The following is a 57,671-nucleotide window of genomic DNA, read 5'->3' as shown; positions in this document are numbered from 1 at the left end:
AACCACCATTGGAACCCGCAGCAAACGCTTGGTCAGCAGGGCCAGCGGCAGCAGCGTGATTTCGTTGACATGCAGCAGATCGAATCGCTCGCGGCGCAAGCGCCAGATTGCTACCAGTGAGAACGGCAGCAGTAGCAGCTCACGCAGCAGAATAATCCAGCGCAGCCGACGATAATGACCATAACGGGTATTGTCGAACTGGCTAAGCCCCTTGACGGTTCGAACAGACATGCCAGCCTTGGAGAATGCCGGTACGGCGCTCCCCCCCGGTGTCAGCACGGTACCCTGAACGCCCATCGACCTCAGGCAGGTGAACAGCTCGATCAAACTTTTGGAGGCGCCACCAAAAGCGCCCGCCGGGTGCATAAACAGCACCTTCATGCCTTCCCCCTCAAATACCGCTCCTTCCCGAGCCTGCGCGCCGAAACCTGCAGATTTCGGCGTATGCTTTCATTGTTTTGCCGCCCATGCACGCGGTTTCAGGCCAGGCGTGCCAGTTCCGACAACAGTCGCTCACCGTCGTGTTCATAGTTCAACTCGACTGCAGCGGCATGGGAAGCCTGCTTGAAGGTAGCCACAGCCTCCCCATCCTGTAATTGCAGCGACGCAGCCAGGGATTTGGCGGCAAAGGAGTCGGCGGCGACCCCACACTCATAGGGCCGCAAAAGTTTCGCCATTTCTGGCGAAGTGCCGATCGCCACGCCCAGGCAAGCCTGCATAAACTCGAAGAACTCGTTAGCCTCTGCACGGTGTTCTTGGCCACTCCACGAAAGCGTACTTTCTCATAGCCAAACTGACGCTTGATCACCCGGAACGGATGCTCGACCTTGGCGCGAGCCTGGGCCTTTGCTTTCTCGATCTTGCGCAGCACTTTGTACAAGACACTGTCCTCTCCGTACTTTTTGTACGTGCTGCGCCGGGCTGTAACCTGCCAGATGACTTCACGCTCAGCGTGCTCTTCGCGCTTCTCGACACCGGTGTCCATGGTGCAACGTGGGTATTCAGTTGCTCGGCAACGTTGCTGAGCTTGCCACGGGCGAGGTTGTCGTAGATAACGACCTGTTCGACGCCTTCCTTGAGCCGCTCGGAAACTACGTGGCTTCCGTGAAACCGGCGCCGCCGATGACGAGGATCTTGGAACCTTGGACTTTCACGGGGAGGTATACTCCTTTAAATACGGGTAGCGGCCGCCAGTGCAGCGCAGATGGCTTGCTGGTCGGTCTCGGTAAGATAGGGGTGCATCGGCAGGCTCATCACCTTGCGGGCGATCGCATCACCGACGGGAAGGCTGACCTGCTCGTCCTTGACCGCTGGCTGCTGATTGAGCGGGATCGGGTAATGCACGGCCGTTGGTATGCCGGCCTGCTTGAGCTGCTCCTGAACGCTGTCGCGGGCTTCGACCTGGACGGTGTACTGGGCCCATGCACAGGTATTGCCTTCGGCGATGAATGGCGCGGCAATCCCCTGCTGCTCGAGCAGCTGTGCATAGCGCTCGGCAACCTGCTGACGCTGTTGCAGCTCAGTTTCGAAAATTTCCAGCTTGGGCAACAGAATCGCCGCCTGCAGGGTGTCCAGACGGCTGTTCACACCAACACGAATGTGGTGATAACGACGATCCTGGCCATGCCGGGCGATCTGGCGCAGCACCTTGGCCAGTTCATCGTCATTGGTGAAGATTGCGCCGCCATCGCCGTAGCAGCCCAGGGGCTTGCTCGGGAAGAAGCTGGTACAGGCGACGGTGGTCAGGTTGCACGAACGCTTGCCATTGTAACTGGCACCAAAGCTCTGCGCCGCATCCTCGATGACCGGGATACCGTGCTTGGCGGCAATGGCATTGATCGCATCGTAGTCGGCGCACTGGCCATACAGAGAAACCGGGATGATCGCCTTGGTACGCGGCGTGATGGCCGCCTCCAGCTTCGCCGGGGCGAGGTTGTAGGTGCGTGGGTCGACATCCACGTAGATCGGCTTGGCGCCCAACAACGCAACGGTCTCTGCCGTCGCGATATAGGTGAAGCCTGGCGTGATGACTTCATCGCCTGGGCCGATGCCGAACGCCATCTGGACGATCTGCAAGGCATCGGTACCGTTGGCGCAGCTGATGCAGTGCTTGCTGCCGACGAACGCGGCCAGGCGCTCTTCCAGCTCGGCCACTTCAGGGCCGAGGATGTATTGGCCGTGTGACAGGACGCGCTGAATACCCGCGTCGATCTTGTCTTTGATGATGGCCTGCTGCGCCTTCAAATCGATGAACTCGATCATTGTTCGCTCTCCTTGGCGAGCACCTTGCCATTCAATACGTAGTTCGCGCCGCTATGCTCGCACACCGCGCGCCCCTGGCCTTCGAGGGGCAGTTCCAGCTGCTCGCCATACTCGCTCATCCAGCCGATCTGACGTGCCGGCACACCCACCATCAAGGCATAGGCCGGCACATCCTTGTTGATAACCGCACCAGCACCCACGAAGGCGTACTCGCCAATGGTCACACCACAGACGATGGTGCAGTTGGCACCCAACGTAGCCCCTTTGCGTACCAGCGTGTTGCGGTACTCGCTTTTGCGCTCAATCAGCGAACGCGGATTGTACACATTGGTGAACACCATGCTCGGCCCACAGAACACGCCCTCTTCGAGGGTGACGTTGTCATAGACCGAGACATTGTTCTGGACTTTGCAATGATCGCCGATCACCACCTTGTTGCCCACGAACACGTTCTGGCCCAAGGAAACGCCAGCACCGATCCTGGCGCCGCCGCAAACGTGTACGAAATGCCAGACGCGGGAATCCTTACCGATCTGCGCGCCTTCGTCCACAATGGCAGTGGCATGCTGATAATGGTTCATAGCTCAGAGCTCTTGTTCGCAATTAACTGTTTGAATACCTGCCTGAACTGGTCTGCCGCAATATGGCCGTACTCACGCGCGCCCAACTGATTGAGGTGGTGATTGTCCAGGTAAATCAAGGAACCGTTGTAATAAGGGGCCTGCTTGAACAGATCGGCATCGGACATGTCGATGAAGGTCACGCCCGGTATGCCTTTTGCAATTTTCCTGATCGTGGCGTTCGCCGAACGCCAACTGTCATTCTCCACCACCTGCACGGGCATCCCAAGTTCATGGATACGCCGCAGGCGCAGCGGGTTCGAAACAAACATCGGCACTTGGGCTAGCACGACAATTGCCTTGCCTTGCTGGCTGGCACGGCGCAGGAACACTTCGAATCCTTCAAGAAAAGCAGGGCTCTGCACCTGGAGTTGCCACATGCCAGCTATAACGACATTCTGCATGTTCGGCAGATCAGCCGCGACCACGCTCATCTGCGCCTTGCACCCTGGCTGAGCCCACACCGCCAGTCGCTCGACATCGAAGCCTGGGAATGGCACGCAGTTGCTCGAACTGATCAGGCGGTAGGCGGTGCCAAGCTCATTCCCCACTTCATCGAAGAAGAAGTTCAACTGGGCAGCATGGCTGTCGCCAATGACCAGGGCAGAAACCGGTGCATCCGCACGGCCTCGCTTGCATTCGCCCACCAACGTACCGTGGCAGATCTGCTCATCGGGTGCGTAGGTTGTCATCTCGACCGGCAAGGGTGCCAGGATGCGCTCGTTCAGCAACCTTGCACCCATCGCCGAAAGTACCAGCACGCCCAAGGCCAGCGCCCACTTTGGCAGTTGCCGACGAATGCGCCCGGATGCCCGGACCGGCAACTCGACAAACCGGTACGATAGCCAGGCGAGCGATAGCGTGGCCAACAGGAACACCGCAAGCCACGCACCTGACAACACGTACTCCCCGGTGTAGTAGCGGATGAAGGCCAGAACCGGCCAATGCCACAGATACAACGAGTAAGAAATACCACCGATCCACACCAAGGGTGCGCAAGCCAGCAGGCTATTGACTGGCCCTCGACGCGCCGCGATCAAAAGCCCCGCACCCAGGCAGGGCAGCATGGACCAGACGCCGGGGAAGTAGGAGCGGTCGACCAGCCAAAGGCTACTGCCCAGCACAAGCGCACCAAGCGCCCCGAGCGATGCTGCAACCGGCAATGACAGCTCCCGATCACGCAGCGCCAGCATGATCACAGCGCCGACCAGGAACTCGGGCACTCGCGCTAGCAGCGAGAAGTAAAGCGCGCCATCGGTATTGTCGCCGAGCACGCGAATGCCACTCCAGCCGAACAACGCCAGTGCTGCCACCACGAACACAGGCAACCGCCAGGCGCGGGGCAACAGGATGACTAACAGCGGGAAGAACAGATAGAACTGCATCTCGATGGCAAGCGACCAAGTATGCAGCAAGGGCAGTTCATGTGCCTGAGGCGCAAAGTAACTGCCAAAATCCGCGAAATAACGATTACTGGTAAACAGCAATGATGATTTCAGGCTTTTGAAGAACAGGGAGAAATCAGCGGGCAGGAAGAGAATCGCCGCCCCGACGCAGACAATCAGTAACATGGCCAGGTAAGCGGGCAGGATTCGCTTGATACGACTGGCATAGAATGCACCGAGTTCGACCTTTGCTCCGCGCTCAGTCAGCAACGCAGTGATGATGAAACCCGAAATGACGAAAAATACGTCAACACCGACGAAGCCGGCCTTCAACCAGGCTGCATTGGCGTGATAGACCAATACCGCCAGCACCGCGACCGCGCGCAAGCCCTGGATATCCAGTCTGATGCTGTTCTGCGAGCGCCCCGGGGAGCCGGCACCTGGGATTGTCGGTTTTGCGTTTAACACGTTGATTCACGGCCCTGTACAGGAATGTCTCTGGAATCGGGTGACCAATGCCAGCCACCCATCACTCATCGATCAGCGCAGCAGCGCGTGAACGAATGGATGACCTTCCTGATCCTCCGGCGCTTCAATCTTCGCCGAACGAATCGTGTTCACCGTTTCCACGCAATGCCTTGCATCTTCGATGCCATAGCCACGACCGGCAAGGATTTCCTGGTAGCTGGTGGTGTGCAGGTCGGTGAAACCCTCGGAGAACTCCATTTCCTCGCCATCGACGGTAATCGAGCGATAAGTCGGCTTCTTGCCCTTGACCGACTCAGGCAGATCACCCGCATCGATGGACAGGAACCAGCGCACCCGTGCCTTCTCATACTCCAGGTAACCGGCGGCCTTGTAATCATTAGCGAAGTGCACGACGTTGCGTTGCAGCTTGCCGAAGATGAAGTGCAGCATGTCGTAGAAATGCACGCCAATATTGGTAGCGACACCAAAGGATTTGCGCGGATCACCCTTCCAGCTCTCCATGTACCACTTGCCGCGCGAGGTGATGTAGGTCAGTTCGACCTCGTACTTGCCATCCCGATGCTCATTCGCAACTTTGCTCTTCAGATCGAGAATGGCTTGGTGGTGGCGCAACTGCAAGATGTTGTACACACGCTTGCCGGTTTCCTTTTCGACCTGGGCAAGCTCGTCAAGAATTTCCGGGGTTGGCACCAAAGGCTTCTCGCAGATCACATCGCAGCCAAGGCGCAGGCCCGCAGCGATATGGGCATGGTGCAGATAGTTGGGCGAGCAGACCGCGACATAGTCCAGGGCGGTGGCCGGGTCGCGCTTGATGCGGTAGGCATGCTCGGCAAAACGCTCGAACTCGGTGAAGAACTCACTTTGCGGCGACAGGCTATCGATGATGCCTACCGAGTCGTTGATGTCGTAGGCCGACACCAGCTCATTGCCGGTATCCTTGATGGCGCGCATGTGGCGTGGTGCGATGTAACCAGCGGCACCGATGAGGGCGAAACGTTTCAAAAGGGGCACTCCTGGATCAGGCCTTGATGATGTGGTCGGCCGGGGCGCGGTACTTGCCGCGGCTGTCGACGATCAGCTGCGCATGCTGCTTGATCAGTTCATAGTCGAACTTATCGTGATCGGTCGCGAGAATCACCGCATCGAACGCGGCCAGGCTCTGCGCGTTCAGCGCCACGCTGGACAGGTCGAAATGGTGCTCGCGCATTTTCGGGAAGACCGGCACGTGCGGGTCGCTGTAGGCAACCACACAGCCCTTAGCTTCAAGCAGTTCCATGATTTCCACCGACGGCGATTCGCGCATGTCGTCGACGTTCTTCTTGTAGGCGATACCCAGCACCAGGACCTTGCTGCCCTTGAGCGCCTTGGCCGACTCGTTCAGACCATCCATCAGCTTGCCGACCACATACTCCGGCATCGCCTGATTCACTTCACCGGACAATTCGATGAAACGCGTGTGCAAGCCGTACTCACGGGCCTTCCAGGTTAGGTAGAACGGGTCGATCGGGATGCAGTGCCCACCCAAGCCAGGGCCGGGATAGTAAGGGGTGAAGCCGAACGGCTTGGTGGCGGCGGCATCGACAACCTCGAAGATGTCGATCCCCATGCGATCGGCGACGACCTTCATCTCGTTGACCAGGCCGATGTTCACCGCGCGGTGGATGTTCTCCAGCAGCTTGGTCATCTCGGCAGCCTTGGTCGAGCTGACCTGCACCACACGATCGATGGCCTGCTCGTACAGCGCAACGCCCACTTCCAGGCACGCAGGGGTGTGACCACCTATCACCTTTGGAATAGTGCGGGTTTCGAAGTTGGGGTTGCCCGGGTCTTCGCGCTCTGGCGAGTAGACCAGGAAAATGCTTTCGCCTACCACTAGGCCGCCCTGCTCGACGCGTGGCAGCAGCTCTTCCTCGGTCGTACCTGGGTAGGTGGTGCTTTCCAGCGACACGACCTGCCCGGCACGCAGGTAGGGGCGGATCGCCTCGGTGGTGTTGATCACGAAGCTCATGTCCGGCTCGCGATACTTGTTCAAGGGGGTCGGCACGCACAGGATCAGTGCATCGCACTCGGCCACGCGCTGGAAATCGCACGTGGCTTCGAAGCCACTGCTGCGGGCTGAGGCAATCTGCGCAGCGGGAATGTGCTCGATGTAGCTCTCACCGGCATTCAGGCGTGCGGTCTTGGACGCGTCGATATCGATACCCAGCACCCGATAACCAATGGCGTTGTAGCGCAGCATCAACGGCAAGCCCACATAACCGAGGCCGACGATGCCGATCAACGCCTCCCGGCTCTTGAACCTGGCGATGGTTTCCTGCTTGGTAACCGACATACTGAGAACTCCCCTTGCATTACGCTTGAACGGCTCAAGCACCGATCGCGGGCGCATGCATGCGCGCCGAAATTTAAACGGCGTATTATGCCCTTACTGCGTCGCGAAGGCTTCTGAAAATTAGGGGCGCGACAGTCGGTACCACAACACACAACCCCATCAGCGCCCGAGCACTCAGGGAATCGCCACCTCGATCGGGTGAGCGAGGCGCGCATGGGTGGCTTTCAACGCCTCGGCCAATGCCCGTTTCGCCTCCTGCTCGCCATGCACCAACACCACTCGCCCCGCCGGCTCACGCCCACCTAGCGCAAAGCGCACCAACCCCGCCTGATCCGCATGCCCGGAATACCCACTCAACGTCATCACCTTGGCGCGAATGTCGTACATCTGCCCATCAAGATCGATCTGCACGAAGCCTTCTGCCCCCTCACTGGCCTGGATCACCGCGCCCGGCGTGCCCTTGGCCTGATAGCCCACGAAGATCACTTCATGCCGAGGGTCCCCCAGCATGGCCTTGAGGTAGTTGACGATACGCCCACCCGAGCACATGCCATTGCCAGCGATGACAATCGCCGGCCGCCCCGTACTCTTGAGATGATTCACCACCTGTTGATGCTGGGCATGACTGTCAATGGTGATGAGTTGACGGAACCCCAACGGTTCACGGCCCTGCAGCAAACGACCGCTGGCTTCGGCCCGCCAGTACTGGTGCAGCTCCCGATAGACAGCGGTGATGCGCCGCGCCAAGGGCGAATCGAGAATGACCGGCAACCGCGACCACTGGCGGAAGTTGCCTTCCACCCTACCACCAGGCTCGTTCAGCAGCGCCTTGCGGTGAAGGATGTCCTCCAGCTCATACAGCAACTCCTGGGTTCGCCCCAGGCTGAAGGCTGGAATAAGAATCGTGCCTTCATCGGCCAGCGCCCTGTCGATCGCCACTTCGAGCGCCTTGCGCCGCTCGCTGCGGTCTGGGTGCAAGCGGTCGCCGTAGGTGCTTTCGAGCACCAGCAGGTCAGCCCGCTCAGGTGGCGCCAATGGGCGCAGCAGTGGATTGTCGGGCGCCCCCAGATCCCCCGAGAAAACCACTCGCAGCGCCGCCTCACCTCGTCCGATCTCGCACTCTACATAGGCCGAACCGAGCAGGTGCCCCGCTCGCTGAAGGCGTATCGCGCAGCGCATATCAGGCCGCTCCACGACCACATGCCACTGATCGAAGGCCAGCGCAACGATACGCGCCTGTAAGAACTTCAGGTAGCGGGCGACATGCGAGGGCTCACGACTGATTTCGAGCTTGTAGGCGTCCTCGAGCACCAACGGCAGCAACTTGGCAGAAGGTTCGCTACAAAAGATTGGGCCACGAAAGCCAGCAGCAAAGAGCGCCGGAATGCGACCGACATGATCCAGATGCACATGAGTGACGATGAGCGCCTGGATACCCGCTACATCGAAGCCAAGCGCGCCCCAAGACTCTCCACGGGCATCCTGGCCCTGCTCCAACCCGCAATCAATCAGCAGGCTGGTGGAGTCATCGAGGTGCAGTTGGTGACAGGAGCCTGTGACACCACGGGTGCCACCATGATGAGAGATGGAGGGAAGTATCATTGCACAGCGTCCTTTGCGGCCCAGGGAAGAAGTGCGCCATTAAGTCACTTCACCCCTCTACGACAAAGACTGCGAACGCACCACCTCAGGTAGGAAATGTCTGCTTAGCGTCCAGCCAGCGCTTCACGGCGAGCACTCGCCCGGATATTGCGCTTACCGCGCATCAATCCATAAGCCCCGAGCAGCGGACCTACCGCCAGGCCTAGCACCAATGCGGCGATTACCAGCACCGCAACCGGCACCTCCGGCGCCGCCCAACCGAACAGTACCAGGGAGACTGCCTGCTGATTTTCCAGCACGAAAAACAACACGACCGCTGCCAATAGCAGCACGAACAGCGCCAGAATGGCACGCTTGAGGTTACGCATCAGTCTGTTCCTTTGCCGACTCAGGTGACTTCATGCTCTTCTTCATTGACCCGGTCACGCAATTCCTTGCCAGGCTTGAAGTGAGGCACATACTTGCCTTCGAGGCTGACCGACTGGCCGGTCTTGGGATTGCGCCCTACCCGTGGAGCACGGTAGTGCAGTGAAAAGCTGCCAAAGCCGCGGATCTCGATACGATCACCAGTGGCCAAGCATTGTGACATCTGCTCAAGCATGGTCTTGATGGCCAGTTCCACGTCCTTGGACGAGAGCAGCCCCTGATGGGTGACAATACGTTCGATCAGCTCCGACTTCGTCATATTTTTCCCTTCGTTATCAAGCAGCTAGATCATTGCTTAACCAGTTTGTAGCACGCTCGGGCAGATTTGAACAGGGCGCTTCTTGACTAAACAAAAAAATTCAAGATTGGCGCAGGCAAAAACCAGTGCGCTACCCGAAAAACACAAAAAAAAGGGTGGCCCGTAGGCCACCCTTTTTCACCGATCAAACAGAACTCAGTTCTGTTTGGCCATTGCTTCGCGCAGCAGCGCAGCCATGGTGGTATCGGCAGCCGCTTCCGGAGCGTTCTTCAGGCTCTGGATGGCTTCGCGCTCTTCAGCATCGTCCTTCGACTTGATGGACAGGCTGATGACGCGGGACTTGCGGTCGACGCTGATGATCTTAGCTTCGATCTCTTCGCCTTCCTTCAGCACGTTACGGGCGTCTTCAACGCGGTCACGGCTGATTTCGGAAGCTTTCAGAGTGGCTTCGATGTCGTCGGCCAGGGTCACGATAGCGCCCTTGGCGTCAACTTCCTTGACGATACCTTTGACGATAGCGCCCTTGTCGTTGACAGCAACGAAGTTGGAGAACGGATCGTCTTCCAGCTGCTTGATGCCCAGGGAGATGCGCTCGCGCTCCGGATCAACCGACAGGATGACGGTTTCCAGCTCGTCGCCCTTCTTGAAGCGACGCACGGCTTCTTCGCCAGCTTCGTTCCAGGAAATGTCGGACAGGTGAACCAGACCGTCGATGCCGCCGTCCAGGCCAATGAAGATACCGAAGTCAGTGATCGACTTGATGGTACCGGTGATCTTGTCACCCTTGTTGAACTGGCCGGAGAAGTCTTCCCATGGGTTCGATTTGCACTGCTTGATACCCAGGGAGATACGACGACGCTCTTCGTCGATGTCCAGAACCATGACTTCCACTTCGTCGCCAACCTGAACGACTTTCGACGGGTGGATGTTCTTGTTGGTCCAGTCCATTTCAGAAACGTGCACCAGACCTTCAACGCCTTCTTCCAGCTCAGCGAAGCAGCCGTAGTCGGTCAGGTTGGTGACGCGAGCAGTCACACGAGTGCTCTCTGGGTAACGGGCTTTGATAGCAACCCATGGGTCTTCACCCAGTTGCTTCAGACCCAGCGAAACGCGGTTGCGCTCGCGATCGTACTTCAGGACCTTGACGTCGATCTCGTCGCCAACGTTGACGATCTCGGACGGATGCTTGATACGCTTCCAGGCCATGTCGGTGATGTGCAGCAGACCATCGACGCCGCCCAGGTCAACGAATGCACCGTAGTCGGTGAGGTTCTTGACGATACCTTTGACCTGTTGGCCTTCCTGCAGCGATTCCAGCAGAGCTTCGCGCTCGGCGCTGTTTTCGGCTTCCAGGACGCTGCGACGGGAAACGACAACGTTGTTGCGCTTCTGGTCCAGCTTGATGACCTTGAATTCCAGCTCTTTGCCTTCCAGGTGGGTGGTGTCGCGCACGGGGCGGACATCAACCAGGGAGCCCGGCAGGAACGCACGGATGCCGTTAACGTCGACAGTGAAGCCGCCTTTAACCTTACCGTTGATAACGCCCTTGACCACTTCTTCAGCAGCGAAAGCAGCTTCCAGAACAATCCAGCACTCGGCGCGCTTGGCTTTTTCACGGGACAGCTTGGTTTCGCCAAAGCCGTCTTCGACCGCGTCCAGCGCAACGTGAACTTCGTCACCGACCTTGATGGTCAGCTCGCCAGCTTCGTTGATGAACTGCTCGAGCGGGATGACGCCCTCGGACTTCAGGCCAGCGTGAACGGTAACCCAGTCGCCGTCGATGTCGACGACGATACCGGTGATGATGGCACCCGGCTGAAGATTGAGGGTTTTCAGGCTTTCTTCAAAGAGTTCTGCAAAGCTTTCGCTCATTTTAATTCCTGTAGATTCGGGCGAAACAAACGCCCATCGCCACACTCCAGACAATGTGGGTTTCGTTTAAGTAAAGAAAAGCCGGCAGGACGATGACTGGTGCCCCTGCCCGCTCTCCTCTCCATCAGAGGAGGTCGCGCAATGCGAGCTCGCTTCTGATGCGTTGCAGCACCTGCTCAATGGACAACTCCGTGGAATCCAGCTGAATGGCATCGGCCGCCGGCTTTAGCGGGGCCACTGCACGCTGGGTATCACGCTCATCGCGCGCACGGATCTCATCTAGCAGACTTGACAGACTAACATCTTCGCCCTTGCCCTTCAACTGCAGGTAGCGGCGGCGGGCGCGCTCCTCGGCACTGGCGGTCAGGAACACCTTGAGCGGTGCATCGGGGAACACCACAGTGCCCATGTCGCGACCGTCGGCAATCAACCCCGGTGCCTCACGAAATGCGCGTTGACGCTGCAGCAATGCTTCGCGCACCGCTGGCAGCGAGGCGACCATCGAGGCTCCCGCGCCGACCGTCTCAGTGCGGATCACGTTGCTGACATCCTCACCTTCGAGAATGATCTGCTGCAACTTGCCCGGCTCAGCGGCGATGAACTGCACATCCAGATGGGCCGCCAACGCCTTGAGCAACTCTTCGTTGGTCAAGTCGACGCCGTGATTGCTGGCATTGAACGCCAGCAAGCGGTAGAGCGCGCCGGAATCGAGCAACTTCCAGCCCAGCTCGCGGGCCAGCAAGCCCGCGACGGTGCCCTTGCCCGAACCGCTCGGCCCGTCGATGGTGATAACCGGCGCCAAGAGGTTCACGAGTTGGCCTCTTCTGCGACGCGAATGCCCACTTCCTTGCACAGCGCCAGGAAGTTGGGGAACGAGGTGGCGACGTTGGCACAGTCATGGATCGTGATCGGCGCACTGGCACGCAGCGACGCGATACTGAAGGCCATGGCGATACGGTGATCGCCGTGACCGTGCACTTCACCGCCACCGATCTGGCCGCCATCGATGATGATGCCGTCTGGGGTCGGTTCGCATTTGACGCCCAAGGCAATCAGCCCATCGGCCATCACCTGGATACGATCGGACTCCTTCACGCGCAGCTCCTCAGCGCCACGCAACACGGTACGCCCTTCGGCGCAGGCCGCAGCAACGAACAGCACCGGGAATTCATCGATGGCCAACGGTACGAGGTGCTCAGGGATCTCGATGCCCTTGAGCTTCGCCCCGCGCACCCGCAGATCAGCCACCGGCTCACCGCCAACTTCACGTTGGTTTTCCAGGGTGATGTCACCGCCCATCAGGCGCAGGATATCGATCACACCGGTACGGGTCGGGTTGATACCAACATGCTCCAGCACCAGCTCCGAGCCTTCGGCGATGGACGCGGCCACCAGGAAGAAGGCTGCCGAGGAAATGTCAGCCGGCACTTCGATACGCGTAGCGGTCAGCTTGCCGCCCGCCTGCAGCGAGGCGACCGGGCCATTGGACGACACCGAATAACCAAAGCCGCGCAGCATGCGCTCGGTGTGGTCACGGGTAGGCGCAGGCTCGGTGACGGTAGTAGTGCCTTCGGCGTACAAGCCAGCCAGCAGCAGGCAGGATTTGACCTGGGCACTGGCCATCGGCAGCGTGTAGTCGAGGGCTTTGAGCGTGCGCCCGCCACGAATGGTCAGCGGCGGACGCCCCTCAGGACCGGTTTCGACCACCGCCCCCATCTCGCGCAGTGGGTTGGCGACACGGTTCATCGGACGCTTGGACAGCGAAGCGTCGCCGGTCATGGTGACGTCGAACGGCTGCGCGGCCAGCAAGCCGGACAGCAGGCGCATCGAGGTGCCCGAGTTGCCCAGGTAGATCGGACCGGGCGGCGGCTTCAGGCCATGCAGCCCGACACCGTGAATGGTGACGCGGCCGTGATGCGGGCCTTCGATGACCACACCCATGTCGCGAAACGCTTGCAGCGTGGCGAGGGCATCTTCACCCTCGAGGAAACCTTCGACCTCGGTGGTGCCTTCGGCCAGCGAGCCGAGCATGATCGAGCGGTGGGAAATCGACTTGTCACCCGGTACGCGAATCCGTCCGGATACGCGGCCACCAGGTTGGGCCAGGAAAATCAGGTCGTTGGCGTTCATAGCGTCCACATAGGCCCGACGGGCCAGGATTTTACTGAAATGCTCGCGGGCAACCCGAGCGCGGGTGAACACACCCAGCAGTTGGTGCCCGTCCCCAGCATCGACCGCGTCGCGCAAGGCGTCGAGGTCGCTGCGAAATGTGTCAAGAGTGCGCAGGACCGCTTCCCGGTTGGCGAGGAAGATGTCATGCCACATGATCGGGTCACTGCCGGCGATTCTTGTGAAATCGCGAAAGCCTCCCGCAGCGTACCGGAAGATGTCCAGGTTTTCATTGCGCTTGGCCAGCGAGTCGACCAGACCGAACGCCAGCAGATGTGGCAGATGGCTGGTGGCCGCCAGGACTTCGTCATGACGCTCCACCGGCATGTGCTCGACATCAGCATCCAGCGCACGCCACAGTCGGTCGACCAGCGCCAGTGCAGCCGGGTCGGTATCGGGCAGCGGCGTGAGAATAACCTTATGCCGACGGAACAAGGCAGCATTGGAAGCCTCCACCCCGCTCTGCTCGGAGCCGGCGATGGGATGACCAGGCACGAAGCGCGCCAGGCGCTCGGCAAAGGCCTCGCGAGCGGCACGTACCACGTTGCCCTTGGCACTGCCAACATCGGTGATAACCGCCGCCCCCAGATCGAGCTGCGCCAGTCGCGCCAGAACCTTCTCCATGGCCAGGATTGGCACCGCCAGCTGGATCACGTCGGCACCGACGCAGGCCGCCGCCAGGTCTTCCTCGCAGCGATCTACCACGCCCAGCACCACGGCCTGACGGCGCGACTCGGCATCCAGGTCGACCCCGACCACCTCACGGCACAGGCCGCTTTCACGCAGCCCCTTGGCGAAGGAGCCACCGATCAGGCCAAGGCCTACCACCACGAGCCGGCCGACGAGCGGCGCGGGATTGTTTGTTACAGCATTAACCACGAGTGCGAACCCTGTTCATGAATCCAGACAGTCTGTTGCCCTCTGCGTGGGCCGAGGCGACCCCGCAGAGGGCGCGCAAAGCCTTAGAGCACCGCCTTCGGATAGGACCCGAGCACCTTCAGTGCCACGGCTTCCTGACTGATCTTCTCCAGCACCGCCTTGATCAGCGGATCACGGTGATGACCGACGAAGTCGATGAAGAACACGTAGGTCCACTTGCCACTGCGCGACGGACGGGTCTCGATACGCGTCAGGTCAATGCCATTCTCGTGGAACGGTACCAACAGTTCATGCAGCGCGCCCGGCTTGTTGCTCATCGAGACGATGATCGAGGTCTTGTCGTCGCCCGTCGGCGGCACTTCCTGGCTGCCAATCATCAGGAAGCGCGTAGAGTTGTCCGGGCGGTCTTCGATCTTCTCGGCCAGACGCGTCAACCCGTAAAGGTTTGCCGCCATGTCGCCCGCGATCGCCGCAGAGTTCCACTCGCCCTTGACCCGCTTGGCGGCTTCAGCGTTGCTGGATACCGCCACGCGCTCGACATTCGGGTAGTGAGCATCCAGCCACTTGCGGCACTGGGCCAACGATTGGGCGTGGGAATAGATACGCGTGATGCTGTCGGTCTTGGTGCTCTCGCCCACCAGAAGATGGTGGTGAATACGCAGCTCCACCTCGCCGCAAATGACCATGTCGTGCTCGAGGAAGCTGTCCAGCGTGTGACTGACCGCGCCCTCGGTGGAGTTTTCCACCGGCACCACACCGAAGTTCACGGCACCGGCCGCCACTTCGCGGAACACTTCGTCGATGGCCGCCATTGGACGACTGACCACGGCGTGGCCAAAGTGCTTCATGGCCGCTGCCTGGGTGAACGTGCCCTCAGGGCCGAGATAGGCGACTTTGAGCGGTTCTTCCAAGGCCAGGCACGAAGACATGATCTCGCGGAACAAGCGCGCCATCTCTTCGTTACCCAACGGCCCGCGATTGCGCTCCATCACGCGCTTGAGCACGGCGGCTTCGCGCTCGGGACGGTAGAACACCGGCTTCTCACCTTCAGCCAGCGAGGCAGTCTTGACCTTGGCCACCTCCTGGGCGCAACGGGCACGCTCACTGATCAGCTCGAGAATCTTCTCGTCGAGACTGTCGATGCGCACCCGCAGGGCCTTGAGCTCCTGATCGGACATCAGCCGTGCTCCTTCTCGAATTCAGCCATATAGGCCACCAGCGCCTCGACCGCTTCCAGGCCCAGGGCGTTGTAGATCGAGGCACGCATGCCACCGACCGACCGATGCCCCTTAAGATTGAGCAGGCCACGGGCATCGGCACCGGCCAGGAAAGCCTTGTCCAGACGCTCGTCAGCCAAACGGAAGGGTACGTTCATCCACGAACGGGCGTTATGGCTGATCGGGTTGGTATAGAAGTCGCTGGCATCAATGTAGCCGTACAAGCGGTCTTTCTTGGCGCGGTTGCGCTGCTCCATGGCCGCGACGCCGCCTTGCTCCTTGAGCCACTCGAACACCAGGCCCGAGAGATACCAGGAGTAGGTGGCCGGCGTGTTGTACATCGAGCCGTTGTCGGCAGACACCTTGTAGTCGAGCATGGTCGGGCAGCTACTGCGAGCCCGCCCCAGCAGGTCCTCGCGCACGATCACCACCACCAGGCCGCTCGGACCGATATTTTTCTGCGCACCGGCGTAGATCAGGCCGTACTGCGACACATCGATCGGGCGGGAGAGAATGTCGGAGGACATGTCCACCACCAGCGGCACATCACCCGTCTCAGGCACCCAGTCGAACTGCAAGCCACCGATGGTCTCGTTGGACGCATAGTGGACGTATGCAGCGTTCTTGGTCAGGTTCCACTCATTCTGGCCAGGGATGGCCAGGTAGTCGAAGGGCTTGGCGCTAGCGGCAACATTGACGTTACCGAAGCGGCGCGCCTCTTCGATGGCCTTCTTCGACCAGATACCGGTTTCGACGTAGTCGGCGGTAGCGTTTTCCGGCAGCAGGTTCAGCGGAATCTCGGCGAACTGCTGGCTGGCACCACCCTGCAGGAACAGGATCTTGTAGTTGGAGGGGACGGACAGCAGATCGCGCAGATCCTGCTCGGCCTTTTCGGCGATGGCAACGTAGTCATCGCTGCGATGGCTCATTTCCATCACCGACAAGCCCTTGCCACGCCAGTCCAGCATTTCGGCCTGGGCACGCTGCAGGACAGCGTCAGGAAGCGCGGCAGGGCCTGCGCAGAAGTTAAAGGCTCGTTTGCTCACATCCACTCTCGCTCTGCCAAATAGAACAAATCGTAAATCTGTAGGCCACGCCACCCCTGTAGAAGCGGCCTGGTGCCGCGAAGGGCTGCATAGCAGCACCACTGAAACCTGGGGCCGCTTCGCGCCCCTTTCGCGGCACCAGGCCGCTCCTACAGGTTCAGCGTTGCCTGCCGTAATCAGTCAAACGGGGCGACCTTGGTCGCCCCGCTCGGGTTGTAGCACTTGCTTACTCTTGCGGCGCCTCTTCAGCGCCGGCGCTGTCGTCATCTGCCACGTCCAGCACGTCGGCGGCGATGGCGGTAGCGACGTCAACGATGACATCATCGATGTCGCCGAGATCATCGACATCGTCCTCGGAGGGCTCCTGAACGCGCTCCAGACCAACCAGCGTCTCGTCGGCAGCCAGTTTGATCAGCGTCACGCCTTGGGTATTACGCCCCAGGCTGGACACTTCACCCACCCGCGTGCGCACCAGCGTGCCTTGGTCGGAAATCAGCATGATCTCCTCGCCTTCCTGCACCTGGATCGCGCCAATCAACAGGCCGTTGCGCCCCTTGGTGCCCATCGCGATGACGCCCTGGCCACCACGACCACGACGTGGGAATTTCGACAGCGGCGTGCGCTTGCCGAAGCCACGCTCCGAAGCGGTGAGGATCTGCGCGCCGGACTCAGGAATCAGCATCGAGATGATGCGCTGACCTTTGCCCAGCTTCATGCCGCGCACGCCACGGGCGTTACGGCCCATCTCGCGCACCACGCTCTCAGCGAAGCGGATCACCTTGCCGGCGTCGGAGAACATCATGACTTCCTTGGCGCCGTCGGTAATGGCCGCAGCGATCAGGGTGTCACCTTCCTTGAGCTTGAGGGCGATCAGGCCATTGGAGCGCGGACGGGCGAACTGCACCAGCGGGGTCTTCTTGACCGTACCGGAAGCGGTGGCCATGAAGATGTAGGCTCCGGTCGGCTCGGCGGCCCACTCAGCGGTATCGCCGTCTTCCTCGTCGACTTCCTCGGCTTCGATCACCTCGCCTTCGAGCACGGCGTCTTCGACCTCATCCAGATCCTCGTCGGCACCTGCGCTCTGCTGCAGGGCCTCCAGATCGATCTGCAGCATCGCCGTGATGCGCTCGCCCTCTTCAAGCGGCAGCAGGTTGACCATTGGGCGACCGCGCGCGGCACGGGACGCCTCAGGAATATCGTAGGTCTTGAGCCAGTAGACCTTGCCCTTGCTGGAGAACAGCAGCAACGTGGCATGGCTGTTGGCGACCAGCAGGTGCTCGATGTAGTCCTCGTCCTTGACGCCAGTGGCCGACTTGCCCTTGCCACCGCGGCGCTGGGCCTGATAGGCCGTCAGCGGCTGGGTTTTCGCGTAGCCGCCATGGGAAATGGTCACCACGCGCTCTTCTTCGGGGATCATGTCGCCGTAGTTGAGGTCGTGGCGGGCATCGAGGATTTCGGTGCGACGCGCATCGCCATATTCGGCGCGAATCGCTTCGAGTTCTTCGCGAATCACTTCCATCAGGCGCTGGGCGCTGCTGAGGATGCGGATCAGCTCACCGATCTGCTCGAGGATCTCTTGGTACTCGGCCAGCAGCTTCTCGTGTTCCAGACCAGTCAGGCGGTGCAGACGCAGATCCAGGATCGCCTGGGCCTGTTCTGGTGACAGGTAGTACTTGCCCTCACGCAGGCCATATTGCTCCGGCAGGTCTTGCGGACGGCAGGAGTCGGCACCGGCGCGCTCGACCATCAGTTGCACGGCACTGGATTCCCAGGCGGTGCTGATCAGCGCTTCCTTGGCCTCGGATGGCGTCGGCGAGGCCTTGATCAGGGCGATGACCGGGTCGATGTTGGACAGCGCGACCGCCTGGCCTTCGAGGATGTGGCCACGCTCGCGGGCTTTGCGCAGCTCGAACACGGTACGGCGGGTCACCACTTCACGGCGGTGACGAACGAACGCTTCGAGCAGGTCCTTGAGATTGAGCAAGCGCGGACGACCGTCGATCAGGGCGACGATGTTGATGCCGAACACGCTTTGCAGCTGGGTCTGCTGATAGAGGTTGTTGAGCACCACCTCCGGCACCTCGCCGCGACGCAGCTCGATGACGATACGCATACCGTCCTTGTCGGACTCGTCGCGCAGCTCGGTGATGCCTTCGATCTTCTTCTCTTTGACCAGTTCGGCGATCTTCTCGATCAAGCGTGCCTTGTTCAACTGGTAAGGCAGCTCGGTGACGACGATCTGCTGGCGACCACCGACCTTGTCGATGTCTTCGATTTCCGAACGGGCACGCATGTAGATGCGCCCACGGCCAGTGCGGTAGGCCTCGATGATGCCCTGGCGACCGTTGATCAAGCCGGCAGTGGGGAAGTCAGGGCCCGGGATGAACTGCATCAGTTCATCGACCGTGATGTCAGAATTGTCGATCAGCGCCAGGCAGCCATCGATCACTTCGCCCAGGTTGTGCGGCGGAATGTTGGTGGCCATGCCCACGGCGATACCACTGGAGCCGTTGACCAGCAGGTTGGGGATCTTGGTCGGCATGACCGCCGGGATCTGTTCGGTGCCATCGTAGTTGGGCACCCAGTCGACGGTTTCCTTGTGCAGGTCGGCCAGCAGCTCGTGGGCCAGCTTGGCCATGCGCACTTCGGTGTAACGCATCGCGGCGGCGTTGTCGCCGTCCACCGAGCCGAAGTTGCCCTGACCGTCGACCAGCAGGTAACGCAGCGAGAACGGCTGCGCCATACGCACGATGGTGTCGTACACAGCCGTGTCGCCGTGCGGGTGATACTTACCGATCACGTCACCGACCACACGGGCGGATTTCTTGTACGGTTTGTTCCAGTCGTTGCCCAGTTCGCTCATCGCGTACAGCACGCGGCGATGCACGGGCTTCAAGCCGTCACGTGCATCGGGCAGCGCTCGCCCGACAATCACGCTCATCGCGTAGTCGAGGTAAGACTGTCTCAGTTCGTCTTCGATATTGACCGGGAGGATTTCTTTGGCCAGTTCGCCCATGAGAAGCCTGATTCCTTTTTCTGGTGAAACTTCGCCTGATCCCTCGAAGGACGAACGAAGCTCGCCGCCGCAGCGTTAGTAAGGTGCGACGACATACGACAAATCAATGAGTTGTGCCATGGATCTGCGCAATGAAGACCGCGCGCCTGGGCGGCCTTGGAAACTGCCGGATGTTACCACAAAGGCTGGGCGCATGGGAGATATGGCAAGGGGCCGCACCAGCGGCTGACCCCATCCCCCTGCAACCTTTCACAGGCCCGTCAATGCAGGCGCTTGCGACACACCAACTGAGCGATTTTCGCCGCATCTGGCCGCTCGACCACGCCTTTTTCGGTGACGATCACATCGATCAGGTCAGCAGGAGTCACGTCCACCACCGGGTTGTAGGCGTCTACATCGGCCGTCACCTGGATACCTTCCACCTCCAACAGCTCTTCCACGCCACGCACTTCCAGCGGAATGTCTTCACCGGTGGCCAGATTAAGATCGATGCTGGTGCTCGGCGCCACCACCATGAAGCGCAGGCCGTGGTGCATCGCCGCCACGGCCATCTGGTAAGTACCGATTTTCGCCGCCACATCGCCATTGGCCGCGATGCAGTCGGCCCCCACCACCACCCAGGTAATGCCTTTGGTCTTCATCAGATGCCCGGCGGCAGCATCAACCACCAGCGTCACCGGCAGACCATCCAGGGCCAGCTCCCAGGCCGTCAGGCGCGAGCCCTGCAACCAAGGGCGCGACTCGCAGACATATACCTGCCCGACCATCCCCTCCAGCGCCGCGGCGCGAATCACGCCCAACGCAGTCCCAAAGCCGCCAGAGCCCAGCGCCCCTGCGTTACCGTGGGTGAGCAAGGTCTGCTCGCTGCCTTGGTGGCGGCGGATCTGTTCAAGGCCGAATTCGGCCATGGTCAGATTGGCCTCGCGGTCGCTGTCATGGATGGCGATAGCTTCAGCTTCCAGCGCCGCCAGGGCATCTTCACCCGCACGCAGGCGTTGCAGGCGCTCGCGCATGCGATTGAGCGCCCAGAACAGATTGGCCGGCGTAGGCCGGGTTTCGGCCAGCAGCATGAAGTCTTCCTCCAGCGCTTGCTCCCAGTCATCGCCTTCGGCCAGTCGCTCGCGCAGGGCCAGCACCAACCCATAAGCGGCGCAGATACCAATCGCCGACGCGCCGCGTACGGCCATATCGCCAATCGCCTCGGCCACTTGCACCACATCGACGCAGGTCAGCCAGTGCTGCTCGAGCGGCAACAGACGCTGATCGAGCAGGTGCAAGGCGCCATCGCGCCACTGGATGCCCGTCACCGTTTCTGCCGCCAAAAGTTGCTCGCGCATCGCCACTCCCCGCCAACCGACCATGAAAAGCCGGCGATTATAGCGACCCCCAGCCACAGGCGCTCGGGTATACTGCGCGTTTAACCGAACGATCCAGGTAGATGCCACGCATGCCCACCAACACGCCCCCTCTCGACCTGCTACTGGTGCCGCAATGGCTGGTGCCCGTCGAGCCGGCAGGCGTTGTGCTCAAAGGCCACGCACTGGGCGTACGTGACGGCCTGATCGCCTGGCTTGGCCCTCGTGAACGGGCCCCTCAGGCACAACAGGTGCGCGAGCTGCCGCACTGCCTGTTGAGCCCAGGGCTGGTCAACGCCCACGGCCACGCCGCCATGACCCTGTTCCGCGGCCTGGCCGACGACCTGCCGTTGATGACCTGGCTCAAGGAGCACATCTGGCCGGCCGAGGGCCGCTGGGTGAGCGAGGCTTTTGTGCGCGATGGCACCGACCTGGCCATCGCCGAGCAACTCAAAGGTGGCATCACCTGCTTCGCCGACATGTACTTCTTCCCACGCCAGGCCTGCGAGCGCGTGCACGCCAGTGGCATACGCGCGCAAATCGCCGCGCCACTGCTGGACTTCCCCATCCCCGGCGCCGCCACCGCACCAGAAGCCCTGCACCAGGCCATCGAGCTGTTCGGCGAACTGCGCGACCACCCGCGCATCCGCATGGCCCTGGGCCCGCACGCCCCATACACCCTCGGCGACGCCACCCTGGAGCAGATCCGCGTGGTCGCCGACCAGCTGGATGCCCCCGTGCACATGCACATCCACGAGACCGCCGATGAAGTCGAGCAGGCGCTCAAGGACAACGGCGAGCGCCCTCTGGCGCGGCTCGCCCGCCTGGGCTTGCTCGGGCCCAACCTGCAGGCGGTGCACATGACCCAGGTCAGCGACGAGGACCTGGCGCTGCTGGTAGAAAGCAACACCAGCGTGGTCCACTGCCCCGAATCCAACCTCAAGCTGGCCAGCGGCTTCTGCCCGGTGGAGCGGCTTTGGCAGGCCGGGGTCAACGTCGCCATCGGCACCGACGGCGCTGCCAGCAACAACGACCTCGACCTGCTTGGCGAAACCCGCACCGCCGCCTTGCTGGCCAAGGCAGTGGCTGGCTCGGCCACAGCGCTGGATGCCCACCGAGCCCTGCGCATGGCCACCCTCAATGGCGCACGCGCGCTGGGGCTGGAGACGCTTACCGGATCGCTGGAGCTGGGCAAGGCGGCAGACATCACCGCCTTCGATCTGTCGGGCTTGCTGCAACAACCGGTGCACGACCCGGTCTCGCAACTGATCTACGCCACCGGCCGTGACTGCGTGAAAGACGTTTGGGTCGCAGGCCAGCCATTGCTGCTGGACCGCCGCCTGACACGCATGGACGAACACGCGCTGAGCGCCAACGCTCGCGCCTGGGGCGCTCGCATTGGCGGGCGCGACGAATGATCGGCCGGCAGCTGCGGCTGTCGCCCTGTGACACTATTTATCAAAGCTTCAGAGGACTGTTCAGATGAGCAACGTCGACCACGCCGAAATCGCCAAGTTCGAAGCCCTGGCCCACCGCTGGTGGGACCGCGAGAGCGAGTTCAAGCCCCTGCACGACATCAACCCACTGCGGGTCAACTGGATCGACGAACGCGTGGGCCTTGCCGGCAAGCGGGTGCTCGATGTCGGTTGCGGCGGCGGCATCCTGAGCGAAGCCATGGCCCAGCGCGGCGCCAACGTGACCGGCATCGACATGGGTGAGGCCCCGCTGGCCGTGGCACAGCTACATCAGCTGGAGTCAGGCGTGCAGGTCGAGTACCGGCAGATCACCGCCGAAGCCCTGGCCGAGGAGATGCCTGGGCAGTTCGACGTGGTCACCTGCCTGGAAATGCTCGAACACGTACCCGACCCCTCGTCGGTGATCCGCGCCTGCTACCGCATGGTCAAGCCCGGCGGCCAGGTGTTCTTCTCCACCATCAACCGCAACCCCAAGGCTTACCTGCTGGCCATCATTGGCGCCGAGTACATCCTCAAGATGCTGCCGCGCGGCACCCATGACTTCAAGAAATTCATCCGCCCCTCCGAGCTGGGCGCCTGGAGCCGTGCCGCCGGCCTTGAAGTGAAAGATATCGTCGGCCTGACCTACAACCCGCTGACCAAGCACTACAAGCTGAGCACCGACGTCGACGTCAACTACATGATCCAGACCCTGCGCGAGGAATGAGCATGCGCTTGCGAGCAGTACTCTTCGACATGGACGGCACGCTGCTGGACACCGCGCCGGACTTCATCGCGATCTGCCAGGCGATGCTCGCCGACCGCGGCCTGCCGGCCATCGACGACGCGTGCATCCGCGACGTGATTTCCGGTGGCGCCCGCGCCATGGTGGCCGCCACCTTCGCCATGGACCCGCAGGCAGAGGGCTTCGAAGCCTTGCGCCTGGAGTTCCTCGAGCGCTACCAACGCGACTGCGCGGTGCACAGCAAATTGTTCGACGGCATGCCGGAACTGCTGGCCGACATCGAGCGCGGCAACCTGCTCTGGGGCGTGGTCACCAACAAGCCCGTGCGCTTCGCCGAGCCGATCATGCAGCGCCTGGGGCTGGCCGAGCGTTCGGCGCTGTTGATCTGCCCCGATCACGTGAAGAACAGCAAGCCCGATCCCGAGCCACTGATCCTGGCCTGCAAGACCCTGAACCTGGATCCGGCCAGCGTCTTGTTCGTCGGTGACGACCTGCGCGACATCGAGTCCGGCCGCGACGCCGGCACGCGCACCGCTGCCGTGCGCTACGGCTATATTCATCCGCAGGACAACCCCAATAACTGGGGCGCCGATGTGGTGGTGGACCACCCGCTGGAGCTGCGCAAAGTCATCGACAGCGCGCTGTGCGGCTGCTGATAAAGCTATGAGCTGCAAGCTTCGAGCTTCGAGCTGCAAGAGCAAGCAGATCGGCGTACGACCGGCTTTTTCTTGCAGCTTGCAGCTCGAAGCTTGCAGCTACCACTCTAGGGACTGACTCATGTTCGACTACACCGCCCGCCCCGACCTGCTCAAGGGTCGCATCATCCTGGTCACTGGTGCCGGCCGCGGGATCGGCGCTGCCGCTGCCAAAGCCTATGCAGCCCTGGGCGCCACCGTGCTGCTGCTGGGTAAGACCGAGGCCAACCTCAACGAAGTCTACGACCAGATCGAAGCCGCCGGGCATCCGCAACCGGTAGTGATTCCGTTCAACCTCGAAACCGCCCTGCCCCATCAATATGACGAGTTGGCGGTCATGATCGAGGAACAGTTCGGACGCCTTGACGGCCTGCTCAACAACGCCTCGATCATCGGCCCACGCACGCCGACCGAACAGTTGTCCGGCGACAACTTCATGCGCGTGATGCACATCAACGTCAACGCCACGTTCATGCTCACCAGCACCCTGCTACCGCTGCTCAAGCTCTCCGAAGACGCCTCGGTGGTGTTCACCTCCAGCAGCGTCGGGCGCAAGGGCCGGGCCTACTGGGGGGCCTATGGGGTTTCGAAGTTCGCCACCGAGGGCCTGATGCAGACCCTGGCCGACGAGCTGGAAGGCGTTGCGCCGGTGCGCGCCAACAGCATCAACCCAGGTGCCACGCGTACCGCCATGCGCGCCCAGGCGTACCCGAGTGAAAACCCGCAGAACAATCCACTGCCTGAAGACATCATGCCGGTGTACCTGTACCTGATGGGGCCTGACAGCAAGGATGTGAACGGGCAAGCACTGAACGCGCAGTAAAACCTGTCGCGGGGCCAGTCCGTGCCTACGCGCTGACCGGCGCGCAGGCACGGACTGGCCCCGCGATGTTTTCAGCCTGCCGCCAGCGCCGGACGCAGGCGCCCTTGCTGACGCCCTTCCAGCTGCATGCAGCGCTCCAGGAACAGGAACATGCAGTCGTAGCTCTTGCACACCGCCCGGCGCAGCTCGGTACGCAAACCTAAGGTGGGGTTTTCGCCCGCCAGGGTGCAGATGATCTCAAGGGCCTCCCAGGGGTGCGCATCGTCGTACTGCGCATGCATCTTCAACCACTTCATCGCACGCTTGCGCGTGTCCTCGGGGAAGCCTTGGGCATAGGTGTCGCTGGAACAGACCACCGCCGACCACTCGCCCGTGGCGCCCTCGATGGCGTAGTTGGTGGCGGCCATGGCGATGGCCAAGGACTCGGTGGTACATACCCGCCAACACCAGTCGTTCAAGCCATTGAGTTCCGGCGGCACATCCTGCGCCTGCAACTCGTGCAAGTGGACACCATGGGCCTGACACCAGTGCAGCCAATAGTCGGCATGATTGAGCTCGACGCGAATATTGCGCATCAGCCAACGCCGCGCCATGTCCTCACCAGGATGGCGACCATAGCGGGTCTTTTGCAGGTTATGGGCCATGTACAACGAGAACTGTTCCACCACCGGCCAACCACCGATCAGGTATTGGCGAATGGTCGAGGCGCGTAGCTGTCCATCGCGCAGGCGCTGGTAGAACTCATGCTCGACCACCCTGCGCTTGCTTTCCCGACAATCCTCGATCAGTTGCTGGGCCCAGTCTGGATAACTGGCCGGATCCATCAAGGGTCCGATCCGTACGAACGCATCAATCACTGTCAGCTCCTTGATTCCCTGTGATTTGCGGACATTGCTCAGCGAAAGGTCCCTGGCGCCCTGTGCAACAGGGGCCTCGCCGCAATCCGTTGGCGCTGCAGGCTGTCGCAGGTGAATACTTGCGGGCGTTCGATCAGGTAGCCCTGGGCATAGTCGACGCCGATTTCCTGCAAAGCCTGCTCGATCAACGGGGTCTCGACGAACTCGGCGATGGTCCGTTTGCCCATCACATGGCCGATGTGGTTGATCACTTCGACCATGGCCCGGTTGATCGGATCGTCGAGCATATCTTTGACGAAACTTCCATCGATCTTCAGGAAGTCTACAGGCAAATGCTTCAAATACGCGAATGACGACATTCCGGCGCAGAAGTCGTCCAGCGAGAACTTGCAACCCAGGCCTTTCAATTCATTGATGAAACGAATCGCGCTTCCTAAATTGGCGATAGCGCTGGTCTCGGTTATTTCAAAACAGATTAAGCGCGGCGGGATATCGAACTCGGCAAACAGCCGGTGCAGGTACTCCAGGAAGTTGTCATCACCGATGCTGGTGCCCGACAAGTTGATCGCGCACATCGCCAGAGGCCCTTCGCGGCCTTCGTCCAGGCATTGGCGAATGACCTGGAATACGCTGCGCACCACCCAACGGTCCAGCGCGGTCATCAGCCCATAGCGCTCAGCAGCCGGAATGAAGCTGTCGGGCAGGATGGTACGCCCACTTTCATCGTGTAGGCGCAGCAGGATTTCGATATGCCCGGCGCCTTCATGCGGACGCAACGGAGCAATTTCCTGGGCATACAGGCAAAACCGGTTCTCTTCCAGGGCCACATGCAGGCGCTGAATCCAAGCCATCTCGCCAAAACGCATGGACAGTTCGCTGTCGTCGGCGTGATACAACTGGACCCGGTTGCGGCCTTTCTCCTTGGCCATGTAGCAGGCCATGTCGGCCGCCCGCAGCGACGCCTCGAGGGTGTAGGAGGCCTGGGAAATATGCACCAGACCGATGCTGACGGTGGTGACGAATGGCCGGCCTTTCCACACGAAATGCAGGCTCTGCACCGCCTGACGCAGCTGTTCGGCAATCCGCTCGGACTGCTCCGGCGGGCAGTTCTCCAGCAGCACGCCGAACTCATCGCCCCCCAGCCGGGCCAGGGTATCGCACTCGCGCAGCCCCGACTGCAGGACCGCACAGATGTGCCGCAACAGCTCGTCGCCGGCGGCATGCCCACAGGTGTCGTTGACCAGTTTGAACTGGTCCAGGTCGAGGAACATCAGCGAATGCCGGCCGCCCTGGCGCGACAGGATGTTCAGTGCCTGCTCCAGGCGATACTCGAACTCGCGACGATTGGCCAAGCCCGTCAAGGCATCGTGCGTCGCCTGCCAGGACAAGTTGGCGATGTACTGGCGCTCCTGAGTCATGTCATGCAGCACGACGACGATGCCACTGACCTGCCCATCGGTGAGGATCGGCGAGCCCACCAGGTTGACCGACACCGTGCTGCCGTCCAGGCGCTGGATCAAGCGCGAATGGTCGGCGCCGCCCTTGAGGCTGCCACTGAGTACCTGTTCAACCAAGGTGCGGCTGTCCTGCTCGGCGTGCTCGTCAAGCAAGCTGAACAAGGCCGCCAGCGGCAGGCCAGCGGCTTGGTCGGCCTGCCAATGGGTCAACATCTCCGCGGCCGGATTCATGTAGGTGATACAGCCATCGACATCGGTGGTGATCACCGCATCGCCAATCGATGCCAGGGTGATCTGCGCCCGCTCCTTCTCTTCCTGCAAGGCAACGGCAAAAGCCTGGCGCTGGGCCAGCAGCTTGCTCGACCGGCGCCAGGCCATGGCAATGAGAAACAGCGCGGTGACCAGGTTGGTGGCCATCAACACCTTGAGCAGCATCCGCGAACCTTCGCCCAAGGCATCGCTGAAGGCCTTGGCCGCCGGGGTCACGCCATCGTTGATGGCAACGATGCGCGCCTTCCATTCGCCGATTTGCCTTGCATCGACCTCGCCACCGGCAAACCCTGCGCGCATCTGCACGGCCAGTTCGTCGAGCTGGCGCAGGTAGTCGTCACCGATGTTCCAGTAGTCGATAGCGGTCTGCATATAGCTGACCTGGCGAAAATTACGGTAGAACCAGATGATCCGGGCGACATCCTCAGGATGGTTGCCGCCTTGCAAAATGCCCTTTCGCGCGGCCTCGAAGTCAGGCTCGGGACGGTCCAGGGCCAGGCGCAGCTCACGGTCACCCAACGGCACCAGGATCGCCTGGCGATAGCGCTGGTAGATCAGCGGCTGACCACTCTCGGCGTACAAGCTCAGGTAATAGATGGCGTCCTTCTGCGCTTTGGACCATAAGCTCTCGCCTGCCACGTAGGCGCGCATGGCGGAAAGCGCATAGAGACTCAGGCTGCCCAGCAGCACCTGGAACAGCACGACGGCCACGAACGGCCAGATAATGCCTAACAGCCTTGGCACTTCGAGAGTCCGATTTCCCTTCATGTAGTCCCTGTCACTGCGGCCATTGAGGCACGAATCAACCTAGACAACGCTCAGCGTAGGCGATTTGCCATGAAGCAGCGACAAGCTACGAGCGACAAGCTGCAAGAAAAAACAAAGCGGCTCTAACGTGCAGCTTGCAGCTTGAAACTTGCAGTTGGCTTTGAGGCACGAATCAACCTAGACAACGTTCAGCGTAGGCGATTTGCCAGGAAGCAGCGACAAGCCACGAGCGACAAGCTGCAAGAAAAAGCAAAGCCGCTCTAACTCGCAGCTTGTAGCTTGAAACTTGCCGCTGGCTTTATCAGATCTGCTGCAGGTGGCCGTACAGCTTGGCGTACAAGCCGCCTTCGGCGATCAGTTGCTGATGATCGCCATCCTCGGCCACATGCCCGCCGTCGAACACCAGCACCCGGTCGGCCTGCTTCACCGCCGACAGGCGGTGGGCAATGATCAACGTGGTGCGGCCACTGAGGAAACGCGCCAGGGCCTGGTGCAAGTTGTACTCGGTGGCAGCGTCTAGCGCCGAAGTGGCCTCATCGAGGATCACCACCTTGGGCTCAGCCAAGACCATGCGGGCGATGGCCAGGCGCTGGCGCTGGCCGCCCGACAGGCGCACCCCTGAACGCCCCACCACGCTGTCAAGCCCCTGCGCCAGCGCGGCGATGGTGGTGTCCAGTTGGGCGATGCGCAGCGCCTGCCAGCAAGCCTCATCGCTGCATTCGCGACCCAGCGTGAGGTTGGCACGCACGCTATCGTTGAACAACGACGGGTGCTGCAACACCACCGCCACGTTCTCGCGCAGGGTCTCCAGACCAATTTCCTGCAGGCTGGCGCCGCCGAAGCGAATGGTCCCGGACTCGGCGCTGTACAGCCCCAACAACAATTGCACCAAGGTACTCTTGCCGCCGCCGCTCGCCCCCACGATAGCCACCTTCTCGCCGGGAGCGATGGCTAGGTTGAGTTGGTCCAGGACCGGCTCGTCGGCGTAGGCGAAGCGCAGGTCGCGCACCTCGATACCCACCGTCGGGCGTCCGGAGAAAGGGTCGCAGGCCGACGGGTACTGCGGCTCGTCGGCGCGCGCCAGCAGTTCGTTGAGTCGGCTCAGGGCGCCGCCAGCGGCGTAGTAGGCGTATTGCAGGTTCAACAGCTGTTCGACGGGACCGATCATGAACCACAGATAGCTGAACACGGCCAGCATCTGGCCGATGGAAAGGTCGGAAAACAGCACCGTGAGCATCGCGGCGGCGCGAAAGATGTCGATACCGAACTGGAACAGCAGCCCGCTGGCCCGACCGCTGGCGTCGCTTTTCCACTGCGAAGCCACCGCGTAGTCGCGTACCTCGCGGGCGCGCAGGCCGAGGCGGCCGAGAAAATACCCCTGACGATTGCCGGCACGAATCTCCTGGATTGCGTCCAGGGTCTCGCTCAACGCCTGGGTGAAGCGCGCGGTGCTATCGTTTTCGAGCTTCTTCAGGTGCTTGACCCGCTTGCCCAACTGCACGGTGAAGTAGATCACCAGCGGGTTGAACAGCAGGATCAGTAGCGCCAGCTGCCAGTGCATCCAGATCAGGATCGCGGCGGTGCCGGTAAGCGTCAGCATGGCCACCAGGAAGCGGCTAAGGGTCTCGCCGACGAATTTGTCGAGGGTGTCCAGGTCCGTAACCAGGTGCGTAGTCACCGTGCCGCTACCCAGGCTTTCGTATTCTTTCAGCGAAATCCGCTTGAGCCGTTCGATCAGGCGGATACGCAGGCGATAGACGATGTCCTTGGCAAGCCCGGCGAACAGCTTGGCCTGCACCACGTTGAAGGCCAGCGCCGCCAAACGTAGGCCTAACGTGAAGCAGAGCATCAAGCCGATATAGCCGGCAGCCACCTGCCAGTTACTGGGCAGCAACTGGTTCATCCACTTGAGCGCGGCATCCCCGTGACCGAGTAGCACTTCATCCACCAACAGCGGCAGCAGCAAGGGAATCGGCACACTGCATAGCGCTGCGAGCACCGCGACCAGGTTGGCACTCCACAGGGCTTTCTTGTGGTGCAAGGCCAGACGACGGATTTCCGCCCAGCTCAGCCGATCGACCACAGCGGCGGGCTTCCCTGGCACAGGGTCTGGCGACCCAGGCACATCAAGCACAGGCGGCCTGCTGCAGCCAGCGGCCAAGCAACGGTTGCAGGCTCTCGAACGACTGGTAGCCGTTGGTCAGCAAGGCCAACTGGCCGTTACGCTCGGCCAACAACGTTGGAAAACCGGCAATGCCAAGGTCCTGCGCCCAGGTAAAATCCGCTGCGGTAGCACTACGGGTATCGTGGCTGGCGAAACGCTGGGCGAACACATCGCGCTTGAAGCCGGCCTGCACAGCCAGCTCCACCAGTTGCGGGGCGCGGGTGACATCCACGCCCTGCTCGTAGAACGACGCCTGGATCAGCGTGAGCAAGCCCCACATGCGCGCCTCATCCAACTCGCGCGCCGTCACCAGGGCCCGGCACGCAGGCTCGGTGTCGTAGACGAAACCGTCAGGCATGGCGCCTTCGAAGCGAAACGCCTGGCCGGTGGCATCCTGTACCGCCTGCCAATGCTCCAGGATGTACTTGCGGGTCGAGACATCCAATGCGCTGCCACCGCTGCGCAGACCACCGACCACCAGCCGCGTGGCGATACCCGCGGCGCTGGCCTGGGCGATCAGCGCCTCGGCCACGGGCGCGAACCCCCAGCACCAGGAGCACATCGGGTCCATCACATACAGCAAGCGGGCAGACATGGATCAAGCCTCGGCTTTGTAGTTGAAACCGATCGGATGCGGCTGGTTGCGCGCCTTGGCCAGCTCGATCTGCTTCTGGCGGTCGATAGCGCTGCGCCGGGTCTTCTCGCTCAGGCTGTCCCAGCAGTGCGGGCAGCTCACGCCGGGCGAGTAGTGCTCGGACTCGCGGTCCTGCGCATCGATCGGATGGCGACAGGCGTGGCACTGGTCGTACTCACCCTCGCTCAGGTCGTGGCGCACCGTGACTCGGTTGTCGAAGACGAAGCAGTCGCCGTCCCAGAGGCTTTCTTCCTGAGCGACTTCCTCGAAGTACTTCAGAATGCCACCCTTGAGATGATAGACGGCTTCGAAGCCCTCACCGAGCATATAGCTGGAGGCTTTTTCGCAGCGGATGCCGCCGGTGCAGAACATCGCCACTTTCTTGTGCTTGCTGGGATCGAAGTTGGCCTTGATGTAGTCGGGAAACTCGCGGAAAGTCTCGGTCTTAGGGTCGATGGCACCCTTGAATGTACCGATGGCCACCTCATAGTCGTTGCGGGTGTCGATCAGCAGCACTTCAGGGTCGCTGATAAGGGCATTCCAGTCCTTGGGTTCGACGTAGGTGCCGACCGCCTTGTTCGGGTCCACACCCGGCACGCCGAGAGTGACGATCTCTTTCTTGAGCTTGACCTTGGTGCGGTAGAACGGCTGCTCGTCGCAGTACGACTCTTTATGGTCGACATCCACCAGGCGCGGATCGCTGCGCAGCCAGGCCAGCAGCGCGTCAATGCCCTCGCGGGTGGACGACACGGTACCGTTGATGCCTTCGTTGGCCAGCAGCAGGGTCCCTTTGACGCCATTGTCGAGCATGGCCTTGAGCAGTGGCTCGCGCAGTTCGACGTAGTCTTGCAGGGTGACGAATTTGTACAGCGCCGCCACGACGATCGGTTGGGTCATTGCGTTGGATCTCCAGGTGGTTGCCCTCGTAAGGGGCGGACCAGGTTTTTACACAAATGGGCAGGGGTGCTTTGCACCCCTTTCGCGGCACAAGGCCGCTCCTACAGGGATCATGTAGTCTCTGTAGGAGCGGCTTTGTGCCGCGATGGGCCGCATGGCGGCCCCGAGGGATAGCGCAGTCTAGCAGAATCCCTTAAAGGATTCAGTGCCCACCGCCAGCGCACACCGGCGAAGCCGGTGCCACGCCCACCGCCGCCCATTCGTCAGGCGTGTAGGTGTGGATAGCCAAGGCGTGGATCTCGCCCATCAGGTCACCCATGGTGGCGTAGACCTTCTGGTGGCGCTTGACGCTGTTCAGCCCGGCGAACTGCTCGCTGACCAGCACGGCCTTGTAGTGAGTTTCCTGACCACGGCTGTGCATGTGGCTTTCGTTGCGTACCTCAAGGTGCAGGTCACCCAACGCTGCCAGCTGCTGCTCGATACGTTGCTGCATGCTCATCGCGACAGGCTCACTTCTTCGCCGGCGCTGCGGCTTTGCCGGCGTTCGGGTCAAGTTCCTTGGTCATGTCGTCAAGCAGCTTGTTGACCACAGGCACGGCCGGCTCCAGGCTCTGTTGAGTCAGCTGGGCCGATTGCTGGGTAACCTTGGGCATTTCGCGCAGGACTTTCTTGCCCAGCGGCGACTCGTAGAACTTCACCAGGTCGTTCAGCTCGGCCTCAGTGAAGGTCGCGGTATACAGGTCGACCATCTTTGGCTTGAGCTTCTTCCAGCCGATGGCGTTGTCCAGGGCAGCGTTGGCCTTGGCCTGGTAGCTGTCGAGCACGGACTTCTTCGAGGCCGGCGCCTGAGTCTGTTCGAAACGCTGAGCGAACATCTGCTGGACCTGCATGTACACCGGAGTGCCCAGCTTGTCGGCATTGGCCAGGGTCAGGAATTTCTCGGCGGCAGCGTTGTGGCTGGCGGTGGCAGCGAGCACCTGGCCGCTGGCACAGACCAGGGCGACGGCAGCAAAGAGGACACGGAGACGGGTCATTGCATTTCCTTCGTGAAAGGGAGGCGATACCTCAGGGTAGAGCATTCTGCGCCGTGGTGGCAAAGTGCTCAAGTAGCACGACGAGCGATGGAACCGCCCGGTCGATTCAGGGCCTAAACTGCGGTTTCGGACTAGATATCAAGGAGAGCGCGCAGCATGAGCCGTATCGAAACAGACAGCCTAGGTCCCATTGAAGTTCCAGAGCACGCCTACTGGGGCGCCCAGACCCAGCGCTCGCTGATCAACTTCGCCATCGGCAAGGAACGCATGCCGCTGGCGGTGCTGCACGCCCTGGCGCTGATCAAGAAAGCGGCGGCGCGCGTCAACGACCGCAACGGCGACCTGCCCGCCGATATCGCCCGGCTGGTCGAGCAAGCCGCCGATGAAGTGCTGGCCGGCGAGCACGACGATCAATTCCCGCTGGTAGTCTGGCAGACCGGCAGCGGCACCCAGAGCAACATGAATGTCAACGAGGTGATCGCCGGGCGCGCCAACGAACTGGCTGGCCAGGGCCGTGGCGGCAAGGTCCCAGTCCACCCCAACGACCACGTCAACCGCTCGCAAAGCTCCAACGATTGCTTCCCGACCGCGATGCACATCGCCGCGGCCCAGGCGGTGCATGACAAGCTGCTGCCGGCCATCGCCGAGCTGTCGGACGGGCTGGCGGAGCTGTCGGCGCGCCACACGCACCTGGTCAAGACCGGGCGTACCCACATGATGGACGCCACCCCCATCACCTTCGGCCAGGAAGTGTCGGCCTTCGTCGCCCAACTCGACTACGCCCAGCGCGCCATCCGTGCTAGCTTGCCAGCAGTGTGCGAACTGGCCCAGGGCGGCACCGCCGTGGGCACCGGGCTCAACGCCCCGCACGGCTTCGCCGAGGCAGTGGCCGCCGAACTTGCCGCATTGTCGGGATTGCCGTTCGTCACGGCGCCGAACAAGTTCGCCGCACTGGCCGGTCACGAGCCGCTGACCAGCCTGGCCGGCGCCCTCAAGACCCTCGCCGTGGCGCTGATGAAAATCGCCAACGACCTGCGTCTACTCGGTTCCGGCCCGCGTGCAGGCCTTGCCGAAGTGCGCCTGCCGGCCAACGAGCCGGGCAGTTCGATCATGCCGGGTAAAGTCAACCCGACCCAGTGCGAAGCCCTGTCAATGCTGGCCTGTCAGGTACTGGGCAACGATGCGGCAATCGGCTTTGCGGCAAGCCAGGGCCACCTGCAATTAAACGTGTTCAAGCCGGTGATCATCCACAACGTATTGCAGTCCATCGAGTTGTTGGCCGATGGTTGCCGCAACTTCCAGCAGCATTGCGTGGCCGGCATCGAGCCGGACGCCGAGCAGATGGCCGCTCACCTTGAACGCGGGCTGATGCTGGTGACAGCACTGAATCCGCACATCGGCTACGACAAGGCGGCAGAAATCGCCAAGAAGGCCTACAGCGAAGGCAAGACCCTGCGTGAAGCGGCGCTGGCGCTCAATTATCTGACCAATGAGCAGTTCGACCAGTGGGTAAAACCGGAAAACATGCTGGCGCCTGGCGGCAAGGGCTGACCTGAGGCCGCGCCCGCGCTTGCACAGGCCCTGCACGCCACCTGTGCAAGCGTCCGGGCACTGCGCCCGAGCGTGGCGCACAGGCCATCAATGCTTGTGCTTGGCGAACGCCGCCTCCAGCGCCTGATTGATCGTGCGCAGCACTTTTACCCGCGCCCAGCGCTTGTCGTTAGCCTCCACCAGCGTCCACGGCGCAATTTCGGTGCTGGTGCGATCGACCATGTCACCCACGGCCTCGCTGTACACATCCCACTTGTCCCGGTTACGCCAGTCTTCCTCAGTGATCTTGTAGCGCTTGAACGGGATCTGCTCGCGCTCCTGGAAGCGTTCCAGCTGGGTTTGCGGGTCAATTGCCAACCAGAACTTGACCACCACCACCCCGGCGTTGCGCAACTGTTCTTCGAAGTCATTGATCTCGCCATAGGCGCGCATCCAGTCAGCCGGGCTGCAAAAACCTTCGACCCGCTCCACCAACACACGGCCATACCAGGAACGGTCGAAGATGGTGAACTTGCCGCGTGCCGGAATGTGCCGCCAGAAGCGCCACAGGTAGGGCTGGGCGCGCGCCTCCTCGGTCGGCGCCGCAATCGGGACGATGCTGTACTGACGCGGATCCAGCGCTGCGGCCACACGGCGAATCGCACCGCCCTTTCCGGCAGCATCGTTGCCCTCGAACACCGCCACCAGCGCGTGATGGCGCATGCGTTTGTTGCGCAGCAAGCCTGCCAGGCGGGCCTGCTCGGTGACCAATTGCTCCTCATAGTCGCGCTTGTCCAGGCGCAGCGTCATGTCCAGCGCACCCAGCAAGCTCTTCTGGTCGATGCTGCGTCCCAGTGGCGGGACATTGCCCTGATGCTTGCGTGGGCTGTTGCCTAGCGCTGCCTGCATGCTCTCCAGCAGGATGCGCCCGACCGCCAGGCTGCGGTAGTGCGGATCGACGCCTTCGATCACATGCCAGGGCGCGTAGTCACGGCCCGTGCGGCGCAGCACCCGCTCACCGAAACGCACGAAGCGATCGTAGGTTTGCGACTGTTGCCAGTCCAGCGGGCTGATACGCCAGTTGTGCAGCGGATCGCTCTTGAGCGCCTTGAGCCGCGCCTTCATCTGTTTCTTGGACAGGTGGAACCAGAACTTGATGATCACCGCGCCTTCGTCGCAAAGCATCTGTTCCAGACGCTCGGCACCGGCGATGGCTTGGTCGAGCACGGCGTTCTTGAACTGGCCATGCACCCGCCCTTCGAGCATCTGGCTGTACCAGTTGCCGAAGAACACCCCCATGCGCCCTTTGGGCGGCAAGGCCCGCCAATAGCGCCAGGCAGGAGGACGGGCGAGCTCTTCGTCGGTCTGCTGATCGAAGGTACGGACCTCGATCAGACGCGGGTCCATCCATTCGTTGAGCAACTTCACCGTCTCGCCCTTGCCGGCGCCTTCGATGCCATTGATCAGCACGATCACCGGGAAGCGCGCCTGCTGCTTGAGGTCATACTGAGCGTCGAGCAGCGCTTCACGCAGCGCCGGGACTTCGGCCTCGAAGGTTTCCTTGTCGATGCTATGACCGATTTCGGCGGATTCGAACATGCTGGGCTCCTTCACTGGATCAGCTACAAGCTACAAGCTTCAAGCTGCAAGAAAAAGCAGGCCGTGACACTATCTGTGTTTTTCTTGCAGCTTGAAGCTGGTAGCTAGCGACTGATTTGATGACTATGCCACGCCACGAACACGCCCAAATCGACTGGGACGAACAGGGTCGCCCGCACTCGCGCCAGTACGATGATGTCTACTTCGCCAGGGACGAAGGCCTCGAAGAAACCTTGCACGTGTTCATCGAGCAGAACCAACTGCGCCAGCGCTTCGCGGCCCTGCAGCCTGCCGATTGCCTGGTGATCGGCGAAACCGGCTTTGGCACCGGCATGAACTTTTTATGCGCCTGGCAACTGTTCAACGAGCTGGCCCACGCCGAGGCGCGCCTGCATTTCGTCAGCGTCGAGAAGTACCCGCTGACCCGTGACGACCTCGCGCGCGCCACGCAGCTATGGCCAGAGCTGGCCGCCTTCACCCAGCCCCTGCTGGCGCAGTACGTGGCGATTCACCCGGGCTTCCAGCAATTTAGCCTGGACGCTGGGCGCGTCACCCTGACCCTGATGGTCGGCGACGCACTGGAGCAGTTGCCGCAGCTCGACGCGCGCATCGACGCCTGGTTCCTCGACGGCTTCGCCCCGGCCAAGAATCCCGACATGTGGACCCCGGCGCTGTTCGCGCAACTGGCGCGCCTGTCGCATCCCGGCACGACTTTAGGCACCTTCACCACCACCGGTTGGGTACGCCGGTCCTTGATCGAGGCCGGGTTCAGCATGAAAAAGGTGCCGGGCCTGGGCAAGAAGTGGGAGGTGATGCATGGCGTGTTCACCGGTGAATCCAGCTCCGCTGCCGCACCTTGGTACGCCCGCCCAGCCACTGCGCCAAGCGCCCGCGAGGCACTGGTAGTCGGCGCGGGGTTGGCCGGTAGTGCCACCGCTGCCAGCCTGGCCGCGCGTGGCTGGCAGGTCAGTGTGCTGGAGCGCCACGCAGGCCCGGCGCAAGAAGCCTCGGGCAATCCACAGGGGGTGCTTTATCTGAAGCTGTCGGCGCATGGCACTGCGCTGTCGCAGATGATCCTCGCCGGTTTCGGCTATACCCGGCGCTGGCTCGAACGCCTGCAACGCGGCCAGGACTGGGATGGCTGCGGCGTGCTACAACTGGCTTTCGACGAGCAGGAAAACCAGCGCCAGGCCAAATTGGCCGAGGCCTTCGACGCCAGCCTGTTGCAACGGCTCGACCGCGAGCAGGCCCAGGCCCAGGCCGGCATCACCTTGCCCGCTGGCGGGCTGTTCTACCCCGAAGGCGGCTGGGTGCACCCGCCGGCGCTGTGCCAGGCACAACTGAACCACCCGCGCATACGCCTGCTCAGCCATGCCAATGTGCTTGAACTGCGCAAGGTCGATGGCCAGTGGCAGGCCTGGGAGGGTCAGCGCCTGCTGGCCAGCGCGGCGCAGGTGGTACTGTGCGCGGCCGCCGAGGTCCAAGCCTTCCCGGCCTGTAGCACACTTGCACTCAAGCGCATACGCGGTCAGATCACCCGCCTGCCGGCAACCGCAGCCAGCCGAGCGTTGCGCACCGTGGTGTGTGCCGAAGGCTATGTCGCGCCGCCGCGTGACGATGAGCACACCCTGGGCGCCAGCTTCGACTTCCACAGCCAGGACACCACACCTACCGTTGCCGAACACCAGGGCAACCTCGCATTGCTCGAGCAGATCTCTGCCGACCTCGCCGAACGGCTGGCCGCGCGGGCGTGCGATCCGCAGCAGCTCGAAGGTCGCGCAGCGTTTCGCTGCACCAGCCCCGACTACCTGCCGATCGTCGGGCCGCTGGCAGACAGCGCTGCGTTCAATGCGGCCTATGCCGTGCTGGGCAAAGATGCGCGCCAGGTGCCAGCAGTCGCTTGCCCGTGGCTGGAAGGACTGTATGTGAACAGCGGGCATGGCTCGCGCGGGCTGATCACTGCGCCGCTGTCAGGGGAACTGGTCGCGGCGTGGATGACTGGCGAGCCGTTGCCGGTGCCCCGGCCGGTGGCTGAAGCGTGTCACCCGAACCGCTTTGCGTTGCGTCGGTTGATTCGCGGTCAATAGCGCCCCTGAGCCGCGCGCTGCATATAACGGATTGATCTAAAACTCTCACAACCCACGCGGGTCCTTTACTAAGTGCCCGCCCTTGTGCAGGGCACGTTTTCCCCAACGGCAAACCCGGTAAGGACTTATGTGCGGATTAGCAGGAGAGTTACGTTTCACACCCATCGACCAAGCCCCTCGCCCGGCCGACCTGGCCGCGGTGGAGCGCATCACCCACCACCTGGCGCCTCGAGGCCCGGACGCGTGGGGTTTCCACAGCCAGGGCCCGATTGCGCTGGGTCACCGTCGCCTGAAGATCATGGACTTGTCCGATGGCTCGGCGCAGCCAATGGTCGACAATACCCTGGGCCTGGCGCTGGCCTTCAATGGCGCGATCTACAACTTCCCCGAACTGCGTGAAGAGCTGCAAGCGCTGGGCTACAGCTTCTGGTCCGACGGCGACACCGAAGTGCTGCTCAAAGGCTACCACGCCTGGGGGGCGGCACTGCTGCCCAAGCTCAACGGCATGTTCGCCCTAGCCATCTGGGAACGCGACAATCAGCGCCTGTTCCTGGCCCGCGACCGTCTGGGTGTAAAGCCGTTGTACCTGTCACGCAACGGCGAACGCTTGCGTTTTGCCTCTACGCTACCGGCGCTGCTCAAAGGCGGCGACATCGATCCGATGATCGACCCGGTGGCACTTAACCACTACCTCAACTTTCACGCCGTGGTGCCCGCCCCACGCACCTTATTGGCCAACGTGCAAAAGCTCGAACCAGGCACCTGGATGCGCATCGACCGGCACGGCGAAGTCGAGCGCCAGACCTGGTGGCAACTGCACTACGGCCCACACGCCGATGAGCACGGGCTGGACCTCGAAGGCTGGACCACGCGTGTGCTTGACGCAACCCGCGACGCGGTGGCAATCCGTCAGCGCGCGGCAGTGGACGTCGGCGTGCTGCTCTCCGGCGGCGTCGACTCGAGTCTGCTGGTGGGGCTGCTACGCGAAGTCGGCGTGGATGATCTGTCGACCTTCTCCATTGGCTTCGAAGATGCCGGCGGCGAGCGCGGCGACGAGTTCCAGTATTCGGATCTGATTGCCCGCCACTACGGCACCCGCCACCACCAGTTGCGTATCGCTGAACACGAGATCATCGAACAGTTGCCCGCAGCGTTCCGCGCCATGAGCGAGCCGATGGTCAGCCACGACTGCATCGCCTTCTACCTGCTTTCGCGGGAGGTCGCCAAGCACTGCAAGGGCGTGCAAAGCGGCCAGGGCGCCGACGAGCTGTTCGCCGGCTACCACTGGTACCCGAAGGTGGACGGCGCCGAGGATGCTTTCAGCGCCTACCGCGACGCGTTCTTCGATCGCAGCCACGCCGAGTACCGTGACACCGTGCAGGCACCCTGGCTGCTGGAGAACGATGTGGCCGGCGACTTCGTGCGCGAGCACTTCGCCCGCCCCGGCGCGCGCGATGCAGTAGACAAGGCCCTGCGCCTGGACAGCACGGTGATGCTGGTGGACGACCCGGTCAAGCGCGTCGATAACATGACCATGGCTTGGGGCCTGGAGGCGCGTACCCCGTTTCTGGACTACCGCCTGGTCGAGTTGTCGGCGCGCATCCCGGCACGCTTCAAGCTGCCCGACGGTGGCAAACAGGTACTCAAGCAAGCCGCCCGCCGCGTCATCCCGCATGAGGTGATCGACCGCAAGAAGGGCTACTTCCCGGTCCCTGGTCTCAAGCACCTGGAAGGCGCGACCTTGGGTTGGGTGCGCGAACTGCTCACCGACCCCAGCCAGGACCGCGGCCTGTTCAACCCAGCGATGGTCGACCGCCTGCTGAGTAACCCCCACGGCCAGCTCACGCCGCTGCGCGGCTCCAAACTGTGGCAGTTGGCGGCGTTGAACTTGTGGCTCAGCGAACAAGGAATCTGATCGATGAAAGCCCATGAAATCGCCTATGGCCAGCGCCTGCTGCGCGGCCAGGCGCCCTCCTACGAGCGCTTGCAGGCACGCCTGGCTGGGGACGGCAGCGAGCCCCACGACCAGCCGCATGCCGTGCACTGTGGCTGGGGTCGGGTACTGATCGGGCATACCTACCCGGACCCTGTGAGCCTGGCCGACGCACTGCTCGAAGAGCGCGCCGGCGAGCGCGACATTGCCGTGTACGTGGCGGCGCCACAGCAGGTGCTGGCCCAGGCGCCGCAGCAGTTGTTCCTCGATCCGTCGGATACGCTGCGCCTGTGGTTCACCGACTACCGACCCGCACAGCGAGTATTTCGCGGCTTCCGTATCCGCCGGGCGCAGAGCCCGGCAGACTGGCAAGCGATCAACACCCTGTATCAGGCACGCGGCATGCTACCGGTCGACCCCGAGCGCCTGACTGCGCACCACTTGGGCGGGCCGGTGTACTGGCTGGCCGAGGACGAGGATACCCATGCCGTGATCGGCAGCGTCATGGGCCTGAACCACGCCAAGGCGTTCGACGATCCCGAACACGGCAGCAGCCTGTGGTGCCTGGCGGTCGATCCACACTGCACCCGTCCGGGCGTCGGTGAAGTGCTGGTGCGCCACCTGATTGAGCACTTCATGAGCCGGGGCCTGGCGTGCCTGGACCTATCGGTGCTGCACGACAATCGTCAAGCCAAGCGCCTGTATCAGAAACTCGGCTTTCGCAACCTCACGACCTTTGCGGTCAAGCGCAAGAATGGCATCAACCAGCCGCTGTTCCTCGGCCCTGGCCCGGAGGCAGGGCTCAACCCCTATGCGCGCATCATCGTCGACGAGGCCTTGCGCCGCGGTATCGAAGTGCAGGTGGACGACGCCGCCAGCGGCCTGTTCACCCTGAGCCTGGGTGGGCGGCGTATCCGCTGCCGCGAATCGCTTAGCGACCTGACCAGCGCACTTACCATGACCTTGTGCCAGGACAAACGCCTGACCCGCCAGGTGCTGCACCAGGCAGGTCTACAGGTGCCGGCCCAGCAACTGGCAGGCAATGCCGACGACAACCTGGCGTTTCTCGAGGAGCATGGCGCGGTGGTGGTCAAGCCGGTGGACGGCGAACAAGGCCAGGGCGTGGCGGTGAACCTCACCAGCATCGAGGAGCTTAGCCATGCCGTGGAGCAGGCACGGCGTTTCGACAGCCGCGTACTGCTAGAAAGCTTCCACCCAGGCTTCGACCTGCGCATCGTAGTGATCGGCTACGAGGTGGTAGCCGCCGCCGTGCGCCATCCGGCGCAGGTGCTCGGCGATGGCCGGCACAGCATCCGTGCGCTGATCGAGGCGCAAAGCCGTCGGCGCATGGCTGCCACGGGCGGCGAGAGCCGCATCCCACTGGACGACGAGACCGAGCGCACCTTACGCAGCGCAGGCCTGGACTACGACCACGTGCTGCCCGCCGGCCAGCGTCTGGCGGTGCGCCGTACCGCCAACCTGCACACCGGCGGCACCCTGGAGGACGTTACCGAGCGCCTGCATCCGGTGCTGGCCGATGCCGCCGTGCGCGCCGCACGGGCGCTGGAGATCCCCGTGGTGGGGCTGGACTTCATGGTCCGCGATGCCCAACACCCGGACTACGTGATCATCGAAGCCAATGAGCGTGCGGGCCTGGCCAACCATGAGCCGCAGCCGACCGCAGAGCGCTTTGTCGACCTGCTGTTCCCGCACAGCCACGCTTTGGCATGAATCAGTGCCGGCCTCTTCGCGGGTAAACCCGCTCCCACAGGGACTGCGCAGATCTCAAGTACAGCGCTGTACCTGTGGGAGCAGGTTTACCCGCGAAGAGGCCGGCTCAGGAACCTAGGAGTACCCCATGTCCGAACGGCACCTGGAACCCGACCTCGACTACCTGAAGAAAACCCTGCTGGAAATGCTCGCCATCCCCAGCCCGACCGGCTTTACCGACACCATCGTGCGGTACGTAGCCGAACGCCTGGACGAACTGGGCATCCCCTACGAAATGACCCGGCGCGGCACCATCCGCGCGACGCTCAAGGGCCGTCAGAACTCGCCCGACCGCGCCGTCTCGGCGCACCTTGACACCATCGGCGCCAGCGTACGCCAGTTGCAGGACAACGGCCGCCTGGCCCTGGCACCGGTAGGCTGCTGGTCGAGCCGCTTCGCCGAAGGCAGCCGAGTAAGCGTGTTCACCGACACCGGTGTTTATCGCGGCAGCGTGCTGCCGCTGATGGCCAGCGGACATGCCTTCAACACCGCCATCGACCAGATGCCGGTGAGCTGGGAGCATATCGAGGTGCGCCTCGACGCCTACTGCACCACACGCGCCGACTGCGAGGCGCTGGGGGTTGCTATCGGCGACTTCGTCGCCTTCGATCCCCTGCCGGAGTTCACCGAGAGCGGCCACATCAGCGCCCGCCACCTGGACGACAAAGCCGGCGTGGCAGCCTTGCTGGCAGCACTCAAGGCCGTGGTGCAAAGCGGCCAGCAGCCGCTGATCGATTGCCACCCGCTGTTCACCATCACCGAGGAAACCGGCTCCGGCGCAGCCGGCGCACTGCCTTGGGATGTCAGCGAATTCGTCGGGATCGACATCGCTCCGGTGGCCCCTGGTCAGGCATCCAGCGAGCACACGGTCAGCGTGGCCATGCAGGACTCCTCCGGGCCCTACGACTACCACTTGTCGCGCCATCTGCTCAAATTGGCCGGTGATCACGACATTGCCGTGCGCCGCGACCTGTTTCGCTACTACTTCAGCGACGCGCACTCTGCGGTGACCGCCGGCCATGATATTCGAACAGCTTTGGTGGCCTTCGGCTGCGATGCCACCCATGGTTACGAGCGTACGCACATTGACAGCCTCGCAGCCTTGAGCCGCCTGCTGGGCGCCTACCTGCTGAGCCCGCCGGTCTTTGCCAGCGACTCGCACCCGGCAACCGCGTCGTTGGAGCGCTTTAGCCACCAGCTGGAGCACGAGACGCAAATGGAGAGCGACACCCGGGTGCCAACGGTGGACAGCGTGGTGGGTAACAAAGGTTGAAGGGTTGCCGGCGCGCCCACGCGGTTGCAAATCGCGTAGCATGCCGGCTTCCGTATCAAGGCCTTGCAACCATGCTGATCCCCTACGACCAACTTGAAGCCCAAACCCTGACCCGCCTGATCGAGGACTTCGTCACCCGCGACGGCACCGACAATGGCGACGACACACCGCTGGAGACCCGCGTGCTGCGGGTGCGTCAGGCGCTGGCCAAGGGACAGGCGTTCATCTTGTTCGATGTGCAGAGCCAGCAGTGCCAGCTGCTGGCCCGGCATGACGTGCCGCGCGAGCTGCTGGAGTAGCACCAGCGCGCGAACGCCGATAGACAGCCGCCCCACCTAGCAAGGCCCCGCTCACCCCTGGGCCTCGGGCTTTTCCTGCTGCTGAATACGTTTGTACACCTCTACACGGTGCACCTGGACCTCACGCGGCGCGCTGATCCCCAGCTTCACCTGGCGGCCGTCCACCGATACCACCTCTATACGGATATGCTCGGAGATGAGGATCACCTCCCCCACTTCGCGTCCGATCACCAGCATGCTCCGACCCTCCAAACACAGGAAAAGCCGGAGCCTGCCCCCTCGCCGTTTGCCAGCACAATGCCTCAGCGCGGAAATAGACCTATCCCACACGATAGGGTAAAAAATCCTACAGCCAAACCCGTTAACCAGTGGACTTACGCGCCTTGGCGCGCATTTTTGCCGCCATGTCAGCCATCTCGTCATACAGCCGTTGCGGCGCCTGGCACTTGAGCTGCCAGGCCTGGCGCCCAGCCTCATGCGGCAGGATCAGGAACTCACCTGCCGCGACCTGGGCATGAATGTAGTCGGCGATGTCGGCGGCGCTGATCGGCGAGCCTTCCAACAACTTGCCGACCTGGGCCTTCATGGCAGGGTTCGGCCCGCGGAACGAATCCAGCAGGTTAGTCTGGAAGAACGACGGGCATACCACGTGCACCGCCACCTCGACCTGGCGCAGTTCCACCAGAAGGCTTTCGGAGAGTGCCAGCACGCCGGCCTTGGCCACGTTGTAGTTGCTCATCCCCGGGCCCTGCATCAAGGCCGCCATCGAGGCAATGTTGATGATCCGCCCGTGACTGCGTTCGAGTAACGGCAGGAACGCCTTGCAACCCTTGACCACGCCCATCAGGTTAACGGCGATCTGCCAGTCCCAGTCCTCCAGCGACAGCTCGGCGAAGAATCCACCGGAGGCGACACCGGCGTTGTTGACGATCACATCGCAGCCGCCGAATTTCTCTTCACAGGCCTGAGCCAGGGCCGTCAGTTGGCTGTAGTCGCGCACATCGCAGCGCTGGATGAAGCCGTCGCCACCCGCCACGCGCACCAGCTCCAGGGTTTCACGCAGCCCCGCTTCGTTGACATCGGCCAAGGCCAGCCGCCAACCATCACGAGCCCAACGCAGGGCGATCTCACGGCCAAGGCCGGAACCGGCCCCAGTGATCATCATTCGATTGTGCATGGTGCAGAGCCCGACTCAGTGAAAGTGAGCTGGAGTCTAGCCAGATCCGGGCGCCGTCAGGGGCGGCATCAGGGTGCTGAATATGCGGGTAATCGCCGCGAGGTTTGCCCCAAGGCGCGGGGTGAGGCTGGGTCATGCCTGCGCAAGCGTGATGGAATCTTTGCCATCGCCCACCGGTCCGAACTTGTAGGCGGCCCACAGTACCGGCCCCTCTACCCTCCACCACGCAAGGACTCCGCCATGACCACGATCCTCATCATCATCCTGATCCTGCTGCTGATCGGTGGCTTACCGGTCTTCCCTCATTCCCGCGCCTGGGGCTATGGCCCGTCCGGTATCATCGGCGTGGTTCTGGTGGTGCTGCTGATCCTGTTGTTGCTCGGACGCATATGACCTGCGCCCGGACGCGTCCGGGCACCTGAACGACGACGCCCCGCATGAGCGGGGCGTCGTCGTTTCACGGCAGAGGTATCAGTGCGACACCGCCCCGCTGGCCCCCAGGCCAGTCTGGGAACGCACGAACTGCGGGAAGAACAGCGCGCGCTCGTCCTCGGCAGCCTTGGACTTGTCGGTGACCGAGAAGAACCAGATACCGGCGAACGCAATGAGCATCGAGAACAGCGCCGGGTACTCGTACGGGTAGATGGCTTTCTCGTGACCGAGGATCTGCACCCAGATGGTTGGGCCGAGGACCATCAGGCCTACCGCGCTGATCAGGCCCATCCAGCCGCCGATCATCGCACCGCGGGTGGTCAGCTTCTTCCAGTACATCGAGAGCAGCAGCACCGGGAAGTTGCAGCTGGCCGCGATGGAGAACGCCAGGCCCACCATGAAGGCGATGTTCTGTTTCTCGAACAGGATGCCCAGGCCAATCGCCAACACGCCCAAGGCGACGGTGGTGATCTTCGACACGCGAATCTCATCCTTGTCGTTGGCCTTGCCCTTGCGCCAGACGCTGGCATACAGGTCATGCGACACCGCCGAGGCACCGGCCAGGGTCAGACCGGCGACCACCGCCAGAATGGTGGCGAACGCCACTGCCGAGATGAAGCCCAGGAACACACTGCCACCGACCGCATCGGCCAGGTGCACCGCTGCCATGTTGTTGCCACCGATCAAGGCGCCGGCAGCGTCCTTGAAGTCCGGGTTGGTGCTGACCAGCAGGATCGCGCCAAAGCCGATGATGAAGGTCAGGATGTAGAAGTAACCGATGAAACCGGTGGCATAGAGCACCGACTTGCGCGCCTCTTTGGCGTCGCTCACGGTGAAGAAGCGCATCAGGATGTGCGGCAGGCCCGCAGTACCGAACATCAGCGCCAGGCCCAGGGAGAACGCCGAGATCGGGTCCTTGACCAGGCCGCCCGGGCTCATGATCGCCTCACCCTTGGCGTGGACCTTGATCGCCTCGGAGAACAGCGTATTGAAGTCGAAGCCCACGTGCTTCATCACCATCAACGCCATGAAGCTCGCACCGGACAGCAGCAGCACCGCCTTGATGATCTGCACCCAGGTGGTCGCCAGCATGCCGCCGAACAGCACGTACAGGCACATCAGGATACCGACCAGAATCACCGCGACGTGGTAGTCCAGGCCGAACAACAGCTGGATCAGCTTACCGGCACCGACCATCTGGGCAATCAGGTAGAAGGCCACCACCACCAGCGAGCCCGAAGCCGACAAGGTGCGGATTTCCTTCTGCCCGAGGCGATACGAGGCCACATCGGCAAAGGTGTACTTGCCCAGGTTACGCAGGCGTTCGGCAATCAGGAACAGGATGATCGGCCAACCGACCAGGAAGCCGATGGAGTAGATCAGGCCATCGTAGCCCGAGGTGAACACCAGTGCGGAAATCCCCAGGAACGAGGCAGCCGACATGTAGTCGCCAGCGATCGCCAGGCCGTTCTGGAAGCCAGTGATCTTGCCGCCGGCGGCGTAGTAGTCAGCGGCCGACTTGTTGCGCTTGGACGCCCAGTAGGTGATACCCAGGGTAAACGCGACGAAGGCCACGAACATGGCGATGGCCGAGACGTTCAGCGGCTGCTTGTGCACTTCGCCGGTCAGCGCATCGGCGGCCCAGACGGCCGGGGCGAAGGCCGCAACGGCCAGTACAGCGAGTTTTTTGGCGTGACCGATCATTGCTTGGCCTCCTCGAGAATGGCCTTGTTCAACTGGTCGAACTCGCCGTTGGCGCGACGCACGTAGATGGCGGTGAGCACGAATGCCGAGAGGATCAGGCCGACGCCCAGGGGAATACCCCAGGTGATCGACGACTCGGGGCTAAGCTTGGCGCCAAGGACTTGCGGGCCATAGGCGATGAGGAGGATGAAGGCGCAGTAGAGGCCGAGCATGATCGCCGAGAGTATCCAGGCGAAGCGCTCGCGCTTGGTGACCAGCTCCTTGAAGCGCGGACTGTTCTGTATCGATTGGTAAATGCTGTCGTTCATTGTTTTTGTCCTAGCAGCACAGATAAGGGAGAACCCGACTCCACTTTATGCTGCCGATGGACGCCAACCAGACGACCTTAGTCTTAGATGCAAGGGTGTTTTACAAATTTCGCAACAACCCTCTACGCACGGCGGGGCAAACCCGCTCCGACCTTCAAGGTCGGAGCGGGTTTGCCCCGCGCAAGCGAAGTACCTGGCAATCCTTACTTGCCGGTCCACTCCTTGACTCGATCCGGGTGTTTGGCAACCCAATCCTTGGCCGCGGCTTCAGGCTTGGCGCCCTCCTGGATAGCCAGCATTACCTCGCCGATCTCGTCCTTGGACTGCCAGCTGAACTTCTTGAGGAACTCGGCCACTTCCGGGGCCTTGGTCGCCAGTTCCTTGCTGCCGATGCTATTGACCGTCTCGGCAGCGCCATACACACCTTTCGGGTCTTCGAGGAACTTCAACTTCCACTTGGCGAACATCCAATGCGGCACCCAACCGGTCACCGCGATCGATTGCTGCTTGGCGTAGGAGCGCCCGAGTTCGGCGGTCATCGCGGCGCCGGAACTTGCAGTGAGCTTGTAACCGGTGAGGTCGTAGTCCTTGATGGCCTGCTCGGTCTTGAGCATGACCCCGGAGCCTGCATCAATGCCGACGATCTTCTGCTTGAAGCTCTGATCGGTCTTAAGGTCTGCGATGCTGTTGGCCTTGACGTACTCAGGGACAATCAGGCCGATCTTGGCATCCTTGAAGTTCGGACCATAATCGACCACGTTGTCCTTGTTCTTGGCCCAGTACTCTCCGTGGGTCACCGGCAGCCAAGCCGAGAGCATGGCATCCAGTTTGCCGGTGGCTACGCCCTGCCACATAATGCCGGTGGCAACGGCCTGCAATTTCACGTCGTAGCCGAGCTTCTGCTTGATCACTTCGGCGGCCACGTTGGTGGTCGCCACACTGTCGGACCAGCCATCCACGTAACCGATGCTCACCTCTTTGGCCATTGCCTGTGCAGTGCTCATGGCCAATACCAGGGCGGTACCCACCCCCAGGAAACGTCGCATACTCATCAAAGCATCCCCTCGTCAGGTCTTGGAGATTGCATCATCGACCTGAGGCCCAGTGCGACCTGATCTGTCAGCGACCTTTAGCCAACAGTCCGCGACAGCACTGTGCCATTAGCGCCATGGCGCTCGGGACGCCTGCGCGATCCTTGCATGCCAAAGGCTTGGCGCCGGGCTACTATCACTGGCTTTCGCGTATCAGACGATGGACCGACCGATGTTCCGCACTTCCTACCTGCTTGCCTGCCTGCTCGCCCTCAGCGGCCTTGGCGCCTTGTGGTACGGCCTGGGCAAGCCCGTGCAACTGCCCGATGCCGCCAGCCCGACGCATAAGTTGCAGTGCGCCTCCTACACCCCGTTCGACAAAGACCAGTCGCCGTTCGATCAACCGTTCCAACTGCGTCCGGCACGCATGGATGCCGACCTGGCGCTGCTGGCCGAGCGTTTCCAGTGCATTCGTACCTATTCGCAGACCGGCCTCGAGGCCATCCCGGCACTGGCGCGCAAGCATGGCCTGAAGGTGATGCTCGGCGCCTGGGTCAACGCCAATCCTGTCGACACCGACAAAGAGATCGGCCTGCTGATCGCTGCGGCCAACGCCAACCCGGATGTAGTCAGTGCCGTGATCGTCGGCAACGAGACGCTGCTGCGCAAGGAGGTCACCGCTGAGCGCCTGGCCCAACTGATCGGCAAGGTGAAAAGCCAGGTCACGGTTCCGGTGACCTACGCCGATGTCTGGGAGTTCTGGCTACAACATCCACAGATCGCGCCCGCGGTGGATTTTCTCACCATCCACCTGTTGCCCTACTGGGAGGACGATCCGCGCGGCATCGACGCGGCCTTGGCGCATGTGGCCGAGGTACGCCAGGTGTTTGGCCAGCGCTTCGCGCCCAAGGACATCCTGATCGGGGAAACCGGCTGGCCCAGCGAGGGCCGCCAACGTGAAACGGCAGTGCCCAGCCGGGTCAACGAAGCACGCTTCATTCGCGGCTTCGTCGCCCTGGCCGAGGCCAATGGCTGGCACTACAACTTGATCGAGGCCTTCGACCAACCCTGGAAACGCGCCAGCGAAGGCGCGGTGGGCGGTTACTGGGGGCTGTACGACGCCGATCGGCAGGACAAAGGCGTGCTCGAAGGGCCGGTGAGCAACCTGGCGCTGTGGCCACAGTGGCTGCTGGCCTCGATGAGCCTGTGGCTGGCTACCTTGGCGCTGGCCGGACGCCCGGCCAACGCCCGCGCCGCACTGCTGTTGCCGCTGCTGGCCGCGTTGGGTACCGCCAGCCTGGGGCTGTGGGGCGAGCTGATGCGCACCCACGCACGATTTGCCGCAGAGTGGCTGTGGGCGTTAGTGCTAGCTGGGCTCAACCTGCTGGTGCTGGCCCATGCCAGCTTGGCCCTGGCCCGACGCGACGGCTGGCGCCAGCGGTTGTTCGCCTGGCTCGAAGCGCATGCCGGCAAATGGCTGCTGGCGGCCGGCTTCGCTGGGGCGGTGAGCATGCTGGCGATGGTCTTCGACCCGCGCTATCGCAGCTTCCCCAGCGCCGCACTGCTGCTACCAGCGGTGGTATATCTGCTGCGCCCGGTCAAGGCGGCGCGGGCGGAGGAGGCGTTGCTCGCCCTGATCGTCGGCGCCGGGGTAATGCCGCAGCTTTACCACGAGGGGCTGGCGAACCGGCAGGCCTGGGGCTGGGCGCTGGTCAGCGTGCTGATGGTCGGGGCGTTGTGGCGTAGCGTGCGAGTGCGTAAGGCCTGAGCGCGCGGCCCTGCTGGGGGGCGGGCCGGCCGCAAAGGGGCGTACAGCGCCCCTGTTAGCCATTGCGCGATGAGCGCACCAACCGCAACCCTGCCAGCACCACCGCGAACACGGCAATGCTCGCGGTGTACAGCACCAGCGCCGGCACCCCGAACAGCAGCGCCAGCAGCGCCAAACCCGCGCCGCTACGCCCTGAAACCCAGTGGGCCAGCAGCGCAAGCCCCAACGCGCACCAGGCGAGCACTTGATGATGAATCGCCAATCCCAGGAGCGCACGCGCCTGGCATTGCCAGTATTCTCCGGGCACCGCGCACAGGCCGACCCAGCGGGCATCTTCCATCAATCCATAGCGCACGCCATAACTGGCGGCCAGCCAGGCGCCCAGCACCGCCAGCACCACGGTGACCTGCAGCGAACGAGGCATCCAGTTCTCCTATAGCGGTCATCGAAACGCAGCATGATGGCCCACACACAAAGGTAAGGCAAAATCATGGCCAGACAGCTATGTTGCTGAGATTACCGAGTGCGGCAAAATCTGGTGCGACGAACGACATTACCCCGGCAACTTTGCCGGGCGCGCCGTGGTCCTAGCCTGCGTACCGCATCACCTTGCGTTTTCCTTGGGGGAATCAATGTTCAGACCTTTGCGCCTCGTCGCCTTGCTTGGCGGCCTGCTCATGGCGGTGGCCGCTTCAGCGCGGGATATCGACGCCGCGAGCTACGGCTATCCGTTGACCAACCCGTTCGAGGCGACCATCGCCACGACCCCGCCGGACCAGCGCCCGACGCTGCCCAGCGACGAGGACATCGACCAGGACGACTACAGCCTGAACCTGCGCCCGGAGCGCGAGTTCACACTGCCGGACAACTTCTGGTCAGTGAAGAAATTGCGCTATCGGCTGGCCAAGCAGGATCACGCAGCGCCGCTGATCTTTCTGATTGCCGGCACCGGGGCGCCCTACTCCAGTTCGATCAACGAATACCTGAAGAAGCTTTTCTACCAGGCCGGTTATCACGTGGTACAGCTGTCCTCTCCGACCAGCTGGGACTTCATGAGCGCAGCCTCGCGCTTCGCGACCCCTGGGGTGTCGGTGGAGGATGCCAAGGACCTGTACCGGGTCATGCAGGCGGTTCGCGCCCAACACCCGCGCCTGCCGGTCAGTGAGTACTACTTGGCCGGCTACAGCCTGGGGGCGTTGGATGCCGCATTCGTCAGCCACCTGGACGAAACCCGCCGCAGTTTCAATTTCAAGCGTGTGCTGTTGCTCAACCCACCGGTGAACCTGTACACCTCGATAAGCAACCTGGACAAGATGGTGCAGACCCGGGTCAAGGGCATCGACAAAAGCACCACGTTCTACGAGCTGATGCTGGAAAAGCTTACCCGCTACTTCCAGGACAAGGGCTACATCGACCTCAACGAGGCGCTGCTGTACGACTTCCAGAATTCCCGCGAGCACCTGTCCAACGAGCAGATGGCCATGCTGATAGGCACCTCGTTCCGCTTCTCGGCGGCCGACATCGCCTTCACCTCGGACCTGATCAACCGCCGCGGCCTGATCATTCCGCCGAAAATGCCGATCACTGAGGGCAGCAGCCTTACGCCATTCTTCAAGCGTGCCCTGCAGTGCGACTTCGACTGCTACCTCACCGAACAAGTCATCCCCATGTGGCGCGCGCGTACCGATGGCAACAGCTTGTTGCAGTTGGTGGATCAGGTGAGCCTTTACGCGCTGGAAGACTACCTGCGCGATAGTCCGAAGATCGCCGTGATGCACAACGCCGACGACGTGATCCTTGGCCCTGGCGACATCGGTTTCCTGCGTCGGGTGTTCGGCGACCGGCTGACCCTCTACCCCCATGGTGGCCATTGCGGCAACCTCAACTACCGCGTCAACAGCGACGCCATGCTGGAGTTCTTCCGTGGTTAATCGTCTGCTGCTCGTCACTGCCCTGCTCGCCTGTGGCCCTGCCTTGGCCGAGGAAGTCGCCCCCCGCGCCAGCGTGGTCGAGAGCGACGCGATTGGCACCTTGTCGGCGGAGCCCGATGGCTTCCTCGATCCGCTGCGGCAGTTGAAATTCAACCCCGGACTGGACCAGCGCGAGTTCGAGCGCTCGACCCTGGGGGCGCTGAACATCTACGACCCGCTGGAGTCGATGAACCGGCGTATCTACCACTTCAACTACCGCTTCGATGAGTGGGTGTTCCTGCCGGTGGTCAATGGTTACCGTTACATCACCCCAGGCTTCGTGCGTACCGGGGTGACCAACTTCTTCAATAACCTGGGCGATGTGCCGAACTTGTTCAACAGCGTGTTGCAACTCAAGGCCAAGCGGTCGGCCGAGATCACTGCACGGTTGATGTTCAATACCATCATCGGCGTGGGCGGGCTGTGGGACCCGGCAACCAAGATGGGGCTGGCGCGCCAGAGCGAGGACTTTGGGCAGACCTTGGGTTACTACGGGGTGCCGGAGGGACCTTACATCATGCTGCCGATCCTGGGGCCTTCGAACCTGCGCGATACCACCGGGTTGGTGGTGGACTACGCGGGAGAGCAGGCGGTCAACTATCTGGATATGGCCGATACGGCGAACGATCACCCGGAAATTACCGTGCTCAAGGCGGTGGACAAGCGCTATACGACCAACTTCCGGTATGGGCAGACCAACTCGCCGTTTGAGTATGAGAAGGTGCGGTATGTGTATACGCAGGCGCGCAAGTTGCAGATAGCGGAGTGAGGGTTTGGGTTGTGGGGTTGGTTGTGGGTTTGTATTGAAAGATGTAGGCGCATGCTTTGGCTTGGGGGACTTCGAGTCACCTTTCCGCCCTTACGGCGGGTCCCTTTTTGAAGCATCAAAAAGGAACCAAAAAATGCTCGCTCCATCATCCGGCCCCTGCGCTGCGCGCAGGGGTTCCCTCGCTCCGGCGCCTTTCGGGCCCGCGCGGCCTACGACTTGCTACGCAAGTCTACATCTCGCGCCTTCGGCTGCGCCGAAGGGTGCTGCGCACCTGGCCCTACAGACGCCTACACTCGGCCTCCTGAAGTCGCAATTGGCGGCGCCTGGGCTATTGCGCGCTTAGAAGCGAGAGCAAGAGCAAGAGCAAGAGCAAGAGCAAGAGCAAGAGCAGCAAAATTATTTGTTTGAATTGATTAGGGCGTTGTTTGCACTTACGTATTCGCGGGCAAGCCCGCTCCCACAGTGCAATGCTTGAAGCTTGAAGCTTGAAGACTATGGAACCTTTGTGGGAGCGGGCTTGCCCGCGAATACCATCCAGAGTTCCCACACTTGCAACTAGCGGTTAGCTGCGCAAGTACAGGCGCCACCCCTAACTTCGCGACTTCAGTAGGCCGAGCGGAGGTGATTGGAGGGCCCAAGGTGCGCAGCACCCTTCGGCGCAGCCGAAGGCGCGAGATGTAGACTTGCGTAGCAAGTCGGAGGCCGCGCGGGCCCGCAAGTCACCGTAGCGAGGGAACCCCGGAGCGAAGCGCAGGGGCCGAATGAATGGAGCGCCACGGCTTTGGTTACTTTGGCCACGACCAAAGTAACCCGCCGTAAGGGCGGAAAGGTGACTCAACGTCAACCAAGCTAATGAATGCGCATACACCTATCAAAACAAACCCAAAACCAAATCCAAATCCAAATCCAAAATCGAAACTCAACCCCAAACTCAGATCCCAAGAAACTGACACAACTCCCGCTTCTTGGCCAACGCATCACGCCGCCCCAACTCAATCAACTCACAGCAATAACTCGCCTCAAACAGCAAGTAACTCAGAACTCCCGCCCCACTGGTCTTGGTAGCACCCGGCCCACGCAAGAACACCCGTAGCGCAGCCGGCAACTCACGCCGATGCCGCGCCGCAATCTCATCCAGCGGCTGACTAGGCGCCACGACCAAAACCTCGATCGGCGCCAAACCCAACCGCCGCGTGTCCAAATGCGCAGGCAGCAGATGGCTCAGGTGATTAAGCCGCTGCAACAGCTCAATGTCATCCTCAAGGCTATCGATGAACGTGCTGTTGAGCATGTGCCCGCCGATCTGCGCCAGGCTCGGCTGCCGCCCGCTGAACAGCCGCTGCGTGGGCAACGGCGGCGAAGGACGCTGCGGGTTGCCACTGACCCCCACCACTAGTACACGGCTCGCCCCAAGGTGCAACGCCGGGCTGATCGGCGCCGACTGGCGCACCGCGCCGTCACCGAAATACTCCTCGCCCAGCCGCACCGGCGCGAACAACAAGGGAATCGCAGAACTCGCCAGCAAATGCTCGACCGTCAACGCAGTGGGTACGCCAACGCGACGATGGCGCAGCCAGGGCTCAATACTGTCGCGCCCCTGATAGAACGTCACCGCCTGGCCAGACTCGTAGCCGAAGGCGGTCACGGCAATGGCTTGCAGCTGGTTCGCCGCCAGCGAGTGAGCAATACCATCAAGGTTCAGGTGCTCGTGCAACAGGCCGCGCAGCGGGCGACTGTCGAGCAACGCCACTGGCACCTGGCCCCCGAGGCCGAGCAAGCTATGCCCGACGAAGCGCGACGCCTGCCGGATGACCCCAGGCCAATCACTGCGCAGTACCAGATGGCTGCGAAAGTTCTGCCAGAACGCCGTCAGGTGCTGCACCGACTCGCTGAAACGCGTGGCACCACTGGCAAGCTTGACGGCGTTGATGGCGCCTGCCGAGGTGCCCACGATCACCGGAAAGGGATTCGGCGCGCCTGGGGGCAGCAGCTCAGCGATACCGGCAAGCACGCCAACCTGATAGGCGGCGCGGGCACCGCCGCCAGAGAGGATCAGGCCGGTGGTTGGGGTCATGCTTCCTTCCTGGATCATGGTTGACAGGTCCGGCCTCTTCGCGGGTAAACCCACTTTCACAGGTACAGCATCAGGCTCACCCGCGAACAGGTGGGCCGTGCCATCGAAACCTCAGCGTTTTTTCTTGTCGTACAGCCGTGGCTCACCCTCAGGCCGCGATTTGAACCGCCGGTGCGCCCACAAATACTGCTCAGGACACTCACGCAACACACCCTCGACCCACTGATTGATGCGCAGGCAATCGGCTTCTTCGGTCTCGCCGGGGAAGCCCTCGAGCGGCGGATGCACCACCAGACGGTACCCGCTGCCATCTTCAAGGCGTTTCTGGGTGAACGGGATGACCCGCGCCTTGCCTAGTCGGGCGAACTTGCTGGTAGCGGTGACCGTGGCCGCCGGGATACCGAACAGCGGCACGAAAATACTCTGCTTGGTGCCGTAGTCTTGGTCTGGCGCGTACCAGATCGCGCGGCCCTTGCGCAGCAACTTGAGCATGCCCCGCACATCGTCGCGCTCCACCGCCAACGAATCGAGATTGTGACGCTCGCGGCCACGGCGCTGGATGAAGTCGAACACCGGATTGCCATGCTCGCGGTACATGCCGTCGATGGTGTGGGCCTGCCCCAACAGCGCCGCGCCGATCTCCAGGGTGGTGAAGTGCACGGCCATCAGGATGGCGCCTTCGCCATCGCGCTGTGCGGCCTGCAGGTGCTCAAGACCTTCGATGTGCGCCAGACGCGCCAACCGGGCCTTTGGCCACCACCAGCTCATGGCCATCTCGAAGAAGGCGATGCCGGTGGAGGCGAAATTTTCCTTGAGCAGACGTTGCCGCTCGTCGCCCGACAGATGCGCAAAACACAGCTCCAGGTTGCGCGCAGCAATACGCCGGCGCTCGCCCGCCAGGCGGTACATCACCGCGCCCAGGCCGCGCCCCAGCACCAGCAGCACGCGGTAGGGCAGTTGAGCCACCAGCCACAGCAGGCCCAGGCCGAGCCACAAGGCCCAGAATCGTGGGTGGAGGTACAGGGTACGAAAACGCGGGCGTTCCATTGAAGCTTCCGGCAAGACAAGGGCCGGGCATTCTACATCGGTTGCGGGCAATCGGTCTTATCGCTATAAGTCAGGGCACTTTTTTCGCAACAAGCCGTCTATGCAGACCATGAGCCTCAACCAGACACCCGACATCGCCCCCGTGTTCCAGCTCAAGGGCAGCATGCTTGCCATCACCGTGCTGGAACTCGCGCGTAACGACCTCGAATCCCTCGACCGCCAACTGGCGGCCAAGGTAATCCAGGCGCCGAATTTCTTCAGCAATACGCCGCTGGTGCTGGCGCTGGACAAGCTACCCGCCGACGAGGGCGCCATCGACCTGCCCGGGCTGATGCGCATCTGCCGCCATCACGGCCTGCGGACCTTGGCGATCCGCGCCAGCCGCATCGAGGATATCGCCGCCGCGATTGCCATCGACCTGCCGGTACTGCCGCCCTCAGGGGCCCGCGAGCGGCCGCTCGAACCGGAACCGCAGGCGAAGAAACCCGAACCCACCCCACCACCGCCACCCGCCGAGCCCGAAGTGCGCCCGACGCGCATCATCACCTCGCCGGTGCGCGGTGGCCAACAGATCTACGCCCAGGGCGGCGACCTGGTGGTGACAGGCTCGGTGAGCCCCGGTGCGGAACTTCTGGCCGACGGCAACATCCATGTGTACGGCGCCATGCGCGGTCGCGCCCTGGCCGGCATCAAGGGTAATACCCGAGCACGTATCTTCTGCCAGCAGATGACTGCGGAAATGGTCTCGATCGCCGGTCAGTACAAGGTCTGCGAAGACCTGCGCCGCGACCCGCTGTGGGGCACTGGCGTACAGGTCAGCCTGTCTGGCGATGTGTTGAACATCACCCGTCTTTAACGGATACTTGCCGGCATTTTTAGCGCAACTTTTTTCCTGTTGCCGTTTTTTGTATTTGCAGGGACGTCTGTCCCGACTTATTTAGGGGTGAAACACCTTGGCCAAGATTCTCGTGGTTACTTCCGGCAAGGGGGGTGTGGGCAAGACCACCACCAGCGCCGCTATCGGTACCGGGCTCGCACTGCGCGGCTATAAGACCGTCATCGTCGACTTCGACGTCGGCCTGCGTAACCTCGACCTGATCATGGGCTGCGAACGCCGCGTGGTGTACGACTTCGTCAACGTGGTCAACGGCGAGGCCAACCTGCAACAGGCCCTGATCAAGGACAAGCGCCTAGAGAACCTGTTCGTGCTGGCTGCCAGCCAGACCCGCGACAAGGACGCCCTCACCCAGGAAGGCGTCGAGAAAGTCCTGATGGAACTCAAGGAGCAGTTCGACTACGTCATCTGCGACTCGCCGGCCGGTATCGAAAAAGGCGCGCACCTGGCGATGTATTTCGCTGACGAAGCCATCGTCGTGACCAACCCGGAAGTGTCCTCGGTACGTGACTCGGACCGCATGCTGGGCATTCTGTCGAGCAAGTCGCGCCGCTCCGAAAACGGCGAGGAGCCGATCAAGGAACACCTGCTGATCACCCGTTACCACCCCGAGCGCGTCGAAAAGGGCGAAATGCTCAGCATCGCCGACGTCGAAGAAATCCTGGCGATCAAGCTCAAGGGTGTGATCCCAGAATCGCAAGCCGTACTGAAGGCCTCCAACCAGGGCATCCCGGTCATCCTTGACGACCAGAGTGATGCCGGCCAGGCGTACAGTGATACCGTCGACCGTTTGCTGGGCAAAGAAAAGCCCCTGCGGTTCATCGATGTGCAGAAGCAAGGATTCTTCGCGCGTCTGTTTGGAGGCAAGTAAACCATGAACCTTTTTGACTTCTTTCGTGGCAGGCAGAAACAGACCAGCGCGTCGGTAGCGAAAGAGCGTCTACAGATCATCGTGGCGCACGAGCGCGGCCAGCGCAGCACCCCGGACTACCTGCCCGCCTTGCAGAAGGAACTGGTCGAGGTGATCCGCAAATACGTCATCATCGGCGACGACGATGTGCAGGTGGCGCTGGAAAACCAGGGCAGCTGCTCGATCCTGGAGCTGAACATTACCTTGCCTGAGCGCTGATTCCAGCGTCTGCCGGCCGACTCTGGGGCTGCTGCGCGGCCCTTTCGCGGCACCAAGCCCCCCCCACCAGCCCCCAACAAAGTCGGTGTGGGGGGGCGGGTGGGGCCCCAAGGGCGCGGCGGGGGGCCCCGGGGCGGGCAAACGACACC

Annotated in this window: 50 protein-coding genes and 1 pseudogene (1 of these 51 running past the window's edge); 17 read left to right on the top strand and 34 right to left on the bottom strand. The window is 62.2% G+C overall.

Annotated elements, in window-relative coordinates:
* The 18 genes and pseudogenes from ACNFIC_RS13525 to mtnA all read right to left on the bottom strand — a co-directional run.
* A protein-coding gene (locus tag ACNFIC_RS13525) for a glycosyltransferase family 4 protein (RefSeq protein WP_416781195.1) crosses the window boundary here: on the bottom strand, positions 1–381 show its start. Its footprint begins 834 nt before the window's first position; 381 of the gene's 1,215 nt are visible here — the first part of the coding sequence; it begins with the start codon at positions 379–381; its stop codon lies beyond the left edge, outside the window.
* Between the two features lie 98 nt (positions 382–479).
* On the bottom strand, positions 480–719 hold the full coding sequence (locus ACNFIC_RS13520; RefSeq protein WP_416781383.1) for a hypothetical protein: 240 nt from the start codon (positions 717–719) through the stop codon (positions 480–482).
* A gap of 14 nt (positions 720–733) precedes the next feature.
* Positions 734–979, bottom strand: a pseudogene (locus ACNFIC_RS13515) (transposase); the annotation flags it as partial.
* Between the two features lie 191 nt (positions 980–1,170).
* Positions 1,171–2,262 carry a DegT/DnrJ/EryC1/StrS family aminotransferase gene (locus tag ACNFIC_RS13510; RefSeq protein ID WP_416781194.1) on the bottom strand — a complete coding sequence of 364 codons (1,092 nt, stop codon included), beginning with the start codon at positions 2,260–2,262 and terminating at the stop codon, positions 1,171–1,173.
* Entirely contained in the window at positions 2,259–2,843 is a 585-nt protein-coding gene (wbpD, locus tag ACNFIC_RS13505) for a UDP-2-acetamido-3-amino-2,3-dideoxy-D-glucuronate N-acetyltransferase (protein WP_153786954.1), read from the bottom strand. The genes ACNFIC_RS13510 and wbpD overlap by 4 nt, the downstream gene beginning before the upstream one ends.
* Positions 2,840–4,654 carry an acyltransferase family protein gene (locus ACNFIC_RS13500; RefSeq protein WP_416781193.1) on the bottom strand — a complete coding sequence of 605 codons (1,815 nt, stop codon included), beginning with the start codon at positions 4,652–4,654 and terminating at the stop codon, positions 2,840–2,842. Before ACNFIC_RS13500 ends, wbpD begins: the two co-directional genes overlap by 4 nt.
* A 153-nt stretch (positions 4,655–4,807) precedes the next feature.
* Positions 4,808–5,758 carry a UDP-N-acetyl-2-amino-2-deoxy-D-glucuronate oxidase gene (gene wbpB / locus ACNFIC_RS13495; protein ID WP_416781192.1) on the bottom strand — a complete coding sequence of 317 codons (951 nt, stop codon included), beginning with the start codon at positions 5,756–5,758 and terminating at the stop codon, positions 4,808–4,810.
* 16 nt (positions 5,759–5,774) lie between these two features.
* A complete protein-coding gene (wbpA, locus tag ACNFIC_RS13490; RefSeq protein ID WP_416781191.1) occupies positions 5,775–7,088 on the bottom strand; it encodes a UDP-N-acetyl-D-glucosamine 6-dehydrogenase in 1,314 nt (437 codons plus the stop codon).
* A 174-nt stretch (positions 7,089–7,262) separates the two neighbouring features.
* A complete protein-coding gene (locus ACNFIC_RS13485; RefSeq protein WP_416781190.1) occupies positions 7,263–8,690 on the bottom strand; it encodes an MBL fold metallo-hydrolase RNA specificity domain-containing protein in 1,428 nt (475 codons plus the stop codon).
* A 104-nt stretch (positions 8,691–8,794) separates the two neighbouring features.
* The gene (locus ACNFIC_RS13480) at positions 8,795–9,058 is read right to left on the bottom strand and encodes a LapA family protein (protein WP_416781189.1); all 264 of its coding nucleotides are present in this window, start codon (positions 9,056–9,058) and stop codon (positions 8,795–8,797) included.
* A gap of 20 nt (positions 9,059–9,078) precedes the next feature.
* The gene (ihfB, locus tag ACNFIC_RS13475; RefSeq protein WP_138219527.1) at positions 9,079–9,375 is read right to left on the bottom strand and encodes an integration host factor subunit beta; all 297 of its coding nucleotides are present in this window, start codon (positions 9,373–9,375) and stop codon (positions 9,079–9,081) included.
* A gap of 195 nt (positions 9,376–9,570) precedes the next feature.
* The gene (gene rpsA / locus ACNFIC_RS13470; protein WP_138219528.1) at positions 9,571–11,247 is read right to left on the bottom strand and encodes a 30S ribosomal protein S1; all 1,677 of its coding nucleotides are present in this window, start codon (positions 11,245–11,247) and stop codon (positions 9,571–9,573) included.
* Between the two features lie 124 nt (positions 11,248–11,371).
* Positions 11,372–12,058, bottom strand: coding sequence for a (d)CMP kinase (cmk, locus tag ACNFIC_RS13465; protein WP_138219529.1), 687 nt, complete (start codon positions 12,056–12,058; stop codon positions 11,372–11,374).
* Complete coding sequence (locus tag ACNFIC_RS13460) at positions 12,055–14,295, bottom strand: bifunctional prephenate dehydrogenase/3-phosphoshikimate 1-carboxyvinyltransferase (RefSeq protein WP_416781188.1); 2,241 nt, start codon at positions 14,293–14,295, stop codon at positions 12,055–12,057. The genes cmk and ACNFIC_RS13460 overlap by 4 nt, the downstream gene beginning before the upstream one ends.
* Positions 14,296–14,378: 83 nt before the next feature.
* Positions 14,379–15,473 (bottom strand): prephenate dehydratase, encoded by a 1,095-nt coding sequence (gene pheA, locus ACNFIC_RS13455; protein ID WP_138219531.1) that lies wholly within the window; start codon positions 15,471–15,473, stop codon positions 14,379–14,381.
* On the bottom strand, positions 15,473–16,558 hold the full coding sequence (gene serC, locus ACNFIC_RS13450) for a 3-phosphoserine/phosphohydroxythreonine transaminase (protein WP_171030945.1): 1,086 nt from the start codon (positions 16,556–16,558) through the stop codon (positions 15,473–15,475). The genes pheA and serC overlap by 1 nt, the downstream gene beginning before the upstream one ends.
* 226 nt (positions 16,559–16,784) lie before the next feature.
* Positions 16,785–19,574: a DNA gyrase subunit A gene (gyrA, locus tag ACNFIC_RS13445; RefSeq protein ID WP_138219533.1), complete on the bottom strand. Its 2,790-nt coding sequence runs from the start codon at positions 19,572–19,574 to the stop codon at positions 16,785–16,787.
* A 260-nt stretch (positions 19,575–19,834) separates the two neighbouring features.
* Entirely contained in the window at positions 19,835–20,911 is a 1,077-nt protein-coding gene (gene mtnA, locus ACNFIC_RS13440) for an S-methyl-5-thioribose-1-phosphate isomerase (RefSeq protein ID WP_138219534.1), read from the bottom strand.
* 110 nt (positions 20,912–21,021) lie between these two features.
* On the opposite strand from mtnA, the gene ACNFIC_RS13435 reads away from it, so the two are divergent.
* The 4 genes from ACNFIC_RS13435 to ACNFIC_RS13420 all read left to right on the top strand — a co-directional run bounded on the left by ACNFIC_RS13435 (position 21,022) and on the right by ACNFIC_RS13420 (position 24,646).
* Complete coding sequence (locus ACNFIC_RS13435; RefSeq protein WP_416781374.1) at positions 21,022–22,347, top strand: TRZ/ATZ family hydrolase; 1,326 nt, start codon at positions 21,022–21,024, stop codon at positions 22,345–22,347.
* Positions 22,348–22,411: 64 nt separating this feature from the next.
* Positions 22,412–23,110: a bifunctional 2-polyprenyl-6-hydroxyphenol methylase/3-demethylubiquinol 3-O-methyltransferase UbiG gene (ubiG, locus tag ACNFIC_RS13430; protein ID WP_138219535.1), complete on the top strand. Its 699-nt coding sequence runs from the start codon at positions 22,412–22,414 to the stop codon at positions 23,108–23,110.
* A gap of 2 nt (positions 23,111–23,112) precedes the next feature.
* Positions 23,113–23,784, top strand: coding sequence for an N-acetylmuramic acid 6-phosphate phosphatase MupP (gene mupP / locus ACNFIC_RS13425; RefSeq protein WP_138219536.1), 672 nt, complete (start codon positions 23,113–23,115; stop codon positions 23,782–23,784).
* Between the two features lie 121 nt (positions 23,785–23,905).
* Entirely contained in the window at positions 23,906–24,646 is a 741-nt protein-coding gene (locus ACNFIC_RS13420; protein ID WP_138219537.1) for a YciK family oxidoreductase, read from the top strand.
* Between the two features lie 71 nt (positions 24,647–24,717).
* Here the strand turns inward: ACNFIC_RS13420 and ACNFIC_RS13415 are convergent, their stop codons facing one another.
* From ACNFIC_RS13415 to ACNFIC_RS13385, 7 genes are all read right to left on the bottom strand, one after another.
* On the bottom strand, positions 24,718–25,503 hold the full coding sequence (locus ACNFIC_RS13415) for a TenA family transcriptional regulator (RefSeq protein WP_138219538.1): 786 nt from the start codon (positions 25,501–25,503) through the stop codon (positions 24,718–24,720).
* 38 nt (positions 25,504–25,541) lie between these two features.
* Positions 25,542–27,998 (bottom strand): EAL domain-containing protein, encoded by a 2,457-nt coding sequence (locus ACNFIC_RS13410; RefSeq protein ID WP_416781187.1) that lies wholly within the window; start codon positions 27,996–27,998, stop codon positions 25,542–25,544.
* Between the two features lie 301 nt (positions 27,999–28,299).
* A complete protein-coding gene (locus ACNFIC_RS13405) occupies positions 28,300–30,132 on the bottom strand; it encodes an ABC transporter ATP-binding protein (RefSeq protein WP_416781186.1) in 1,833 nt (610 codons plus the stop codon).
* Positions 30,125–30,757 (bottom strand): DsbA family protein, encoded by a 633-nt coding sequence (locus ACNFIC_RS13400; protein ID WP_138219541.1) that lies wholly within the window; start codon positions 30,755–30,757, stop codon positions 30,125–30,127. The genes ACNFIC_RS13405 and ACNFIC_RS13400 overlap by 8 nt, the downstream gene beginning before the upstream one ends.
* Before the next feature lie 3 nt (positions 30,758–30,760).
* Positions 30,761–31,693 carry a rhodanese-related sulfurtransferase gene (locus ACNFIC_RS13395; RefSeq protein WP_138219542.1) on the bottom strand — a complete coding sequence of 311 codons (933 nt, stop codon included), beginning with the start codon at positions 31,691–31,693 and terminating at the stop codon, positions 30,761–30,763.
* A 202-nt stretch (positions 31,694–31,895) separates the two neighbouring features.
* Positions 31,896–32,192, bottom strand: coding sequence for a BolA family protein (locus tag ACNFIC_RS13390; protein ID WP_138219543.1), 297 nt, complete (start codon positions 32,190–32,192; stop codon positions 31,896–31,898).
* 10 nt (positions 32,193–32,202) lie between these two features.
* Complete coding sequence (locus ACNFIC_RS13385) at positions 32,203–32,727, bottom strand: DUF2059 domain-containing protein (protein WP_138219544.1); 525 nt, start codon at positions 32,725–32,727, stop codon at positions 32,203–32,205.
* A 156-nt stretch (positions 32,728–32,883) separates the two neighbouring features.
* On the opposite strand from ACNFIC_RS13385, the gene ACNFIC_RS13380 reads away from it, so the two are divergent.
* Positions 32,884–34,278, top strand: a complete 1,395-nt coding sequence (locus ACNFIC_RS13380; RefSeq protein ID WP_138219545.1) for a class II fumarate hydratase — start codon at positions 32,884–32,886, stop codon at positions 34,276–34,278.
* Between the two features lie 87 nt (positions 34,279–34,365).
* On the opposite strand, the gene pap is transcribed toward ACNFIC_RS13380, so the two are convergent.
* Entirely contained in the window at positions 34,366–35,856 is a 1,491-nt protein-coding gene (gene pap, locus ACNFIC_RS13375; RefSeq protein WP_138219546.1) for a polyphosphate:AMP phosphotransferase, read from the bottom strand.
* 125 nt (positions 35,857–35,981) lie between these two features.
* On the opposite strand from pap, the gene mnmC reads away from it, so the two are divergent.
* From mnmC to ACNFIC_RS13350, 5 genes are all read left to right on the top strand, one after another.
* The gene (gene mnmC / locus ACNFIC_RS13370; protein ID WP_416781373.1) at positions 35,982–37,943 is read left to right on the top strand and encodes a bifunctional tRNA (5-methylaminomethyl-2-thiouridine)(34)-methyltransferase MnmD/FAD-dependent 5-carboxymethylaminomethyl-2-thiouridine(34) oxidoreductase MnmC; all 1,962 of its coding nucleotides are present in this window, start codon (positions 35,982–35,984) and stop codon (positions 37,941–37,943) included.
* Between the two features lie 127 nt (positions 37,944–38,070).
* The gene (locus tag ACNFIC_RS13365; RefSeq protein ID WP_138219547.1) at positions 38,071–39,858 is read left to right on the top strand and encodes an N-acetylglutaminylglutamine amidotransferase; all 1,788 of its coding nucleotides are present in this window, start codon (positions 38,071–38,073) and stop codon (positions 39,856–39,858) included.
* 3 nt (positions 39,859–39,861) lie between these two features.
* Positions 39,862–41,607: an N-acetylglutaminylglutamine synthetase gene (gene ngg, locus ACNFIC_RS13360; protein ID WP_138219548.1), complete on the top strand. Its 1,746-nt coding sequence runs from the start codon at positions 39,862–39,864 to the stop codon at positions 41,605–41,607.
* Between the two features lie 127 nt (positions 41,608–41,734).
* Positions 41,735–42,919, top strand: coding sequence for an osmoprotectant NAGGN system M42 family peptidase (locus tag ACNFIC_RS13355; protein WP_416781185.1), 1,185 nt, complete (start codon positions 41,735–41,737; stop codon positions 42,917–42,919).
* 71 nt (positions 42,920–42,990) lie between these two features.
* Complete coding sequence (locus tag ACNFIC_RS13350; RefSeq protein ID WP_138219550.1) at positions 42,991–43,218, top strand: YheU family protein; 228 nt, start codon at positions 42,991–42,993, stop codon at positions 43,216–43,218.
* 51 nt (positions 43,219–43,269) lie between these two features.
* On the opposite strand, the gene csrA is transcribed toward ACNFIC_RS13350, so the two are convergent.
* Together csrA and ACNFIC_RS13340 are read right to left on the bottom strand one after the other, a co-directional pair.
* Complete coding sequence (gene csrA, locus ACNFIC_RS13345) at positions 43,270–43,455, bottom strand: carbon storage regulator CsrA (protein WP_138219551.1); 186 nt, start codon at positions 43,453–43,455, stop codon at positions 43,270–43,272.
* A gap of 124 nt (positions 43,456–43,579) precedes the next feature.
* Positions 43,580–44,395, bottom strand: a complete 816-nt coding sequence (locus tag ACNFIC_RS13340; protein ID WP_138219552.1) for an SDR family oxidoreductase — start codon at positions 44,393–44,395, stop codon at positions 43,580–43,582.
* Between the two features lie 240 nt (positions 44,396–44,635).
* On the opposite strand from ACNFIC_RS13340, the gene ACNFIC_RS13335 reads away from it, so the two are divergent.
* Positions 44,636–44,788 carry a DUF3309 family protein gene (locus ACNFIC_RS13335; protein WP_023630061.1) on the top strand — a complete coding sequence of 51 codons (153 nt, stop codon included), beginning with the start codon at positions 44,636–44,638 and terminating at the stop codon, positions 44,786–44,788.
* A 78-nt stretch (positions 44,789–44,866) separates the two neighbouring features.
* Here the strand turns inward: ACNFIC_RS13335 and ACNFIC_RS13330 are convergent, their stop codons facing one another.
* The 3 genes from ACNFIC_RS13330 to ACNFIC_RS13320 form a co-directional block, all read right to left on the bottom strand.
* The gene (locus ACNFIC_RS13330; RefSeq protein WP_416781184.1) at positions 44,867–46,531 is read right to left on the bottom strand and encodes a cation acetate symporter; all 1,665 of its coding nucleotides are present in this window, start codon (positions 46,529–46,531) and stop codon (positions 44,867–44,869) included.
* A complete protein-coding gene (locus ACNFIC_RS13325) occupies positions 46,528–46,839 on the bottom strand; it encodes a DUF485 domain-containing protein (RefSeq protein WP_138219554.1) in 312 nt (103 codons plus the stop codon). Before ACNFIC_RS13325 ends, ACNFIC_RS13330 begins: the two co-directional genes overlap by 4 nt.
* Positions 46,840–47,042: 203 nt before the next feature.
* Positions 47,043–47,891: a glycine betaine ABC transporter substrate-binding protein gene (locus ACNFIC_RS13320; RefSeq protein ID WP_138219555.1), complete on the bottom strand. Its 849-nt coding sequence runs from the start codon at positions 47,889–47,891 to the stop codon at positions 47,043–47,045.
* A gap of 211 nt (positions 47,892–48,102) precedes the next feature.
* Here ACNFIC_RS13320 and ACNFIC_RS13315 point away from each other — a divergent pair, with 211 nt between their 5' ends.
* On the top strand, positions 48,103–49,638 hold the full coding sequence (locus ACNFIC_RS13315; protein WP_416781183.1) for a beta (1-6) glucans synthase: 1,536 nt from the start codon (positions 48,103–48,105) through the stop codon (positions 49,636–49,638).
* A 55-nt stretch (positions 49,639–49,693) separates the two neighbouring features.
* Here ACNFIC_RS13315 and ACNFIC_RS13310 read toward each other — a convergent pair whose 3' ends face one another.
* Complete coding sequence (locus ACNFIC_RS13310) at positions 49,694–50,062, bottom strand: hypothetical protein (RefSeq protein ID WP_416781182.1); 369 nt, start codon at positions 50,060–50,062, stop codon at positions 49,694–49,696.
* A 208-nt stretch (positions 50,063–50,270) separates the two neighbouring features.
* Between ACNFIC_RS13310 and ACNFIC_RS13305 the strand changes: the two genes are divergently transcribed.
* A complete protein-coding gene (locus ACNFIC_RS13305) occupies positions 50,271–51,569 on the top strand; it encodes a serine/threonine protein kinase (protein ID WP_138219558.1) in 1,299 nt (432 codons plus the stop codon).
* Positions 51,562–52,377, top strand: a complete 816-nt coding sequence (locus ACNFIC_RS13300) for a VacJ family lipoprotein (protein WP_138219559.1) — start codon at positions 51,562–51,564, stop codon at positions 52,375–52,377. The genes ACNFIC_RS13305 and ACNFIC_RS13300 overlap by 8 nt, the downstream gene beginning before the upstream one ends.
* Positions 52,378–53,308: 931 nt before the next feature.
* On the opposite strand, the gene ACNFIC_RS13295 is transcribed toward ACNFIC_RS13300, so the two are convergent.
* On the bottom strand, positions 53,309–54,451 hold the full coding sequence (locus tag ACNFIC_RS13295; protein WP_138219560.1) for a patatin-like phospholipase family protein: 1,143 nt from the start codon (positions 54,449–54,451) through the stop codon (positions 53,309–53,311).
* Positions 54,452–54,562: 111 nt separating this feature from the next.
* On the bottom strand, positions 54,563–55,498 hold the full coding sequence (locus ACNFIC_RS13290; protein ID WP_416781181.1) for a lipid A biosynthesis lauroyl acyltransferase: 936 nt from the start codon (positions 55,496–55,498) through the stop codon (positions 54,563–54,565).
* 100 nt (positions 55,499–55,598) lie between these two features.
* Between ACNFIC_RS13290 and minC the strand changes: the two genes are divergently transcribed.
* The 3 genes from minC (at position 55,599) to minE (ending at position 57,522) form a co-directional block, all read left to right on the top strand.
* A complete protein-coding gene (gene minC, locus ACNFIC_RS13285) occupies positions 55,599–56,354 on the top strand; it encodes a septum site-determining protein MinC (RefSeq protein WP_138219562.1) in 756 nt (251 codons plus the stop codon).
* A 97-nt stretch (positions 56,355–56,451) separates the two neighbouring features.
* On the top strand, positions 56,452–57,264 hold the full coding sequence (gene minD / locus ACNFIC_RS13280) for a septum site-determining protein MinD (RefSeq protein ID WP_050704578.1): 813 nt from the start codon (positions 56,452–56,454) through the stop codon (positions 57,262–57,264).
* A gap of 3 nt (positions 57,265–57,267) precedes the next feature.
* A complete protein-coding gene (gene minE, locus ACNFIC_RS13275; protein WP_138219563.1) occupies positions 57,268–57,522 on the top strand; it encodes a cell division topological specificity factor MinE in 255 nt (84 codons plus the stop codon).
* The last annotated feature ends 149 nt before the right edge of the window (positions 57,523–57,671 follow it).

Origin of the sequence: Pseudomonas sp. NY15463 (genome assembly GCF_048068415.1) — a bacterium.
GTDB classification, from domain to species: domain Bacteria; phylum Pseudomonadota; class Gammaproteobacteria; order Pseudomonadales; family Pseudomonadaceae; genus Aquipseudomonas; species Aquipseudomonas mosselii_C.
This window is presented reverse-complemented; position numbering and strand designations above follow the sequence as displayed.

Coding starts and splice junctions, on each gene's coding strand:
- ACNFIC_RS13520 (WP_416781383.1), bottom strand. CDS start 719: ATGCAGGCTTGCCTGGGCGTGGCGATCGGCACTTCGCCAGAAATGGCG.
- ACNFIC_RS13510 (WP_416781194.1), bottom strand. CDS start 2,262: ATGATCGAGTTCATCGATTTGAAGGCGCAGCAGGCCATCATCAAAGAC.
- wbpD (WP_153786954.1), bottom strand. CDS start 2,843: ATGAACCATTATCAGCATGCCACTGCCATTGTGGACGAAGGCGCGCAG.
- wbpA (WP_416781191.1), bottom strand. CDS start 7,088: ATGTCGGTTACCAAGCAGGAAACCATCGCCAGGTTCAAGAGCCGGGAG.
- ACNFIC_RS13485 (WP_416781190.1), bottom strand. CDS start 8,690: ATGATACTTCCCTCCATCTCTCATCATGGTGGCACCCGTGGTGTCACA.
- ACNFIC_RS13480 (WP_416781189.1), bottom strand. CDS start 9,058: ATGCGTAACCTCAAGCGTGCCATTCTGGCGCTGTTCGTGCTGCTATTG.
- ihfB (WP_138219527.1), bottom strand. CDS start 9,375: ATGACGAAGTCGGAGCTGATCGAACGTATTGTCACCCATCAGGGGCTG.
- rpsA (WP_138219528.1), bottom strand. CDS start 11,247: ATGAGCGAAAGCTTTGCAGAACTCTTTGAAGAAAGCCTGAAAACCCTC.
- pheA (WP_138219531.1), bottom strand. CDS start 15,473: ATGTCCGATCAGGAGCTCAAGGCCCTGCGGGTGCGCATCGACAGTCTC.
- gyrA (WP_138219533.1), bottom strand. CDS start 19,574: ATGGGCGAACTGGCCAAAGAAATCCTCCCGGTCAATATCGAAGACGAA.
- mtnA (WP_138219534.1), bottom strand. CDS start 20,911: ATGCGCGAGCAACTTTTGGCGGCAGAAACGGTGACGGGCATCCAGTGG.
- ACNFIC_RS13435 (WP_416781374.1), top strand. CDS start 21,022: ATGCCCACCAACACGCCCCCTCTCGACCTGCTACTGGTGCCGCAATGG.
- ubiG (WP_138219535.1), top strand. CDS start 22,412: ATGAGCAACGTCGACCACGCCGAAATCGCCAAGTTCGAAGCCCTGGCC.
- mupP (WP_138219536.1), top strand. CDS start 23,113: ATGCGCTTGCGAGCAGTACTCTTCGACATGGACGGCACGCTGCTGGAC.
- ACNFIC_RS13420 (WP_138219537.1), top strand. CDS start 23,906: ATGTTCGACTACACCGCCCGCCCCGACCTGCTCAAGGGTCGCATCATC.
- ACNFIC_RS13410 (WP_416781187.1), bottom strand. CDS start 27,998: ATGAAGGGAAATCGGACTCTCGAAGTGCCAAGGCTGTTAGGCATTATC.
- ACNFIC_RS13400 (WP_138219541.1), bottom strand. CDS start 30,757: ATGTCTGCCCGCTTGCTGTATGTGATGGACCCGATGTGCTCCTGGTGC.
- ACNFIC_RS13395 (WP_138219542.1), bottom strand. CDS start 31,693: ATGACCCAACCGATCGTCGTGGCGGCGCTGTACAAATTCGTCACCCTG.
- ACNFIC_RS13390 (WP_138219543.1), bottom strand. CDS start 32,192: ATGAGCATGCAGCAACGTATCGAGCAGCAGCTGGCAGCGTTGGGTGAC.
- ACNFIC_RS13385 (WP_138219544.1), bottom strand. CDS start 32,727: ATGACCCGTCTCCGTGTCCTCTTTGCTGCCGTCGCCCTGGTCTGTGCC.
- ACNFIC_RS13380 (WP_138219545.1), top strand. CDS start 32,884: ATGAGCCGTATCGAAACAGACAGCCTAGGTCCCATTGAAGTTCCAGAG.
- pap (WP_138219546.1), bottom strand. CDS start 35,856: ATGTTCGAATCCGCCGAAATCGGTCATAGCATCGACAAGGAAACCTTC.
- mnmC (WP_416781373.1), top strand. CDS start 35,982: ATGCCACGCCACGAACACGCCCAAATCGACTGGGACGAACAGGGTCGC.
- ACNFIC_RS13365 (WP_138219547.1), top strand. CDS start 38,071: ATGTGCGGATTAGCAGGAGAGTTACGTTTCACACCCATCGACCAAGCC.
- ngg (WP_138219548.1), top strand. CDS start 39,862: ATGAAAGCCCATGAAATCGCCTATGGCCAGCGCCTGCTGCGCGGCCAG.
- ACNFIC_RS13355 (WP_416781185.1), top strand. CDS start 41,735: ATGTCCGAACGGCACCTGGAACCCGACCTCGACTACCTGAAGAAAACC.
- ACNFIC_RS13350 (WP_138219550.1), top strand. CDS start 42,991: ATGCTGATCCCCTACGACCAACTTGAAGCCCAAACCCTGACCCGCCTG.
- csrA (WP_138219551.1), bottom strand. CDS start 43,455: ATGCTGGTGATCGGACGCGAAGTGGGGGAGGTGATCCTCATCTCCGAG.
- ACNFIC_RS13340 (WP_138219552.1), bottom strand. CDS start 44,395: ATGCACAATCGAATGATGATCACTGGGGCCGGTTCCGGCCTTGGCCGT.
- ACNFIC_RS13335 (WP_023630061.1), top strand. CDS start 44,636: ATGACCACGATCCTCATCATCATCCTGATCCTGCTGCTGATCGGTGGC.
- ACNFIC_RS13330 (WP_416781184.1), bottom strand. CDS start 46,531: ATGATCGGTCACGCCAAAAAACTCGCTGTACTGGCCGTTGCGGCCTTC.
- ACNFIC_RS13325 (WP_138219554.1), bottom strand. CDS start 46,839: ATGAACGACAGCATTTACCAATCGATACAGAACAGTCCGCGCTTCAAG.
- ACNFIC_RS13320 (WP_138219555.1), bottom strand. CDS start 47,891: ATGAGTATGCGACGTTTCCTGGGGGTGGGTACCGCCCTGGTATTGGCC.
- ACNFIC_RS13315 (WP_416781183.1), top strand. CDS start 48,103: ATGTTCCGCACTTCCTACCTGCTTGCCTGCCTGCTCGCCCTCAGCGGC.
- ACNFIC_RS13310 (WP_416781182.1), bottom strand. CDS start 50,062: ATGCCTCGTTCGCTGCAGGTCACCGTGGTGCTGGCGGTGCTGGGCGCC.
- ACNFIC_RS13305 (WP_138219558.1), top strand. CDS start 50,271: ATGTTCAGACCTTTGCGCCTCGTCGCCTTGCTTGGCGGCCTGCTCATG.
- ACNFIC_RS13295 (WP_138219560.1), bottom strand. CDS start 54,451: ATGACCCCAACCACCGGCCTGATCCTCTCTGGCGGCGGTGCCCGCGCC.
- ACNFIC_RS13290 (WP_416781181.1), bottom strand. CDS start 55,498: ATGGAACGCCCGCGTTTTCGTACCCTGTACCTCCACCCACGATTCTGG.
- minC (WP_138219562.1), top strand. CDS start 55,599: ATGCAGACCATGAGCCTCAACCAGACACCCGACATCGCCCCCGTGTTC.
- minE (WP_138219563.1), top strand. CDS start 57,268: ATGAACCTTTTTGACTTCTTTCGTGGCAGGCAGAAACAGACCAGCGCG.